Genomic DNA, 57671 nt, shown 5'->3' with positions numbered 1-57671 from the left:
TTATGCCGGTGAAGCAAAAGTTTATGTACCTGTTTCAAACTTACATTTAATTAGCCGTTATAGTAGTGGTGATCCAGATTTAGCACCACTTCATAAGTTAGGAACAGATAGCTGGAGTAAAGCTAAAAGAAAAGCGCTAGAACAAATACATGATGTGGCAGCAGAACTGCTACATGTTCAAGCCAGAAGACAGGCAAAGCCAAGTTTTGCATTTACGTTAGATGAAGCTTTATATCGACAATTTGCCAATGGATTTGCATATGAAGAAACCTTAGATCAGGCAAATGCAATTGAGGCAACACTGCATGATATGCAACAGGCAAAACCTATGGATCGTCTTGTCTGTGGTGATGTTGGTTTTGGTAAAACAGAAGTTGCTATGAGAGGGGCATTTGTTGCCGTTCAAAACAACAAGCAAGTAGCTGTTCTGGTACCTACAACATTGCTCGCGCAACAGCATTTCGAATCTTTTAAAGATAGATTTGCAGACTGGCCGATTCGCATAGAAGTACTTTCACGATTTGGTTCCAATAAAACACACCAAAAAGTAATTGAGGACTTGGCTGAAGGTAAGGTTGATATTGTTATCGGTACCCATAAGATTCTACAAGAAAGTGTGAAGTTTAAAGATCTTGGTTTAATGATTGTAGATGAAGAGCATCGATTTGGTGTGCGTGATAAGGAACGGATAAAAGCAATGCGTGCGGATGTAGATATGCTGACGCTAACCGCTACCCCCATCCCTCGTACACTCAATATGTCTTTTAGTGGTATGCGTGACTTATCTATTATTGCAACACCTCCTGCAAGGCGTTTGGCTGTAAAAACGTTTGTTCAAGAAGAAACGGATGCCACAATTAAGGAAGCAGTATTACGTGAACTACTACGCGGTGGGCAGGTTTATTTCTTACATAATGAAGTAGATACCATAGAAAGAACGGCTGAGAATTTGCGTAATCTTATTCCTGAAGCACGTGTTGCAGTTGCACATGGACAAATGAGAGAGCGTGAGTTAGAACATGTCATGCAGCAGTTTTATCATAAGTCGTATAATGTTTTGGTGTGTTCGACTATCGTTGAAACGGGTATTGATGTGCCTAACGCAAATACAATTATTATTGAACGTGCAGATAAGTTAGGTTTAGCACAATTGCATCAGCTACGAGGACGAGTAGGACGTTCACATCATCAAGCATATGCTTATTTACTTGTACCTTCAATTAAAGGGCTTAAAGGTGATGCAGAGAAACGTTTAGACGCAATACAACGTGCAACGAATTTAGGTGCAGGGTTTATGCTTGCGACTGAAGATTTAGAAATTCGTGGTGCAGGTGAACTGTTGGGTGAAAAACAGAGTGGCTCGATGCAAGCAATTGGCTATAGCTTGTATATGGAGATGCTTGAAAAGGCAACGAAAGCAATCCAAAAAGGTCGCACTCCAAACTTTGATGCACCTTTAAATTTAACTGCTGAAATTAATTTACATATGCCAGCGCTTATTCCGGACAGTTATTTGGGTGATGTACATCAACGTCTCTTATTTTATAAACGTATTAGTAATACAGACACGATGGAAAAACTCAACAATATCCGAATGGAATTAATTGATCGTTTTGGGTTGTTGCCTGAAACTGTAAAACAACTGTTTAGTGTTCATGAAATACGGTTACAAGCAGAGGAGTTGGGCGTTACAAAAATTGATATGAGTGCTTATGGTGGTTATCTTGAGTTTTCTCAAGATACCCCAGTTCAAGCAATAACAATCATTCAAATGATTCAAAAACAACCAACGGAATTTCGTATGGATGGTGGACAAAGAATTAAACTCATGGTGAATTTTGAGGAGTATGATAAGAGAATTCATTTTATTAAAGAAGTGTTTAAAAAACTGAGCATAAATCTTGCTCATTAAGAAGACCGATAGCATGCAAAATGGACTTTGCAACTCTTGAAATGTGTATACAAATGAAATTGGTTCATATTCATGAGAAATTCTATATGTTAAGATTAACCTACTTTTATTTTGATAATTTATAAAGATATGTTTAGTCTGCATCCACAGTTAGCCAAAGATACTTTCTTTGTAGGCGACTTTCCTTTGTCAACATGTCGTTTAATGAACGACATGCGATTTCCTTGGTTAATCTTGATACCGCGTGTACCAGGAATAACAGAGTTATATGAATTAAGCCAAGCAGATCAAGAACAATTTTTACGCGAATCAAGTTGGTTATCTAGTCAATTATCACGTGTTTTTCGTGCAGATAAAATGAATGTTGCAGCTTTAGGCAATGTTGTACCACAGCTTCATTTTCATCATGTTGTTCGCTATCAAAATGATACAGCGTGGCCAAAACCAGTATGGGGTACAGAAGCAGTACCTTACAATAATGAAGTATTGTCACATATGCGCCAAACACTGATGCTTGCTTTGCGTGGTCAGGGTGATATGCCATTTGACTGGCGTATGGATTAATGGTTTGAATATCAACGCTGTTTTGGGAGGGCAGCAATAACATGTCATTTGACCGTATTATAAATAACCGATTTGTTATTGAAAGCTTATACAGGTTGATGGCATATATATTGCTGTCTCTAGGCGTATTGCTTTACTATTTTGCTGTACCGTTACAATTTCAGCATCTTATTGTTTTTATTCTGTCATTAATTGTTTTTCCGCTGTCTTTAAAGTTATTTGTATATATTAAATCTGAATTTAGTGAGTTTTACGCACGGCAAGTTCTCTTTGCTCTAGATACTATTGTGGTTTCTGCTGCGCTGTCTGCAACACATTTTCCAATTGTCTTTACTGCTCTAATTTTAATCATGCTTTGGTGTGTGAAAAGTTTAACGAATATTGCTTTTTCGACGTATAGTTTTTCACTGATTCTAGCCCTCATTGTTGTTTATTTAAATGCTATTTTATTTTTCGGATTTGAAAATTATTTCGTTCTAGATAGTGTAAGGCTAACAGTTTATAGTCTACTTTGCTTTTTACTATATCTTGGATCTGGTGTTTATTTTAAGAAGAGACATGAAGACTATTTGGAAAAGACAAAAGATTACTATCAAGAGCAAATGAATAGATATGTACAGTTTTCTACTCAACTGAGTCGATACGCACCAAATCAGTTGTGGCAATCTATCATGAGTGGGCAGACTCAGGCAAAAATTAAGTATAAAAGAAAGAAAATGACGGTGTTCTTCTCAGATATTCAGGGCTTTACTGAATTATCTGAAACACTTATTCCAGACGATTTGGCCTTCGTTCTCAATGACTACTTGAGCCATATGACTGAAATTGCAAAAAAGTATGAGGCAACACTTGATAAGTTTATTGGTGATGGAATCTTAATCTTTTTCGGCGATCCGCATAGTAATGGGATAGAGCAGGATGCCAAGCGTTGTATTGAGATGGCAATTACAATGCGACAGCAAATGCATGTGCTACGTGAAAGATGGCTAAAAATGGGATTTCCAGAGTTACATGTACGTATGGGTGTAAGTACGGGATATTGCCACGTAGGGAACTACGGGTCAGATTATCGTATGTCTTATACTGTAATTGGTCACGATGTGAATTTGGCTGCAAGGTTACAAGCAGTTGCAGATATTGATGAAATTCTGATTGCTGGCGCTACCTATAAACTGATTAAGGATGAATTTATCTGTATTCCAAAACAGTCTATACAGCTAAAAGGGGTGCAAAATACAACTGAAACTTGGCAAGTTTTAGACAAATATACTGGAATGAAATCAGAAGCACAAAAGTGGTTTGATTATGAATACAAAGGCTTTCACTTATTATTAAACTTAGAAGAAGTGCAACATTATGAATATGATGATTTAGTGGCAATATTGGAAAAAGCAGTGATTCGTATTCAAGAGCAAAAGAGTATTACAACTGAAAATGGCGTTGCGCTACTTAGAGAAAAAGATGAATTAGATGATAACTAGCTTAAGAGCCCAAGTCTTAACTTGGGCTCTTATATTTCTAATGATTCTCAGAGGCATGGTTAATCGTATATTTAGGAATTTCAACTTCTAAGTCTTCATCCTCAATAACAACTTGGCATGAAAGTCTTGAGTCAGGTTCTAAACCCCAAGCACGATCTAATAAGTCTGCTTCTACATCGTTCATTTCGTCTAAATTGTCAAAACCACGACGAACAATGACGTGACAAGTGGTACAAGCACAGGACATATCACATGCATGCTCAATTTTTATTCCATTTTGCAGTAGACTCGCACATAAGTTACTACTTTTCTCAACTTCAAACTCTGCGCCTTCTGGGCAAAATTGGGCATGAGGAAGAACTTTAATACGTGGCATATGGTTACCTATTCAGAGCTTGAGTTTGACCAGTCATCGAGTTTTGTGCCTGATAAGGCTTTGTCGATATGACGATTCATTCGCATTGCAGCAAATTCATCACTATATGTTTTCAGACGTTTAATAGCACTTTCAATACTTTTAATGTCTGAACCTTTGAGGAGCTCGCTAAGTGTGTAGCGTGCTTCCTCTAAATGATCTTTTTGATTTTCATTCAGTAAATCTGCATCAACATGAAGCGCTTGTGTTAGAGCCTCAAGTTCACGTTGAGCTTCCACTTTTGTTTCTTGTAGATGTCTTAAGTTTTTATCCTCTTCTGCATGTTGAAAGCCTTCAACCAGTAGGCGTTCCATATCTGCATCAGATAGTCCATAAGAAGGTTTAATATCAATTTTAGCTTGTACACCAGAAGTTGTTTCTTGTGCTGAAACAGAAAGTAAGCCATCTGCATCGACCTGAAATGTAACTTCAATACGTGCTTGACCCGCAGTCATTGGCGGAATGCCATGTAAAACAAAGCGACCTAAAGATCTACAATGTTCTACGAGGTCACGTTCGCCTTGTACTACATGTATAAGCATCGCTGTTTGACCATCTTTGTATGTTGTAAACTCTTGTCTACGTGCAACAGGAATGGCTGTGTTGCGTGATACTAAGCGCTCTACTAAACCACCCATCGTTTCTAAGCCGAGAGATAGAGGAGTAACATCAAGTAATAATGAGCCGTCTTTACTATTGCCAACCAATTGATTTGCAGTAATGGCAGCGCCAATAGCGACAACTTCATCTGGATTAATAGTACATAACGGTTCTTGTTCAAATACGTTTGCAACAGCTTGTTGTACTGCATAGGAGCGAGTAGATCCACCTACCAAAACAACATTTTTGATATCATTTAAAGAGAGTTTTGCATCACGTAAAACTCGTTTACATACCTGAATTGTTCGATCTAATGCAATTTGAATGATATTCTCAAATGTTGGTCGATCTAGATAAATCTGTTGGTCTTCTAAAGAGATTTGAACGCTTTGCTCGTTAGAAAGTTGCTCTTTTGCCAATTTAGCAGCGAGAATAAAATGAGCATATTGTTCAACGCTAAGACTTTCAAGATTAAGTTGTTGTTTTAACCATTTTACGATAAGCCGATCTAGATCATCACCGCCTAATGCTGTATGTCCGCCAGTTGCGAGTACTTCAAAAACACCTTGGCTAAAACGCAATACAGAAACATCGAATGTTCCACCACCTAGATCATAAATGACATAGTTTTGATCAATAGCTAAATTTGATGCTTGATCTAATCCGTATGCAACCGCAGCAGCAGTCGGTTCGTTAAGTAGCCTAAGTACGTTCAAACCTGCTAATTCTGCAGCATCTCGAGTTGCTTGACGTTGAGCTTCATCAAAGTAGGCCGGGACTGTAATTACAGCACCTTGTATATTATTTTCTAAGGTTTTCTCAGCTCTTTGTTTCAGTTGCTTGAGTAGATCTGCCGAAATTTCTACAGGTGTTTTTGCACCAGCAGTTGTTTGAAAAGATGGCATTTCTTGATCTGAACCTAAAAGTTCGTAAGGGTGTTGAAACTTAATGTCAGCTTTTGATCGACCCATAAATCTTTTAACTGAAACAATTGTGTTTTTAGGATCAGTTAATAAGAAGGATTTGGCTTCATCACCATAGTGATGTACAGCATTTGTATAGTGGACAATTGAAGGTAATAGCACACGATTTTGTTCATCCTGCAATACTTTGGCTTCACCTGAGCGGACGGCAGCAACCAAAGAGTGCGTTGTTCCTAGATCAATACCGATAGCAACACGGTGTTGATGCGGTTCGGTTGACTGTCCTGGTTCTGCGATTTGCAAGAGTGCCATGTATATACAATCCTTAAATTAAAGTGTGTAATGGTGAATATTAGAAATCGTCTTGATCGAATTGATCATCAAATAACTTTTCTTCGGCTTTATCGACGTCATTAAGGACACGTTGAAAGAACTGCAATTTTCTAACGTAATCTTTTGCATTATCCCAGTCAGAATGTTCATAGCTATTTTGAAAATCGACTGTGAGACTTTCGATAGCTTGGATTACTTGATTTTTGACAGAAGTTAATTGTGACTCTGTAGTTGCATTTTCTAAGTCTTCACGTACTTCTAATGCGTCTTGTAGGAAAAATAAATCGTGAATAGATTGGTCAAGACCTTCATCTTGATTTTTAAGTGAGAGTAAATAAGCTGCTCGACTATCTACATGAGAAAGTATTTTATACGCATGGTTTATTTCACTCGACTGTATTAGTGCTTGTTCTTTATTTTCTGCACGATCAGGGTGATATTTTTGCTGTAGTTTTAATGTTGTAGACTTTAACTCATCCAAATCAATAGAGAGTGTGACTGGTAAGTTAAATAATTCAAAGTAGTTCATGGCAATTATTCTATGATGAAAAAATCAATAAAACAGTATAATTATACAGTTTTATTGATTTAAAAGTATGAGTAGAAAAAGTGATAGTTGACTGCGTTAAACAGTAAAAGATTCACCACAGCCACATTCACCTTTTTGGTTTGGATTTCTGAACTCAAAACCTTCATTGAGTCCATTTTTTGCATAATCCATTTCCAAACCATCTAGATATACTAAACTTTTAGGATCTACAAAAACTCTTACACCATGTTGCTCAAAAACTTGGTCATGTGTTTCAACATCATCTACGAATTCGAGCACGTAAGCCAAGCCTGAGCATCCCGAAGTTTTCACACCAATACGAATGCCTTCGCCCTTACCGCGATTCTGTAAGAAGTTGCGGATATGAGTTGCTGCACTTTCAGTTAAATGAATCATGAAAACTCCGTATGTGTTTTAGACGTTTGATTTTTTAGTACGATAATCTTCAATCGCAGCTTTAATTGCATCTTCTGCAAGTACAGAACAGTGTACTTTTACAGGAGGTAAAGCAAGTTCATTTGCAATATCAATATTTTTAATTGCTTGTGCTTGATCTAGTGTTTTTCCTTTAAGCCATTCTGTCACTAAAGAACTAGATGCAATTGCAGAACCGCAACCATATGTTTTAAAACGTGCTTCTTCAATAATTCCGTTATCATCTACTTGAATTTGTAGACGCATAACGTCACCACATGCAGGAGCACCAACCATACCTGTACCGACGTTATTTGCATTTTTGTCTAAAACGCCAACGTTACGAGGATTTTCGTAATGATCGATTACTTTTTCGCTATATGCCATGAGACTTCTCCAAACCTGGGACTCGCCTGAGTTCTATATTAAAATGTGGGGTTAATTAATGTTCAGCCCATTCAACTGTTGAAAGATCAACTCCATCTTTGTACATATCCCAAAGAGGAGAAAGTTCACGAAGCTTTTCTACAGCAGCTTTTGTTACTGTAATTACATAGTCTATATCTTCTTCAGTAGTATATTTACCAAAACTGAAGCGAATAGAGCTGTGTGCAAGCTCATCTGATAGACCTAGTGCTCTAAGTACATATGATGGCTCAAGTGTTGCAGAAGTACATGCAGAACCACTTGATACAGCAATATCTTTTAAAGACATCATAAGTGATTCACCTTCTACAAAGTTGAAACTTACATTTAAGTAGTTAGCAACGTTGTAGGTAGGATGACCATTTAGAAAAACTTGCTCTAAATCTTGTAAACCATTCCAAAGCTTATCGCGTAGTCCACGTAAGCGTTTTTGTTCAGCTTCTAGATTTTTACCAGCTAACTCAAATGCTTCGCCCATACCAACAATTTGATGCGTTGCTAGTGTACCTGAACGCATACCTCTTTCATGACCACCACCATGCATTTGTGCTTTTAAACGTACTCTCGGTTTACGGCGTACGTAAAGAGCCCCTATACCTTTTGGACCATAAATTTTATGTGCAGAAAAGCTCATAAGATCCACATGCATTTGGCTAAGATCAATTTCTACTTTACCTGCTGCTTGGGCAGCATCTACATGGAAAAAGATCTTGTTTTTGCGAGTGATCTCACCAATAGCTGCTACGTCTGTAACAGTTCCAATTTCATTATTTACCATCATTAATGAAACTAAAATTGTATCTGGACGTATAGCTTCTTCAACCATTTCAGGGGTAATTAAACCTGTTTGAGGTTGTGGTTCAATATATGTAATTTCAAAGCCTTCGGATTCAAGTTCACGACAAGTATCTAAAATTGCTTTATGTTCAATTTTACTGGTAACAATATGTTTACCTTTTGAGCTGTAAAATTGTGCGATCCCTTTTAGTGCCAGATTGTCTGCTTCTGTCGCACCAGATGTCCATACAATTTCGCGTGGATCGGCTTTAACAAGGTTTGCTACTTGCTCGCGTGCGTATTCTGCTTTTTCTTCTGATTGCCATCCGTAAGCATGTGAACGTGATGCAGGGTTGCCAAACGTACCATCAAAAGTTAGGCATTCCATCATGCGTTCAGCAACTTGTGGGTCTACTGGCGTTGTTGCTGCATAATCAAGATAAATTGGACGTTTCATGTTAAATACCTGTAACCGATAATAGGGCTGAATCGCGATTCACTGAGTTTTGGCGCAGCGCCACTGTTTGTACATTTTTTTGAGAAATGAGGTCAGCAAGTGTGATTTTTGCTAAATAATCGGCAATATGGTGTGAGAGACCTTGCCATAAATCATGGGTTAGACACATAGCACCGTTCTGACAATTTCCTTTATGGTCACAACGTGTTGCATCTACTGTTTCATTTACGGCTTCGATAATTTCTAAAACTGTAATATCGTCTGCATCTTTTGCTAAGTGATAACCACCATTTGCACCGCGTACACTTGACACTAAGCCGTTGCGTTTTAGTTTTGCAAAGAGTTGTTCTAAATAAGCAACTGATATTGTTTGGCGTGTTGCAATCTCGGCAAGAGTGATCGTTTCTTTAGGCGACTGCAATGCCAAATCGAGGAGTGCAGTCACTGCGTAGCGACCGCGAGTTGTTAAGCGCATGATTCGATACACATGTTTAGATAAGATACATAAATTTTATGAATCCTGACTAAAATAGTCAAGTTTTTTAACGGGGAAAGAAAGTAACATTTCAATGATTTATTTAAATTGTATGAATTGTTAAATCCAATTGTATATTAAAACCCCACATAAGCCTATAATAATCATTAAAAAGATGAGTATTAATCGTTTTTGTTTTGCTTTTAATAAACGAATTTGATGCTTATATTGTTTTACTTCGATTTGTAAATTATCTATTTTTACACGTTGATAGTCTATTTTATCGAGCAGGTCACTCGTTCGTGTTTGTGAAGATGTCACATCACTTTTTAATTTAGAGAAAGACAGCCAGTTTTTCCAGTCACTCGCAATGCGAGGAATAGAAAGTTGTAAAAGTAAATCTCTCATTTGGTCTTTATGAGCAGTTTCACCATATAATTTAATGGCACGTACGCTTTTAGAGTTACCAAGTACCAATGTTTGGAAATAACCAAAGATGGTACTGCTCATTTCCAAATTTACATTTTTTTTAGGAGGAGTTGTATCAAATAAAATCCCTTTTTTCGTAAAATATACATAGAAATCTACATAGGGGATATAGCTATTTACTTTTAAAACAAATTCTTCTTCAATAAATGTTTGAGACTGTCTTTTTATTAAATCATCATTCTTAAAAATAAAACTGTAAAACGTCTCAAGAGTAATTAGAGTTAAATTGAGCAACAAATGAGGTTGTTTTTGCCCTTGTTGCGATGTACTCATTGTGAAATCCCTCAGTAACAATCACTCTTAAATAAATTTAATTAGTTTGGTTAACATGGTTATGTTTGTGATGTTATAAGTATAGTAAAGCCATCACCTGATCCACATGCACCATATCATCACAAAATAAATGAAATTACGCGCTATAGCAAGAAAATCAACTATTACGATAGATTGATGATGACTATTTATTCATATCTGAGTTTATTATAAAGTTTTCTTTTTGATTAATAATTAATCTAAAATATCATTGTTGCTCAATATTTAAAGAGTTTTTCGTTTTTTTGAATTGAAAATGAAAGAAAAGCAATTAATCAGTATTGCGTTTCCCCCCAAAGCATTGCTATAAATGCACTACGGTAAGATCTATAAACCCTTAAATCTTAAACAAACGAAATTAGAGGATGTAATCTTCATGAATAAATCAGAATTAATTGATGCAATTGCAGCAAAAGGGGGATTATCTAAGACTGATGCAGGTAAAGCATTGGATGCCACTATTGCGTCAATCACAGAAGCTCTAAAAGACGGTGATACTGTTACACTTGTTGGTTTTGGCACATTTAATGTAAAAGAGCGCGCAGCTCGCACTGGTCGTAATCCAAAAACTGGTGAAGAACTTCAAATTAAAGCGAGTAAAGTACCAAGCTTTAAAGCAGGTAAAGGCTTAAAAGACGCTGTTGCTTAATTGCTATAGAAGTAAAAGCGCGCCGTTTGGCGCGTTTTTTATTATTGGTGCTAAAAATATAAGCGAATACATTCATTCATTTATAGATTTCAGTTAGAATTGCACGAAAATAAAATATTGGAATATTTATGGACTCGTTTCGTAAACTTATTAAGGGTTGGTTAGGGAAGGTTCTTTTAGTACTTTTTCTTGCACCTGTCGCATTGGTTGGTATTGAAGGCTATTTTGGTGGTTCGAATAAGGCTGATGTTGCTAAAAAGGTCAATGGTCAAGAGATTACAAACAAGGATCTTGATGAGTTAATGAAGGCATATCGCCAGCAGTATTTACAATATGTTCAAGGAGATGAATCATTATTAAATACGCATGCGATTCATGAGGCTGCATTAAATACGCTCATTGCAAAAACACTGCTATTACAGCAGGCGAAAAAGCTAGATATTAATATGAGTGATGCACAATTTGTGCAAATGCTTTCTCAACTTCCAGATTTTCAAGTAAATGGAAAATTTAGTAATGAGTTGTTTGGTAATTACCTAAAAAACAGAGGTATTACTAAAGACATGCTAATTGCAAATTTAAGACAAGATCATGCGTTGAAAATGCTTTCTGGGACAATTTCTAACTATGCTTTAGTAAGTAATACGGATATTAATTATTTTGCAAATCTTCAAGCTGAGCAAAGAGATTTATATCTAGCAAGTATTAAACTAGACGATTATAAAAAGAATATAGTAGCAACAGATGCGGAAATCCAAAAGTACTATGAACAGCATTTAAATAGCTTTAGACGTAGTGCATCTGTAGATGTAGATTACGTGGTTGTAAAACCAACTATGTTTACGGCAGAAAACCAGCAGATTACTGACGCTGAATTACAGCATGCTTATACTCAATATGTTGATGCACAAAAAACGAATGCACCGAAGCATGTAAGTCATATTTTAGTGACGGAAGATAATCGTTCAGACGCAGATGCAAAAAAATTAATCAATGAAATTAGTGCTAAAATTAAATCTGGTTTATCTTTTGCTGCTGCAGCGAAAGAGTATTCTGAAGATCCAACTTCAAAATCTAGCGGTGGCCTATTAGCAGGTTATCAAGTGGGAACGTTAGGTTCTACAGAGTTTGATGATGCCGTCAAGTCAGCAAAAAATGGTGACATTTCACAGCCAATCAAAACTCAATTTGGTTATCATCTGATTGAAGTAAATACAGATGCACCACAAATTGCATCTTTTGAGAGTGAGAAAGAGCAATTAAAAGCCAACTTGCTAAAGTCAAAAGTTGACAATATTTATACTGATACAGTCAATAACTTAAATGATAGTGTTGTCGGTGCCGATGCACTAGATGTGATTACTCAGCAGGTAAAAGTTGCACATATAGAGACAGCAAAACATGTAAGCCTATGGACAAAAGATGTTTACCTAAGTAATCCTGCTGTTAAAGCAAAATTATTTAGTGATGATGTTAGAAACGGTGATAGAAATGTTTCTACAAGTATTGCTTTAAATAATGGTGAAACAATTTGGATTAAAGTTCGTAATTATTATCCAGAAGGTGTTCAACCATTAGCACAGGTTAAAGAAGAAGTTAAAGCAAAGCTGATTAACCAAAAAGCGTCAGATATTGCAAAACAAAAAATATCTGCTTCATTGCAACGTTTCTCAAACGAGACATCTAAAGACGCTTTAGCCAAATCGACTGATATTAAGTTTGAGAAGGCAGGCACCTTTACACGTCAAAATTTGAAAAAAGAAATTGCAGATGTTGCATTTACTTTACCTGTACCTAAACAAGACATGTGGTCTGTTGGCACGACAACATTACCAAATGAATTACTTGTTGTTGCGGTAGCACATGTTGAGAAAGATGCTGTAAAAAAATTAACACCTGAAAAGTTACAACAGGTTAAGCAAATTTATCAGCAAGCACGTGGTGAACAGGAAATGGCAGCGTATGTAGATTATTTAAAATCTAACGCTAAAATTAAATAATTAAAAAATGCCTCTTATGAGGCATTTTTTAATGTGAAAGGATTGATATGTCATTTAAAATGCGCTATTTTAATTTTAAGCAGTTTTAATTTAGACAGAATAGATATGTTATTTCAGCAACCTACTTTTACATACGTGTATTTTTGGTACTTTAGATAGTTGCCCTATACACATATGGGCAAAATAAGTAGGTTGCCCATCGAAAATTTAGAACCTGATTGGCAACCACCAATCAGGTTTTTTTATATCTGTTCATATTTCAGGATGTTACGATGATGAATTACTTTAATACATATTTTTTTGGTCAATATTGCTTTGTATTTAACTTTAAACGTTTACATCAGATACGATTGTTAAAAAGATAAATTTGAGCAGAATGCTCTAAAGGAAAGATCTATGAATACCTTAGTTTTACCTACTTCAACTGAACAAGAAACAACGCTCTTAAGTCCAGCCCAGTTAAAAGAAGATTTAACATTATCATCCGCATTACAACAACAAGTGATTAAACACAGAGAAATTGTAAGAAAAATACTTGCTGGTGAAGATCATCGATTATTACTGATTATTGGTCCTTGTTCGATTCATGATCCTAAAGCAGTGCTTGAGTATGCGCAAAGGTTAGTACAATTACAAAAACAAGTAGAACAAGATATCTTTATTGTGATGCGTGCATATATTGAAAAACCGAGAACAACAGTAGGTTGGAAAGGTTTTCTATATGATCCATCTTTAGACGGCCAATGCGATCTTGCGCAGGGAATACAACAATCTAGAGCATTATATATTCGTGTAATTGAAGCTGGTATTCCTTTAGCAAGCGAAATTCTTAATCCGATGGTTACAGGTTACTTCGATGATTTAATTACTTGGGGTGCTATTGGTGCAAGAACTTCTGAATCCCAGATTCACCGTGAAATAGCAAGTAGTTTACCTTTTGCTGTTGGTTTTAAGAATGGAACAGATGGTTCCGTACAAATTGCACTAGATGCAATACAGTCTGCATCTGCATCTCATGACTTCTTTGCACTAGGACAAATGGGTCAGCCTGTAATTAAACGTAGCCATGGCAATCTCTTTCCTCATATTATTTTAAGAGGTGCCAATACAGGCTCGAACTATGATGCAGAATCTATTGAACAAATTAAGAGTAAAATTGTGGGTGACTTACCAGTATTTGTTGTAGATTGTAGTCATGGTAATAGTGGTAAAAATCCATTAAAACAACCGGCAATACTTAAGCAAATTATTTCAGAACGTCATACGACTGGGGTAAAAGGTGTTATGGTGGAAAGTCATTTGGTTGATGGTGCGCAAAAAATAACACAAGATATAGTCTACGGTCAGTCAGTAACAGATGGCTGTTTAGGATGGGAGAAAACTGAGAGTATTGTGCTTGAAGTTGCACAGATGTTGGATAATTCTTAATAAGAGTAATATACAGGGCGTAAAAATCGCCCTGTAAAATGCTTTATGTTCTACAGACCAGCTTCATAAGCTTCACTATTAAGAAGTGAATCTATATCATTGATATTGTCTGGTTTAATTTTATAAATCCAACCTTTACCGTATGGATCATCATTAATAAAATCTGGGTCTTCATCTAATGCTTCGTTTACTTCTATAATTGTCCCAGAAATAGGCATATGAATATCCGATGCTGTTTTAACAGACTCTACTACACCTGCTTGAACGCCTGCATCTAAATGAGAACCAACTTCAGGCATTTCGATATAGACGAGATCACCTAGCGCATCTTGTGCATGATCGGTAATACCTGTAATAATGAAATCGGCGTCACGTTTTACCCATTCATGTGTTGTTACATATTTTAAGTCATTTGGATGGTTCATTGTTATTCCTAACTAATTCTATATTTTGTTTATATTATATAAAAAGACTTACAATTTCATTAGTTTTTAAATGATTAGCTTTATCTATAATATAAATTAAATGAAAAATCTTATTTTGAGAATATGTAACTAAAATTACAAATGTTTAATTATTTTTTAAGGTTGTATTCTTAATTTATAAGTATGACTTAGCGTTATTAATAATAAATAGCTTTAGGAGAAAGTCATTATGAATATGGAATATACACACAAAACTGATTATTTTTTCTTTGCTCACAAGTTTGTACAGTTTTTACAATCTCATTTGGAAAAATATCCCAATGAGATAACAACAAATATTCATCTAAGTACATTAGATGATATCTTTGGTCATGATCGAGCATCTTTTACAATTAACTTAGATAGTATTTTAAATATTGTTGATGCCTATCATTTAGATACATTGATTGGTGATCAAACTTTAGTGCATCACCACGACATCAACACCAGAAAACATCTATTAACAATCTTCTTCAATGAGGAAGCATTAAGAAGCTTAAGAGCAGGGCAACTGATTCAATATCCAAAAGTTGCTTAACTTTACTTTAATAATAGGTGTTTCATTTATATGATAGCATCTCACAATAAAAGTAAGGCTTGATGATTTTGAAAGAAACACATGTTATTAAAGAATGGTCACAAACCATTCAATGGTTAATGAAATACGATGAGTGCTTTGATGAGTTAAAGTATGATGCAATACGCAAAGAGTGGACTGTTAGGCACGCTGCAGGTGAGGATATCTTGCGTATAGGGATGTTTCTTACAGCGAAATATGGAATCTTAGTCACATCATAAGTAACATCAGCTACTTATGATGCTTTAAAATTATGCAGATATAGACATTGCATCTACTGATAATTCTGCAACTGAAGGTTTTGGTTTTTCAGGTGTGAGTCCGAGTTTTTGGAATAATTGTTTGTCTTTGCCTTCACCTGCATTTGGTGTAGTAAGAAGTTTTTCCCCAGAGAAGAGAGAGTTTGCACCTGCCATAAAGGCCAGTGCCTGATCTGAATCGCTTAGTGCTTCTCGACCTGCTGATAATCTAATATAACTATGTGGCATTATAATTCGCGCAACAGCAATCGTTCTAATCCATTCAGTTACATCTAGTTTTTCAACATTTGCTAATGGTGTTCCTTCAATAGGAACAAGCATGTTGATTGGTACTGATTCAGGGTGAATTGGTAAAGTTGCAAGCTCATATAATAACCCAATACGATCATTGCGTTCTTCACCCAAACCTACAATTCCGCCACTACATACTTTTAAGCCAGCATTACGGACATGATCAAGCGTATTTAGACGGTCATCAAATGTACGTGTACTAATGATATTACTGTAGTATTCACGTGATGTATCTAGGTTGTGATTATAATAATCTAAGCCAGCTTGATGCAAACGCTGAGCTTGAGATTCATTTAGCATACCAAGCGTCATACATGTTTCCATGCCAAGCGCTTTAACTTCTTTTACCATCTCTAATACATAAGGCATATCTTTTTCATGAGGATTACGCCATGCTGCACCCATACAGAAACGTGAAGAACCTGAGGCTTTTGCTTCTTTTGCTTCAGAGATAACTTTTTCTACAGCAATTCTTTTTTCAGCTTCTAGTTTAGAGTCGTAGCGTACAGACTGAGAGCAGTATTTACAGTCTTCAGGGCATTTTCCTGTTTTAATTGACAACAGTGTACTTACCTGAATGGTGTTCGCTTGAAAGTTTTGGCGATGTACGCGCTGAGCTTCAAAGACCAAATCTAAAAATGGTTGATCATAGAGTGCTTGGATTTCCGCGCGCGTCCAATCATTTCGTACAGTCATTGTCATTTCCGTGTAAAATTGAATATTTCTATAAGCATAATCATACAGAAAACTGATCATACCTATAAGGCAAAATACTCCAAAAGTTTTAAATTTTTTAAGAGTATGTACTTAAATTAGCGTTTGCGACTATATCTACTACGGCCTCGAGCCATTCCGCCGAGCGCATTAAGTACAGCCATTTTACTCATGCTTCCTGATGCATGTGCATGACATATCGCTGCTGCTAAAGCATCAGCCGCATCTGCTTGTGGTCTAATAGTAAGCTTTAGAATATTCATGACCATCATTTGTACTTGTTCTTTATCTGCTGCACCATATCCAACCACTGACTGTTTAATTTGTCTGGCAGTATACTCTGCAACTTGAAGATCTAAATTGACCAATGCTGCAATTGCAGCACCCCGTGCTTGCCCCAGCTTTAAAGCAGAATCAGGGTTCTGTGCCATAAATACTTGTTCTACAGCCGCTTCAGTGGGGCCATGAAATTTAACAATACGTTCAACACCTGCAAAAATACGTTTCAACCGCTCAGGAATTTCTTGTGTTTCTGTGCGTATTGTACCAGCATCAATAAACTTTAATGTATTGCCATTTTTTTCAATAATTCCATAGCCTGTAAGCCTAGATCCTGGGTCAATACCAATAATTAAAGACATAATAAAAAATTTAAAAAGATGTACAACAGCGATTATATGCATTTAAAGTTTTAAAGTCCTAAATCCTTAAAACTATTTGTTCAAATTCTATGTATAAAATGATGTAACCTACCTTTAAAAATATACAATTGCCCATATTGAATAGATTAACGGTTCATTTTTATGTCACTTAAAAGCATAAAGTCATATATTTGTTGAAAGGATAAGCTAAATTTCATGAAAGTCGTTCTTCTTGTTGTCATCGGAGCAATTTTAGAAATTGCAGTATGGATTGGTGTTGCTCAATTCATAAGTGGATGGTATGTCTTTTTCTGGTTTATTCTTGCAGCAATTATTGGTCTTAAATTACTCAGATCAAGTACTTCAAGTATTATGCCTCAATTACAACAGATGCAAATGACAGGGCAACTGTCGGGTGATGCTGCGGTTTCACGTAAAATTGCGACTGCAATTGCTGGAGTATTGTTAATTATTCCTGGATTAATCACGGATGTAATTGCGGCTTTAATTTTACTTCCTCCTGTACAAAAAATGGTTGTACAAGCGCTTACATCAGCAATGGCTAAAAGACAGCAAGCCATGATGGAAAAAATGATGGGGGGAGCAAATGGAGCTGGTAATCCATTCGCGGATCTAATGAAGCAAATGCAAGGGCAACAAGGTACATCAGGAATGGGAAGAGATTCAAAAATTATTGATGGTGAGGCGAGGGAAGTAAAACCTGAGTCTAAGAAAATAGAAATGAAAGATGTAAAATAAAAGTAGTCATTTAGCTTTTAAAGCACCCGAACATTGTTTTATGCAGGTTCGGGTGTTTTTTTAACGGGTTCTGTCTGATTTTTAGGATAGATATTATTTTTCTCTAGCTGTGCTAGGTGGTTTTCAGATTGTTGATATTTACGTGTGCGGTTAGCACGCTCACGAAATTTACCTTGGTTGATTAACTGCGACATAGAAGATCATAGAAGTTGCCTTTTATTTATTTTAACAAAAATCTTTCATTCATTCTCACTATTTTTCATTAAACAATATATGATAAAAGTGGATGTTCTGTAATCAAAATTAAAAATGAGAAAAATATAATATAACCAAGAAAAGGAGGCGTTGTAATGTATCTATCTCACTATACCTGTGCATGCTGTAATAAGAAGAGAAAGTTATATCAGAAATCGTGTCCTCATTGTGGCTCTCATGCTTTAAAGAGTCCCTTTGGTTTTTGGTCTTTTTGTTTTTTTACATGCTTGGGCGTGGCATTTGTAGTCACTGCCAGTAATTTTTATTTTCATACAAGTGAAGAAAAATTACCTAAGTTATCAAATAATATCGTAGGGTTTATACAATAAAGCCCGTGATGTACGGGCTTTATCGACTTGGTTTATAGACCACTACTTTGACGTAGTGCTTCAACTTTATCAGTTTTTTCCCAAGTAAATGCATGATCTGAGCCATTACGCCCAAAATGTCCATAAGTGGCTGTTTGTTTATACATTGGCTGTACAAGGTCAAGCATACGTGTAATACCGTATGGACGTAGATCAAAGTGTTCACGCACTAAAGCAATAATAAGTGACTCTTCAACTTTTGCTGTACCAAATGTATTAATTGAAATAGAAGTAGGTTCTGCAACACCAATTGCATAGCTTACTTGAATTTCACATTTATCGGCTAAGCCTGCAGCAACAATATTTTTTGCAACATAACGGCCAGCGTAAGCAGCAGAGCGGTCAACTTTAGAAGGATCTTTTCCTGAGAAAGCACCACCACCATGTCTTGCCATACCACCGTAAGTATCTACAATAATTTTACGACCAGTTAAACCACAATCGCCCACTGGGCCACCAATTACAAACTTACCTGTCGGGTTAATGTGGAATTTTGTACTTGCATGAAACATGTCTTGTGGAATAACAGGTTTGATAATTTCTTCGATCACAGCTTCTTTTAACTGTGCTTGAGAAATTTCAGGATCGTGTTGTGTTGATAACACCACAGCATCTAGGCGTACTGGTTTGCCATTCTCGTATGCAAAAGTAACTTGACTCTTTGCATCGGGTCTTAACCATGCGAGGGTACCATCTCGACGTAAGTCTGCTTGACGTTCCATAAGTCGATGTGCGTACGAAATTGGAGCAGGCATAAGTACGTCAGTTTCGCGGCTTGCATAACCAAACATAAGGCCTTGGTCACCAGCGCCTTGGTCTTCTGGTTTTTGACGGTCAACACCCTGAGCAATTTCAGGAGATTGTTTACCAATCATATTAATGACAGCACATGTTGATCCATCAAAACCTAAATCTGAGTGATGATATCCGATGCCGTTTACTGTTTGACGAACAATTGATTCAACATCCACATTTGCAGTTGTTGTGATTTCACCGGCAAGTACCACTGCACCTGTTTTTACTAATGTTTCACAAGCAACCCTTGCATATGGGTCTTCTTTCAAAATAGCATCCAAAATAGCGTCACTAATTTGATCGGCCATTTTATCAGGATGACCTTCGCTTACAGATTCCGAAGTAAAAACAGCGTACTCGCGCATGAAAGCCCTATTACAGTAATTTTAAAAGACCCGATATGTTACATCGACTTGTCGTGAAGAACCAGTAGAAGAGTGATAAATTGAATAAATTTCTTGCAAACAGTATTTTTTTTTAATTATATTCATGATTGAAGTCATAAATTACACATAGGATGCTTTCCCAAATCTGATTGAAAAAGCATCCATGTTGACAAAAACAAAAGCTTTATTGTGCTGTAGAGGGCTGTGTCCACGTATTTACTTTGTTTTTGGTATCATTTTTAAAATCTTCAGCTTTATTCTTTGCTACTGATTTATCATGTTTGAAATCCTGAGACATATGGTGCATTTTGTCTTTTGATGCAACCTTTGCTTTATCCCATTTTTCTTCTGTATAGTTTTTACCTTGTTCAGTTCTGTGTTTTATCGCATTTTTACTTCTGTCATAGCCATTTTTTGTGGATTCTTTTGCTTCAGTAAATCTTCCTTTTGCACCGTCATTAAAGCTTTCTGTTTTCTGGTGCATGTTGTGACCAAAGTCTTTGGTTTTCGTTTCAGCATTTTTAAACTTTTCACTTGCATCTTGTTTAAAATCACGCCCTTTTTCAGAAGCTGCATTCTTTACGTTTTGATAATCTTTTTCAGCATTTTCTTTATGTTCAGTAATTGACGTACGTAGAGTATCTGTCATGCTGCCAAGATTGTTGTCTGCAAATGCATACACACTAGTAAGAGATAAAAGTGCAGTTGCAAAAATGGTATTGGCTTTATTCATGATCTTACCTTACATATTATTTATTGAAATTAGAGCTATCTTATTGGTTATCTATCTGAATGAATGTAAAAATATATGATGAGATTCGTTTATATATATAATGATATTGTTAGATAATAGTAAAAAAGGGGTTTTTTCTATTAAAAAATAACAGCGGATGAAGAACTTATGCAAAGTAGTGCATAAATAATGTGCGGTTAGGCTTTACCCCGTATGCTTTTTTTAAGACAATACACCTGTTTTGAATGTTTATTCATTTTCGTTAATCATTTCTACTTTGGACTCTGACCTATGACGACCCCTTTAAATGAACGTCGTATTGCAAATGCAATTCGTGTACTCGCTATGGATGCTGTTCAACAAGCAAATTCTGGGCATCCTGGTGCGCCAATGGGGATGGCAGACATCGCTGATGTTGTATGGCGTGAATTTTTAAACCATAATCCAACGAACCCTCAATGGGCAAACCGCGACCGTTTTGTGTTGTCGAATGGACATGGTTCTATGTTGCAATATGCTTTGCTTCATTTAACAGGGTATGACTTATCTTTAGAGGATCTTAAACAGTTCCGTCAATTACACTCAAAAACGCCAGGTCACCCTGAGTTAGGTTATGCACCAGGTGTAGAAACAACAACGGGTCCTTTAGGTCAGGGTATTGCTAATGCGGTAGGTTTTGCACTTGCTGAAAAAACGCTAGCTGCTCAGTTCAATAAAGATGAACTAAAAGTGGTTGACCATTATACATATACTTTCTTGGGCGATGGTTGTCTGATGGAAGGAATTTCTCATGAGGCATGTTCTTTAGCGGGAACATTAGGTCTTGGGAAATTGATTGCGTATTATGATGACAATGGAATTTCAATTGATGGCGAAGTTGAAGGTTGGTTCAGTGATGATACTGAAAAGCGTTTCCAAGCTTACGGCTGGCAAGTTTTACATGTAGATGGTCATAATCAGGAAGAGATTCGTCAAGCTACAGTAACTGCAAAAGAAGAAACTCAAAAACCAACATTAATTGTATGTAAAACTGTAATTGGCTTAGGTTCACCAAATAAACAAGGTAAAGAGTCAAGTCATGGTGCGCCACTTGGTGCAGATGAAATTACACTGACTCGTGAAGCATTAGGCTGGTTAGAGAGTGAAGCTTTTACAATTCCTCAAGACATCTATGATCAATGGGATGCCAAAGAAAAAGGGCAAAATGCTGAATCAGTTTGGAATACGGTTTTTGCGCAGTATAAAGCACAATATCCAACTGAGGCTGAAGAGCTTTTACGCCGTTTAAATGGCGATTTACCACAAAACTTCATTGAAAAAGCAGATGCATTTATTGCTGAAACAATTGAAAAAGCGGAATCTATCGCATCACGTAAAGCAAGCCAAAATACACTACAAGCATTTGGGCCGCAATTACCTGAACTGTTAGGTGGTTCAGCAGATTTAGCAGGTTCAAACTTAACACTTTGGAAAGGTTGTGAAGGTGTTCAAGATAACCCTGCAGGTAACTATGTGTACTATGGTGTACGTGAGTTTGGAATGACAGCTATTGCAAATGGTGTTGCTTTGCATGGTGGTTTTGTTCCTTACGTAGCAACTTTCCTTATGTTTATGGAATATGCGCGTAATGCAGTCCGTATGTCTGCATTGATGAAGCAACGTGTGATTCATGTATATACACATGATTCAATTGGTTTAGGTGAAGATGGTCCAACACATCAACCTATTGAGCAAATTGCGTCTTTACGTAATACACCAAACTTAAATACATGGCGTCCTGCCGATACTGTAGAGACTGCAGTTGCATGGAAGGCATCTTTACTTCGTCAGAATGGCCCATCTGCATTGATTTTGTCTCGTCAAAATTTACCATTCCAAACACGTACTTCTACGCAAGTTGAAAATGTGGCTAAAGGTGGTTATGTACTTGCAGAAGAGAAAGGTGCATTAAAAGCAATTATTATTGCAACAGGCTCTGAAGTCGACATCGCAATGCAAGCATATGCTCAATTAGACGGTGTGCGTGTTGTATCTATGCCATGTGCTGAAGTTTTCATGCAACAAGATGCTGCATATCGTGAAGCAGTATTGCCTGTACACATACGTGCTCGCGTGGCAGTTGAAGCAGCACATGCTGATTACTGGTGGAAGTTTGTTGGTTTAGATGGCAAAGTGATTGGTATGACCACTTATGGCGAGTCTGCACCTGCAAAAGCACTATTTGAGCATTTTGGTATTACTGTAAATGCTGTTATTGATGCAATCAAGGATATGACTGCATAATCACACGCTCCGATTGAAAAAGCCCTTAGATATCTAAGGGCTTTTTTTGTGTAAATAATTGATGATTATTGATCATACATATTGTGTTACATGTTAAGATTATTTCGATATAAATCTCTTTTATGGTCAGATGTGATAATAACGAATGAAAATTTTTCCATCTTCTGAATATGATCAAATTATTAAGTATGTTTGTTATTGGTTATGTGCCTCTATTGCGATCGGTCTAGTTGCAGGGTTTACGTCTACACTTATTTTCAGTTGTTTTGATTTAGCAAATAGTATTCGATTTACATATCCATGGTTAATTTTCTTTTTGCCATTTACGGGACTATTCATTGGATACTTATTTTATAAATATGGTACACCAATTGAAAAAGGTACACATCTATTCATTGATGAGATTCAACAGCCTAAGTCGTTTATCCCTAAGAGAATGAGCCCACTCATTTTCTTCACAGCAATTTTAACACAATTGTTTGGAGGATCTGCAGGTAGGGAAGCACCTGCTGTTCAATTGTCTGGGGCACTAACAGACCATGTTACTCAACTACTTGGGGTATCTAGAGATAACCGAAAAATATTTCTTATGGCAAGTATAGGAGCAGGTTTTTCAGGTATTTTTGGTTTGCCACTGGCAGGTGCAATTTATGGTTTGGAAATTACTGCATTAGGGAGTCTACGCTATTCAGCAGTATTTCCGTGCTTTATTTCAGCATTAATTGCAGCACAAGTTCCTGAAGCATTTCAGGTTGTGCATCCACATACATTCTATATTATTTCTAGTTTTCCTGACCTCGATATCAAAGTCCTTTTAGGGTTGGTGGTTGCTGGACTTATATTTGGGGTAGCTGCACGTCTTTTTATAATGACCATTCACTTTATTGGCCAACTCTTTAAAAAAGCTGTTCCATCTATGATTCTTAGACCTTTCATTGGGGGCGTAGTTTTGATGCTACTTACGTTATTGGTAGGCTCTCAGCAATTTAATGGTTTAGGCACAGATAAAGTTATTGCGGCATTCTATGTACCATTGCCTATAGTAGATTCTATTTATAAAACTGTTTTTACAGCAATCACGTTAGGTTCGGGATTTAAAGGTGGTGAGATTACACCATTATTTTTTGTAGGAACAACACTTGGGAATGCACTAGGTGCTTTTTTACCAGTACCTATTTCATTACTGGCTGGGCTAGGTTTAATTAGTCTTTTTTCAGGTGCAAGTAAAGCACCATTGACTTCGATTATTTTAGGCTTAGAGTTATTTGGTACACAAATTATGACTTATGCCATTATTACTTGCTTGCTAGCTTATTTATTTTCGGGTAACTGTGGTCTTTATAGAGTGCAAAAACCTAATCAAGATCATTAGATTTTTATAATAATTCTTCTATTAGTGTTTCCATTAGTGATTGAGCATTTAAACGCCGTATATTTGATACATTGCTACCTGCCCAATATATTGAAAATGCTGGGTCTAATGTACTTAACTTTTTAGCAATATCATAAGTATATGGATATCCAGAATGCTGTACTTCATGACATGATGCTAAGATCTGATGCCATTGACTGATAAGTCCTCTAGCAGGACGACCCGAAATAATATCTGTAATTTGCGTATTTTTTTGTTGAAAAAGGGCATTTTTATAGGATTGATTTGCTGCAGACTCCTCACATTGTATAAATGCAGTGCCAAGCTGAGCGGCCGATGCTCCTAAATCTAACATCTTGCGAATAGCATCTCCTGCCATTATACCGCCTGCAGCCACAACGGGTAGTTGTATCTGAGGGTGTTCGATAAGTATGCTTACTAAATCAGAGGTAAAAATTCCTGATTCTCTAGATGGATTAAACATACCACGATGACCACCTGCTTCAATACCTTGAGCGATAAGAATATCAATGCCTAAAGCTTGTGCTTCTAATGCTTCGGACAGCTGAGTAACAGAAACCATAGTCATGATTCCTGAACTTTTAAGTGCAGAAATTTGGCTATATGATGGAAGTCCAAAATGAAAACTAACAGCTTTCGGCTTGGTGTCTAGAAGCAGATTTGTATAGTCATCATTATTTTTAAAGCTCGAATATAGCTGTTGCAGTTGGGTTGGTGCTTCTTTACCTAAGCGAAAAAATTCTTTTGATAGAAAGTGAATCCAGTCTTTTTCTTGCTCTTTATCTAATTTGTATTCTTCATGACAAAAGAAGTTGACTTGAAATGCGTTTGGAGTCAGTAATTTTGTTTGTTTTATTTGATGAATAGCGTCATCAATAGTACTACTGCCAAGGCCTAAAGCACCGAGTCCACCTGCATTAGAGACAGCGGCTGCTAAAGCGGGTGTAGAAACACCTGACATTGGTGCAAGAAAAATAGGATATTTAATATTAAGTTGATTAAGCATTTTAGTTGTGCCTATAAGAATTACTAATTAATGATTTATTTTGTTTATGGGTAGTGAAAATGATCGTATAGTCTTTTATTTCCTTAAATAGATCGTTAGCTTTTTGGTTGGCATATCTATAGTATAATTATTAATGCTTTATTGACTATTTTGATAGCAGAATATGTATAAGATAACAAATTACAAAGAAAGTATTTTAAAATTTTTATGTATTTTGACAATAAAGCTAAATTAGAGCAATTTATAATTAGATTGACTGGGTTTAAGTTCGAATCTGATTGATAGATAAGCATTAGATTTAATCTAAAGTTATATTGAGCAGTATTAATGAGCGCTATGTTATAATGAATAAAATTCAATTTTAAAAATCATTATGCTAGAAATTAGACACTTAAGAACATTACTTGCGCTGAGAGAACATGGTTCTTTGGTTGCTGCCGCAAGTGACTTATGTTTAACACCTTCAGCCATTTCACATCAACTCAAAGAATTAGATCATTGGTATGGGGTAGAGGTGGTTAATCGTCGTAGTCGGCCTGTGCAGTTTTCTAATGTCGGACAACGATTATTAAAACTTGCCGATGATATTTTGCCTCAAATTCATATCACTCAAAGTGACATTACCAGAATTATTCATGGTCAAACAGGGCGTATTATCTTTTCATCGGAATGCCATAGTTGTTTTGACTGGTTGATGCCACTGCTCAATCAATATCGTCAGCAATATCCAGATGTGGATTTAGACTTTGCACCAGCATTTGAGTCTAATCCTCACGAGTTATTACAAAATGGTGAGTTTGACTTATTAATTACTGCAGATCCAATTGCTTTAAAAGGTGTTGAGTATTTTCCTATTTTCGAGTATGAATCTCGGTTAGTGTTATCAAATACGCATCCTTTAGTGCGCGCAGATAAAATTACTGTACATGCCTTGGCTGATGAAACGCTAATTACTTATCCAGTAGATAAACATCGTCTAGATATTATGTCGCACCTATTTATTCCAGCAAATATTCAACCCAAAAACATAAGAACAACCGATTTAACGCAAATGCTTATTCAGCTTGTTGCGAGTGGTCGAGGTATTGGTGCATTACCTGACTGGGTAGTAAAAGAATATGAACAAAAGGGTTGGGTCACAAGTCGACGTTTAGACTGTATTGCACCACAAGGACTACGCCGTACCTTATATGCCGGTTATCGTAGTGAAGAGAAAGAGAAAAATTATTTTGAAGGTTTTTTAAAACAACTTGATAAATTCTCTCAACAAAGAAGTCAATATTATTCTTCTTAAGTCATAAGTTTAGATTGTTATCCTTTGTGAATAAATAATGAAAGTATGCCTGCTGCAATGAGTGGGCCTACAGGGACACCACGTAGCAAGGCAACGCCAGCAACAGTACCAATAAGTAAACCTGCAACAACGTCAGGTTGGGTAGTCATAAGTTTAACGCCACGGCTACCTAACCAAGCGACAAATACACCAATAATAATTGCGAGAATAGATTTATAGCTTGCAAAAGATTTAAGCAAAGTATCTCCTGCAATTGTTCCACTAGCAATTGGTGCAAGCATGCCGATGGTTAGAATTGTAATTCCTATATTTAATGCATGGTTTTGTATAAATGGAAAATACATCGAAAGTGGTGTAATTTTTACAATAATGAGTGCCACACTTGCAAGTGTAACGGAGGAGTTATGGCTGAAGATACCACATGCAAGTAAGACAAAAAGTGCAATTAAATTTAAATCTAAGGAAGAAGGCATAGCAATCATTGTCATGTATATAAAAATGATATTCATTGTAACGGTTTTAGGCATTTTTCTTCTATAGATCTAAGAAAAAATAATAAGTTCAACTAAAAATTAGGTAACATATTCAAAATATTGGAATATGGGTAAATATATGCGTTTAGACAAGATACTACAATCGCAAGGCTTTGGGTCAAGAAAAGAATGTCAGCATCTTATTTCGCGAGGTCTGGTTGAGGTTGATGAAAAAATCTGTCTTGATGCCAAACAAGTATTTCAAACTAAAGGATTAGAGTTCAAGGTTTCTAGTCATTCTTATATATATGTAGAAAAAGTATATATTGTGCTAAATAAGCCTCAAGGGTATGAATGTTCACATCAAGCTGTACATCACTTTAGTGTTTATGAGTTGCTACCTCAATTATTTAATGTAAGAGGGGTGCAATCGATTGGAAGGTTAGATCAGGACACTACGGGTTTGCTTTTATTTAGTGATGATGGTCAGTTTATTCAAGCATTAACACATCCTAAAAAACATGTAGGAAAACAATACTTAGTAAATACAATAGATCCACTGACAGATGATCAGCTTCAGCAATTACAAGAAGGTGTAGTTTTAAGAGGGGAGAAAGGTAGTTTTATTGCTAAAGATGTAAAAAGACTTGCTGAGAACTCATGTTTAATGACCGTTCATCAAGGAGTATATCATCAGGTAAAACGCATGATTGCAGCCGTTGGTAATAAAGTATCTCAGTTACATAGAAATAAAACTGGTTCATTTGAATTGCCACATGACTTGAAAGAAGGCGAGTGGCGATATTTATCTATAGATGAAATAGAGCAAATTAAACATTAATTATGTTTTTGGAATTTCATCTGTATTGCTCTCATTGAGTAATGCATTGAGTTCATCGAAGAAATCTTCATGGTTATCACTGTGGTGCTGTGAAGATTTAGTTTTCTTGAGTTTTAATAATTGTTCCATATTTATATTTTGGTTTTCAATAGAAAATGGAATTGATTTTGTTAATACTACCTGTTTAAAAAAAAGACGGACTGCTTGTGCTGGTGTTATACCTAATTGTTTAAATACAGCAAATGCTTGCTTTTTTTCTTGTGAGTCAAGTCTGACTTGGTAGACTTCTGTTTTTCTCATTTGTTCAAGCCAAAGTAAAAAGAGTATAGGTTCTAGATAATATAAAATTAATTTAAATTAAAAGTCAATCAAAATGTCATTCCCTTGTCATTACATTAAGATGGCATTTGTAGCTCTTGTCGAGAAAAAAATGCGAAATCTTCTTCGGTAATAGGATCATGAAAAGAAAGCTGTTTTGCCAGTAGTTGTAATGGCTGGCTAAAATCGTCTGGTGCTTTGTGTTTGAGTCGCGGATAGTAAGGGTCATTCATAATAGGAATGCCTAAAGCATTTAAATGTACGCGTAACTGATGTTGTTTTCCTGTAGTGGGTCTAAGTAAATATTTTGCCCAGATTTTATTATGTTCTAAACATTCAATATATGTTTCGCTATTTGGGGGTTCGTGAGCAATAATTTGCATAGTATAAAAAGGATCACCTTTTTGCATGTGATATTGCGTAGTTTTCGGTAGGACTAAATCGGTATTATATTTTGCGATCGCGTGATATTGCTTAAATACTTTTTTTTCTGAAAATAGTTGTTGATATATGGCTCGAGTCTCTGGACGTTTAGAAAATATGACCACACCTGCTGTTTCACGGTCTAAACGGTGAATAGGTGTAAGTAAAGCATTTTGAGTTTCATGTTTTAATCTTACAAGTAATGTTTCTTGTAGATATTGACCGGTAGGACTCATAGTGAGGAAGTGTGGCTTATCTACGACGAGAAGATCGTCATTTTCAAACAGATGATGATGTGTATAGGGCACATGAAATTCATGCGCTAAAAAACGATAATAAAATATAAACGTATTTTGTTTGTAAGTAGTATTAATTGTTATGGGTTGCAAGTTTTGATCGATAACCAATTGATCTTGAATTCTTTCTTGCCACTCTTGTTTGTGAATATGGGGGAAGTAATCGCATAAAAAAGCAAAAATTGTAGTATGAGTTTGATGAGCAGGAAGATAAACACGACTTGGACTAACACCATTTCGCATAGGAGGCGTGTGTTCTAGCATAGATAAATATAGCCACACAAAGGCTAAGAGTAGGTTTTCATTAAACGCAATGCTATCATAGTCAGATGTTCTATTCTATCGTCTGCTAAAATGTCAAATACTCTCAAAATTAATATTTCTTCTGAAAGTGATACTCAGACATTTGCAACATCGCTCATGCAGTGTTTTCAAGAAGGTGTCCTGTATCTGATAGGTGATCTTGGCGCAGGAAAAACAACATTTACACGATATTTTTTGAATGCTTTTGGACATCAGGGTACGGTAAAAAGTCCAACATATACATTAGTAGAGCCTTACCAAATTCAAGGAAAGTCGGTATTTCATTTTGACTTATATCGTTTAAATGATCCGTATGAATTAGAGTTGATGGGTATACGTGATTATTTAGAGACACCTAACGCATTATTTATTTTTGAATGGCCTTCTAAAGGTGAAGATGAAATTCCTGAAGCAGATTTAATACTTGAAATTTTAAAAACGGATGATGAAACTGCACGAGAAATTCTTATTCACTCGAGCAATGAAGGAGTGATCCAGCATTTGCAGGAACATATGAATGTCAAGAGATAATCAAGGTCGCATAAATACACTTTCACCTGCATTAGCAAACCAAATTGCGGCAGGTGAGGTTATTGAACGGCCCTCTTCGGTGGTAAAAGAGTTGCTCGAAAATGCGATTGATGCGGGAGCAAATTCTCTCATTATTCGTATTGAACAAGGGGGAAGCACCCTCATTGAAGTCATTGATAATGGTGTAGGGATTCACCCTGATGATTTATCTCTTGCAGTCATGCGACATGCGACAAGTAAGATACAGACCTCGGAAGATTTACACTCTATCGTCAGTCTAGGATTTCGTGGAGAGGCATTGGCTTCTATTGCTGCAGTTTCTCGTTTAACTTTAACCAGTAGTCAAGATGATTCAGGAGTGGGTTATCAGGTTGAAGTAAATGGGACAGCATTTGATCATCAGCAAGTTCAGCCTACAGCCAGTTATCGGGGCACACATATTCGAGTACAAGACTTATTTTTTAATGTGCCGGCTCGCCGTAAGTTTCTAAAGCGGCCATCGACGGAATATAGCCATATTGAAGAAGTTGTACGCCGTTTGGCGCTTACATATTTTGATGTTCGCTTTATGCTCGAACATAATGATCAAATTAAACTCAATTTGCCACGTGCAGACAGTGGCGCACTGCGCTATCAGCGTGTACAGCAACTTTTAGGTAAATCTTTTGTTGAGAATGCCTACACATTTGATAAAGAAGCATCTGGACTCAAAATGACAGGTTGGCTCGGGCATCCTTCAGATGCACGCCCTCAAGCGGATTTGCAATATGTCTACGTAAATGGACGTATTGTCAAAGATAAAACCATTTCTCATGCATTACGTATGGGGTACGATGGTATTTTGCATGGTCATCAATATGCAGGATATTTGATATTTTTAGAGGTAGAGCCTGATCAGATCGATGTGAATGTGCATCCGACAAAACATGAAATTCGATTTTTAAACCAAAGAGAAGTACATGAGTTTGTACGTCATACAGCCAAGGATATTTTAAGCCAATTTCAGACAGCATCTGCCGAACTTACTCAGGCGTTAAAACCTAGCTATTTGAAGCCGGAACCTAAGGTACAGGAACAATTCCAGCTACATCAAAATAAACAAGTAGATTACCGTCATGAACCTACAACAAGTGAATTGAAGACGCAATTTGATGAGGCATATGTTGCACCATCTAGCTCTCAGAATTACCAGTATTCGCAAAGAGAACAGGCTTCTCATACGTCTGACCAATTCCAGAGTGCGCTTAAATCATATTTGACTCCATTGCGTGATGAGGTCGAGCAAGAAGTACCATCAAAAGATGAGTATCCCCTTGGTATTGCCATTGCGCAGCTGCACGGAATTTATATACTCGCACAAAATACCGAAGGTCTAGTTATTGTAGATATGCATGCAGCACATGAGCGTATATTGCTTGAACAAATGAAAAAAAGCTGGGATCAACCCGATTTTTGGATATCTCAACAACTTCTTATTCCTAAAGTAATTAGTATTACTCATACGCAAGCCGATCGCTTAGAAGATTTGAAAGCACAATTTTTGCGTTTTGGTCTAGATATAGATTTATATGGTGATACACAAGTGATTGTGAGAGGCGTACCTGCTGTGTTGCATAAAGCAGATTTAGGAAGACTAATTCCTGAATTGCTTAATGATTTAGATCCTAGCGATGAAGCTACAGGTTTACAGCAAAAGCGAGACCAAATTTTGGCAGGTATAGCATGTCATGGGGCTGTACGTGCACACAGACAGTTAGGTCTATCTGAAATGAATGCATTGTTAAGACAAATGGAGCAAACCGCTTTTGCTAGTCAATGTAATCACGGACGTCCAACATGGCGTTCTTTCCCTTTATCTCAATTAGATAAGTTATTTGCTCGAGGAGAATAGTGGTATATGACGAGTTCATTACCTGTCATCAATTTAATGGGACCAACAGCAAGTGGGAAAACTGCACTGGCATGTGAGTTATATGAGCAAGGAAACTTTGAGCTTATATCTGTCGATTCCGCGTTAGTTTATAAAGATATGGATATCGGTACCGCAAAACCTTCTAAAGAGGAACAGGCTCAATATCCACATCATCTTATTGATATTATTACTCCATTAGAAGTTTACTCGGCTGCGGAGTTTGTAAGTGATGCAACACGTTTAATTGATGAAATTCATTTAAGAGGTAAGACCCCAATTTTGGTCGGTGGAACAATGCTTTATTTCAAAGCATTACTTGAGGGATTATCTGATAATTTGCCTAGTGCAGATCAGGAAATTCGTCAACAAATTGTTGACCAAGCAACTGCAGAAGGATGGCAGAGTGTATATGATGAGCTGACACATGTGGATCCATTGGCCAGCCAAAAATTTTCTGTTACAGACAGACAAAGAATTGTTCGAGCTTTGGAAGTTCACCGTCTAACAGGTAGGCCGATTACACAATTACAAGCAGAACAGTCGAAAAACTTACCATATCGTTACACTTTTCATAATTACGCTTTAATGCCTGATCGGTTAGAGTTACATCAGAGAATTGAGCAAAGACTCAATAAAATGTGGGAAATTGGTTTTTTTAATGAAGTTAAATTTCTTATTGAAAAATACGATTTAAATGCTGATATACCCTCTATGCGAGCAGTAGGATACCGACAAGTACTAGAATATTTAATGAATTGTGAGGAAATTCACGAGAATAAGAAAAATATGGAGGATAAAGCATTATTTGCAACGAGACAGTTGGCGAAAAGGCAATTTACTTGGTTACGTTCTTTAAGAGAAAAACATCAATTTATCACCTTTTTATCACTAAAACAGGCTCAAGAGCACTTGCGAAACTGCTACAGATAAAGCAAAATTTGCAGGCTGTCTTTTTTATAAATTTTTAAAAAACTAAAGACAGTTTTTGCGCTGATTACATTTTAATTTTTTTTGGAGTAATAACATGTCTAAAGGCCAAACTTTACAAGATCCTTTCTTGAATTCTTTACGTAAAGAACGCATCCCAGTATCTATCTTCTTAGTAAACGGAATTAAACTACAAGGTCATATCGAATCTTTTGACCAATACGTTGTTTTGTTAAAAAATACTGTCAGCCAAATGGTTTATAAGCACGCTATTTCAACAGTTGTTCCAGCAAGAAACCCTCGTCCTGCTGGCGCACCAGCAAGTAGCAATAGTCAAGCTTCTGGTTTTAATAATAACGGTGGTCAAGGTGGCTTCGGCGGTCAAGGTGGCTTCGGCGGTCAAAATGGCTTCGGTGGTCAAGGTGGCTTCGGTGGTCAAAATGGCTTTAGCGGTCAAGGTGGCTTCGGCGGTCAAGGTGGCTTCGGTGGTCAAAATGGCTTTAGCGGTCAAGGTGGCTTCGGCGGTCAAGGTGGCTTCGGCGGTCAACAGCAACAGTCATCAGGTTTTGAAGGCGGAAACGAGTCAAAATTTGAAGAAGGTCATCAAGACGACGAAACAAATAATAATCGTTAATGATTAGATCTTGTTTATAAAAAAGACCAGCATATTGCTGGTCTTTTTTATGGAAGCTATTATTGTGTTTGAGTGATTGAAGCAGATTTTTTACGATCTAAAGATGGGTCTTTAATTTGAACGTAAGTATTTGCACGAAGCTCACGTAACCATCCGTCAAGCTCCGTATCAAATTGTTGTTCGCCTAAATATTGTCTCGCTAAGCGACGCTGATACTCTTGAGTCATATCTTGCTGACGGGTATCAATGACTTGTAAGATATGCCATCCAAACTGACTTTGAAATGGTTTGCTGATTTGTCCCTTTGGTGTACTTTTCATTTCATCTTCAAACTGAGGAACCATCGTCCCTGGCATTACCCAGCCCAAATCGCCACCATCGGCTGCAGAACCTGGATCGTTGGAGAAGGTAGATGCAAGTGTTGCAAAATCTTCACCTGATTTTAAGCGCTTATAAATAATATCTATTTTTTGCTTAGCTTGTTCTGCTGTAAGTACTTCCGATGGTTGAATGAGAATATGACGTACATGATATTGTTCGACCATCACTTTCTTATCGCTTGCTTTTCGATCAAGCAATTTAAGTACGTGTATGCCATCTCTTGCTGGTATTAATTCAGATGTTTGACCAGGTTGAATTGCTGCGGCACGTGCAGCAAGTTCTGCTGGGATATCAGCTAAACTACGATCGCCCATATCTGCACCTTCTACTTTAATACCATCTTTAGAAAAGCGTCGGCTAATTTCTGGAATGTTATCCGATAATGTCAATGCTGCTTTAACTTGGTTTGCAACACTTAAGAGTGCTTCAGCACTTGTTGCATCTGTGCCACTTACGCGTAAATGAAGAAGGTGAGCTTGGCTACCAATTGCAGCTTGGCCTTGTGGTGTATTCAAAAAGTTTGTGACATCTTGGTCACTAATATGAATACGAGACATAATTTGTTGTTGGCGTAGAATATTAATTGCAAGCTGTTGAGCAATACGTTGACGTACTGTCTGGTATGCGCCAGGGTACTGTGCATCTAATCTGCTTTGAAAAGCTGTGAGTGTTTGCATCCCTTGTTTGTTTGCATAATCAAGAACTGCAGCATCAATTTCACTTTCGCTTGGTTGGATATTGTAGCGTTTAACCAATTCAAGTTGTGCTTGATTTAAAATAATTTTACTCAACGCTTGCTGTTGTAGTTCTTGCTGAGATGGAATTGGAAGTTTTTGTGCTTGTAGCTGTCGTGATAAATCAGTGGTGAGTTGATCTAAATCACTTCTTAATATTGCACTGTCACCCACAACAGCAACAACCTCATCGTTTGTTGTCGCAAAAACAGACACTGAACTCGATATAAGTAGAGCCAATGTAGTTGCTTTAAAAAATCGTTTAAGTTGTTGGTTCATCATTAAGGTCGTGTCCAAGTTTGGTTAGATTTGCTAAAGCCAGTGATGCGTTGTTCAAGCAATGATGATAATCGGTTGTTGAATGCACCCAGTCCTTTTAGTGTAAATTCGGCCATAATTGCATTAGTGCGTTTTACATTAGGTTTTGTTACATCATCTAGGTCATTGAAGTATGAACGACCATAAACAGAAACAGCCCAACAGCATGACTCATAATTTACACCGAGTAAATATTCGCGTGCTAAATGATTTGAGAGGTCATACTGAACGTGTCCAATAACGCGCCAGTTATCATCAACAGGTTGAATTAAAGATGCAACCACTTGATCATAGCTTTTTTGTTGTGAATTATTTATTGTTTCACGTTTATAATAGCCTAAGTTATAAATACGTCCATTATAGCCAGTGTAATAAGTTTGGAAGTTTGCTTGTGAAACATTTTTCCCATCAAATGCCAAATTTGTACTTACTGTAAATCGATTGCTTAATTGACTAGACAGGGAAAGAATTGGATCTGATGTTTTGTTGGTTTGAATGGTGTCTGTTGGTGAAAGCAGTACACGACGATCTGAAAAATAAAAACTTTGCCCAATTGCTGCTTTTAAGCGTTCAAGTCCTTTTTGATCAAATAAACTATAACTGATACCGAGTGATAGGAAATTATTGTCATCTAGTCTGTCATTACCATAGAAGCGGTAGGGACTAAAAAGTTGGTCATAACTAATTGATGATGTTGTTGTATCGAAGTTAGGATTATTGGTCTGATCTTTATAAGGAGAGTACGCATAAAACAATCTTGGTGTAATGGTCTGAAGATACTTACCATCTTTTTGGAAGTTGAGTCCTGTATCTAAAGTAAACTGTGGCACAACAGTATTTTGGTTTTTACTATTTGTTTGACTTTCACTGAATATATAGTTTAGTGAACGTACAGATACCTCTGGGATAGCGAATGCCCAAGGTGTTCTAAAGTTATATCGTGTTGCGATCGAATTATAAATACGTGTACCGGAGCTATATGTATTTGCGCTACCTAAATTATATAATGTTTTTCTAAAATAGGCGCTGTCATTATGGTATTCGAATTGAAACCCTTGTGGGTTAGTTGTTTTATAATTTAATAAAAATTGCGGTAAGCGCGCATAAGGTCGATCTTCTGCTGCTAATGTTCTATCTAGTGTTTGATATTGTTCAATCTTTAATGCTGCATCTAAACCGGGAATAGCATTAGCAAAGTTGACTTGAAATAAACGTTTTTGGTTTAAATCTGTTGAGACATTTGGGTCATTTGCTAAGTCATATAAATAATCAATATCTGATAGATAGTTGTACTCTAAGTTTGTAGAGAAATAGCGATCAATCTGCCAATTGTGAGTGATCTTTAATGATTTACGATCCTCATCATTATAATGTCTATCATTCGGAAGATACCCACCAGAAACTGTGCCTTGACCAAAATTTTCTGTCTTAAACCTGAATTTCCCTTCGAGCATGGCGCCATGTTCCTCTAAATAACGAGGTGTTACGGTGGCATCGTAGTTCGGTGCTAGGTTTAAATAGACAGGTGCATCTAAACGAAAGCCGCCATTGCTTGACCATCCGAAACTTGGAGTAAGGAGTCCAGTCGTTCTACGGTCATCAATTGGAAAGTTATAATAAGGCAAGTACATGATAGGAACATTTTTAACATAAAATGTCGTATCTCGTGTTACACCACGTCCAGTTTCTTGATTAATACGAATTTTACGTGCATTTAGCTTCCAATCTGGATTTTTCCCTGGAGCACAAGTTGTATAACTGGCATGATCGAGCACCATTTCAGTAGGAGATGTACGATTAATACTACCTGCATAACCATGTGCATGATTGGTTTCAGAAATAAAGTAACTATCGCTGAGTTGACCTGTTTGTTTTTGTAGGTCGTAATTTATATGCTGGCTTTGTGAAATTAATCCATTTTGTGCCATTTGCACGTTGCCTTGAGCAAGTGCATGTGTCTGAGTTTTATCTAAAGTTAAATTTTCTGCACGAACTTCACGACCGGGTTGCTCTACAATCACATTCCCTCGTAAAACAGAATCACCTTGTGGATTATAGTGCGCATAATCTGCCGTAACATGTGTTGGGGAATTTGCTGGGGGTGTCGTTGTGGTATTTGGTGCAGTAGGTGTTACCCATGTGCCTTCGCAGTAATCAGAAAATTGAGATTTTTGTGATCTCTTTGTAACTTCTGGACTATTTTTTTCTATGTAATATTGATCAAAAAATGCTTGACCAGGATAGCTCTCATTAATTTGCTGTTTGAGCTCTTGATTATTGACATTTGACACGACTTCAGCTGAATCAGCATAGCTTGATTGTATTGAACTACCACATAAAAGTGTCAAAATCGCAGTTGCTAAAGGACTAAATTTAAACTGTTGCTTCATTTGTTTCATTAACCAAGTATGCTTTTTTGCAATTAATTATTGTTGCATCATAGAGAAAAACTCCATAAGTGGCTACACTTATGGCCTTAAATCTCTGCCTGTATTTAGATATTTTGCAAATGAATAAAAAACGTGAACGATTAATTAAAGACTGGTTAACTAGTGTTCTGCGCTCAGATCAATTTGAAATCAATTACTTAGCAGGCGATGCAAGCTTCCGTCGTTATGCACGAGTTATCTATGATAATAAAACATTTATGTTAATGGATGCACCACCCGATAAAGAAGATTGTGTGCCTTTTGTGAGTGTTGCTGAATTTTTAAGCAAAAATAAGGTGAAAGTACCTACGATCGAAGCAAAAGATCTTGAAAATGGTTTCCTTTTGCTTGAGGATTTTGGAGATATTGTTCTCTCACAAGAGCTTAGCTTGCTTAATGTAAATGAGTATTACTCACAATGTTTCCTTCAGTTAATTGAAATGCAGGCAAGTGATGCCGAAAAGGTTATTCCTGCTTATAGTCGTGAAAAGTTATCTGCTGAAATGCATTTATTTTTAGACTGGTTTTTACCTTCACTAGAAATTGAACTTACAGATATAGAAAGACACAACATAGAAAATACTTTTTATTTATTGGCTAGTCAGGCACTTGAACAGCCCCAGGTTTTCGTTCATAGAGATTTTCATAGTCGAAACCTCATGAAATTAACATCTGGTGAAGCCCTTGGAATTATTGATTTTCAAGATGCTGTCATTGGGGCGGATACATATGATTTGATGTCATTGGTAAGAGATGCGTATGTACAATGGCCAAAACATCAGGTTGAAGGTTGGATACGCCAGTTTTACGATGCATTGCCAGAAGACAGTAAGATGAATCGTACATTCGAACAGTTTCATAAAGATGCAGATTTGATGTCATTACAACGCCATATCAAAATTTTAGGAATTTTTGTTCGCCTTTTCAAAAGAGATGGTAAAGAAAACTATCTCAAAGATCTGCCTCGTGTCATGTGGTATGTTCTTCATGAAAGTGAAAAATATCCAGAATTACAATCATTCCATCAATTTCTAAAGAATCGCGTTATAGCAAAATTTAATGAAGTATACGGTAGTTATTCGGAGGTTTAGTTAAGATGAAGGCAATGATTTTAGCCGCTGGACTAGGTAACCGAATGCGTCCATTGACATTGCATACGCCTAAACCTTTACTTTCAGTGGGTGGTAAACCGCTAATAGTATGGCATATTGAAAATTTGGCGCGTGCTGGTATTACCGAAATTATTATAAATACAGCATGGCTCGCGGAAAAACTGCACGAAGCGTTGGGTGATGGCTCACAGTTTGGTGTAAAGATCTCTTGGTCGGACGAATATGATGGTTTAGAAACAGCTGGGGGAATTATTCGTGCACTTCCACTACTTGGAGAAGAACCATTCTTGCTTGTCAATGGAGATGTTTGGACGAATTTTGACTTTCGTAATATGTTAAGCATTAATTTAGATGTTCATTTAGCCCATTTGGTATTGGTAGATAATCCAACTCAGCACCCTTTGGGAGATTTTATATTTAAGGATGGCTTTGCATATACGTTTGAACAAGGTCAAGAAGGACAAGCGTTGACATATAGCGGTATTGCAATTTTATCTCCAAACCTGTTTAAGGATTTACCAGATGGAAAACGACCTTTAGCACCGCTATTAAAACAGGCTATGTTAGAGAACAAGGTGGGTGCACAGAAGTTAAATGCAGCTTGGGTAGATGTTGGAACTCCTGAAAGATTATCTACATTAGATCAAGAACTTCTGCGACAAGAAATCGCTTAAATGTGTATTCACTAATCACTGAGCACTATGATTGATCAGATAAATCGGTATACTTCACCTAAATTAAATAAGAGAGTTCGTTATGCATCTTTTTTTTCAAGAGTTAAAACGGGGCAGTGAAAAGCTAGGTTTACAGCTCACTGATGATGCCTTGAATTTATTATTGAAATACCAAGATGCATTGGTGTTATGGAATAAAGCTTATAATTTAACGGCTATTCGAGACCCTAAAGAAATGTTAGTTAAACATTTGCTAGATAGCCTAAGTATAGTCAAAGATCTTCCTCATGGACGCTTATTAGATATAGGAACGGGCGGTGGTATGCCTGGAATGATTATTGCGCTATGCCAACCAGATCGCGAATGTGTATTACTAGACTCGAATGGAAAAAAAATCCGCTTTCTAAAACAGTTTATTGCAGACTTGAAACTTAAAAATGTAATTGCTGTTCAAACGCGTGTAGAAGATGTTGATGCTATCAATGAACTTGGCCATTTTGATGTAATTACAAGCCGTGCTTTTGCCTCTCTAACTGACTTTGTGGAAGCATCAATGCCTTATATGCATCAAAAGAGCCAAATCTGCGCGATGAAAGGTCTTATTCCTTGTGAAGAAATCGAAAGTTTGAAAACTCGTTTTGAGAGTCAGGTTATTGAGTTAAAAGTTCCTCGCTTAGATGAACAACGTCATTTGATTATTTTAAAGAATTTGTTGGATCAGTAACATGGCTCAGATTATTGCAATTGCAAATCAAAAAGGGGGAGTTGGTAAAACAACAACAGCAGTAAATCTAGCTGCCTCTCTTGCTGTTTTGAAAAAAAGAGTCCTTCTTATAGATATGGACCCACAAGGTAATGCAACCATGGGGTCTGGTATTCAGAAAAATGATTTACTTTACTCGGTAACCGACGTGTTACTCGGGGAAGTGGCTATTGAAACTGCGATTATAAAAGCAGAGGTTGGCTACAAAGTTCTTGCTGCAAATCGAGAGCTTGCTGGGGTTGAGCTTGCGATAGCAGAACAAGAAGGCCGTGAGTTTATTTTAAAAAATGCATTAAAAAGTATAGAAAATACATTCGATATTATTATTGTAGATTGTGCACCAAGTTTAAGTCTAATTACCGTCAATGCAATGGCAGCCGTACAAGGTGTAATTATTCCAATGCAATGCGAATATTATGCTTTGGAAGGTTTGGCAGATCTGACACAAACGATTGATCGTATACAACAAGTTTTAAACCCTGATCTTGAAATTGTCGGGGTACTAAGAACCATGTATGATGCGAGAAATGCGCTCACACGAGATGTTTCGGCAGAGTTAGAACAATATTTTGGTTCTAAATTATATCAAACAGTCATTCCACGTAATGTGAGGCTTGCAGAAGCACCCGCACATGGACTTCCTGTCATTTATTTTGAAAAAAGCTCTAAAGGCGCTGTTGCATATTTAAATTTGGCAGCCGAATTCGTAAAAAAAAGTAAAGTTAAAAAAGGGTAAACACGCATGGCGGTAAATAAGCGAGGATTAGCAAAGGGGCGTGGTTTAGATGCATTGCTTGGCTCAATACAAAAAGAAAAGTTAAAAATTGAAGAGCAAGCACACGACCAAGGTCAGCTTAAAGTGATTGATGTCAATTTACTTCAACGAGGTATATATCAACCACGCCGCACTATTCGTGAGGAAGAGTTAGTCGATCTTTCGGCTTCGATTAAAAAGCATGGGGTAATGCAACCGATTGTGATTCGTCCTATAGACGATGAGCAACACCCCTATGAAATTATTGCAGGAGAACGCCGTTGGCGTGCAGCGAAAGCAGCTGGACTGACTGAAATTCCTGCAATTGTTAGAAATCTAAATGATCAAGTCGCAATTGCCTTAGCATTAATTGAAAATATTCAACGTCAAGATCTAAATCCAATTGATCAGGCATTGGCATTACAACGATTCCATGATGAGTTTGGGCTTAGTCATCAAGAAATTGCAGATACTGTTGGTAAAGCTAGAACCACAATTAGTAATCTATTACGATTGCTCACTTTGCAAGACTTTGTAAAAGATTTAATGCAAGAAGGTGTGCTTGACATGGGGCATGCAAGAGCAATTTTAACTTTGAAAGCAAAAGATCAAGAGAAAATTGCACAAATTGTGATTGATAAGAGTCTTTCAGTTCGACAAACTGAGCAATTGGTGCGCGAATTCAATAATCCGAAGGAAGCTCAACACAATAAGTCAATTTCTGCCGATATTGAACAGCTTACACAGAAATTATCAGATCGTTTTAATGCAGATGTAAAAATAGATCATAATAAACATGGTAAAGGTAAATTAGTGATTCACTATCACTCTTTAGATGAACTTGATGGTATTTTAAATATTTGCTTAGCAGATGACTAAGCTTTAACTGGGGTTTATGTATGTGGGAATTGATTCGGGCAGGCGGGTGGCTCATGCTACCGCTATTTATCTGCTCTATAATTACGGTAACAATTATTATTGAGCGATTTATTCGATTACGTTCGAATCTTATTCTTCCAAGTAAACTTAAACTGACTGTACAGACAAACCCGCAAATGGTTGCAAGTGTATTGCAACAAAACTATCAATATGCCAATAGTACTTTAGGTCGTATACTTCTTGCAGGGCTTAAAAATCAGTCTGAATCTGAAAAATTTGCACGTGTTCAAATGGAGTGTACAGCTTCAGATGAAATTCAAACATTGGAAAAAAGAATTAATGTACTTGGCACGATGAGTGCTGTTGCTCCATTGTTGGGGCTTTTAGGAACTGTCGTGGGTATTATTGAAGCTTTTTTAGTGGTAGATCTTGGTAATAATATTAGCCCAACACTCATGATTCCAGGTATATCTAAAGCACTAATTGCCACGGCATTAGGTATGGTTGTAGCAATTCCTGCATTGATTGCGTACCGTTACTTTCAGCGTCTTGTTAATGATTATGTTATTGATCTTGAGAAACAAGCTTCCTTATTTCATGCGCAATTGTTTTATAGAAACATGGACGAAAATATTGAAATATTGGAAAAGTAAATGAAGTTTCGGAGAAAAGTTGTCCATGATGTTGAGATTAATCTCACGCCTTTGATTGATTGTTTACTATTTATTTTGGTATTTCTACTACTGACTACGACATTTTATGAGCAAAGTCGTATTAATTTAACGCTTCCTGATGCACAGGGTGTACCTGAGAGACAATATGATCGTAAAATAGAGGTCATTATTGATGCGAAAGGCCATTATACTGTCAATGGTCAATCAGTGCCTACGCAGGATATCTCTGATATCTCTTCTGCAATTAAAAAGGCTGCTGAAGGCAAGCATGATGCTATGTTTGTCATCACGGCTGATGCACAATCAACGCATCAAGATGTAATTCGTGTTATGGATGTTGCTGGCCAACTTGGTTTTGTAAATATCAATATTAGTACTAAAATGCCTACTTGAGGTTATTCGTGAAACAAGATGTTCAGATATATTTTCGCTTACTTGCTTACCTAAAACCTTATTGGGGATACGCAATACTTGTTCTCATTGGTTTTGCATTAAGTGCACTTACTGAAGTCTCCATTGCAAAACTTTTAGAATTTATTATTAATGCAATTCAACATAAGAATAGTGATGAAACAGCGTTATTCCCATTTTTAATTATTTTACTTATTTTTGTTCGTGGAGTTGGTTCGTTCTTAGGTAACTATTTTTCTGCCGTTATCTCAAGAAATTTGATTTTCACAATTCGTGAACAAGTATTTGCAAAATTACTCCGTTTACCAACGAATTACTATCTAGAAAACTCAAGTGGTCATATTACATCTAAAATTCTCTTTAATATCGAGCAACTGACGGCAGCATCGTCTGAATCGGTTCAAACACTTGTAAAAGAAGGGTTTATTACAATTGGTTTATTATCATACTTGTTTTATCAAAACTGGCGACTGACTTTAATTATTATTATCTTTTCTCCTTTAATTGGATATACAGTCAGACAGGCAGGAAAGCGTATGCGTAAGCTGTCTTTGCAAGTACAAGATAAAATGGGCGACGTAAACCATGTCGTGCAAGAATCTATACTTGGTCAGTCTGTAGTTAAAAGTTACTGTGGTCAACAGCTTGAAGAAAAGAAGCTTCACTATCATTCTTTGGAAAGTTTAAAGCGTGGTTTAAAGCTATTGGTTGTCAACGTACTAAATACACCGATTGTACAATTGATTATGGCTTTTTCGATGGCAATTATTATGTGGTTGGCATTGAGACCAGAAATTTTAGGTAATACATCTGCTGCTCAATTTGTATCATTTATTACTGCTGCTGGTATGTTAAGTAAACCAATTCAAAACCTAACAACAGTCAATGAAAAATTACAAAGAGGACTTGCTGCAGCACATTCAGTTTTTGAAGTGTTAGATTTACCAGAAGAAGAAAATAAGGGTACATTAACGCCTGTCCTTAAAGGTAATATTCGTTTTGAGAATGTTGGGCTAGTATATCCTGATGGTTCTCAAGCAATTCATAATTTCAACTTAAATATTAAAGCGGGTCAAACAGTTGCATTGGTCGGTCGTTCAGGGGCTGGAAAATCTTCTTTAGTTAACCTCTTGCCTAGATTTCAAGGTATCGCAACTGGCAATATTTATTTCGATGATCAAAAGATCGAAACAATTGAACTTAACAGCCTACGTAGTCAAATTGCGATGGTTAATCAGCAGGTCTTTCTATTTGATCGGACAGTAAAAGAAAACATTGCTTATGGTCAGTTAGAGGGTGCATCTGATGAGGATGTTATACAAGCTGCAAAAACTGCCTATGCCCACGATTTCATTATGGAGTTACCAAATGGTTATGAAACGAAACTCGGTGCACAAGGTTTAAACTTATCTGGTGGACAACGTCAACGTATTGCGATTGCACGTGCCATTTTAAAAAATGCGCCTGTTCTTATTTTAGATGAAGCAACAAGTGCTTTGGATAATGAGTCAGAACACTTTATCCAAAGAGCCTTTGAACGAGCAATGGAAGAAAGAACAACAATTGTAATTGCCCATCGATTGTCTACTATTGAAAATGCAGATGTGATTGTTGTTATGGATCATGGCCGTATTATAGAGCAAGGTACACATCAAGAACTACTTGATCAACGTGGAGCATACCACCAATTGCATCAGCGTAATTTTGAGGAATAATGATGTCTTTGGCGCAAAAGATACAAGAAGCTTGGAATAAACAATCAAACTGGCTCGTGCTTTTGCGTCCTTTTGCTTATCTATATAAAAAAGCATTTGATTATAATAAGCAAGCTTATCTTTCTGGTCGTAAAAAGGTATATCATGCCCCTATACCAGTAATGGTTATTGGTAATATTACTGTGGGTGGAAGTGGTAAAACGCCCCTATTAATTGCATTGGTTAAATATTTACAAAAGAAAAATATAAAGGTAGGTGTAATTAGTAGAGGTTATGGTGGAAATGGTCCATTTCCAATGTTAGTAAGCCCAACAACATCTGTAGCCTCAGTAGGTGATGAGCCTGCTCTTATTGTCAGTTTAACCCATGTTCCTATGTCTGTGGGTGCAAATAGACAGAAAAGTATCGAGTTACTTTTAGAAAACCACCCAGATTTAGATTTTATTATTAGCGACGATGGTTTACAGCATTGGGCGCTGGGTCGTGATTTGGAATGGATTGTTGTAGATTATAAAAGAGGATTAGGCAATGAAAAGTTATTGCCTGAAGGGTTTTTAAGAGAACCTAAAGAAAGACTGCAAAAAAGTACTGTTATTGAACATTTTTCTACAGAAATGCCTGATAAAACATTAAGTATGTATTTACAGATTGGTAAGCCATACTGTTTAAACGAGACAAAAACTACTTTCCATCATGAACAAAGGTTTCATGCTGTCGTAGGTATAGGATATCCTGAACGGTTTTATCAAAGTTTAAACCAAATTGGGGTGAAAGATATTCAAAAACATGCATTTGAAGATCATTATGAGTATACACTTTCAGACCTAATTTTTGATGATAATTATCCTATTATCACAACTGAAAAAGATGCAGTAAAAATTAAAGCCATTTTGCAGAATGACCGTACTTCAAAAGTTAACAGAGAAGTCTGGGTACTACCTGTTGAAGCAATACTCTCTGATTCTTGCTATTTACTATTGCAACAGCAGTTGCACAAACTCAATATTCAAATTTAAAGGTCATCATGAAGCATATTGTTATTCCTGCGCGTTTTGCAAGCACACGTTTGCCAGGTAAGCCTTTATTGAAGGTTCATGGAAGAGAAATGATTTTACGTGTTGCAGACCAAGCAGCACGTGTAAACGGATTTGACGATTTTTGTATTGCTACAGATCATCATGATATTTTGAATTTATGTCAGGCAGAAGGTATTGATGTTGTTCTTACTCAATCTACGCATCCTTCAGGAACAGACCGTTTGAGCGAAGTCGCGCATATTAAAGGATGGCATGAAGACGATATTGTGGTGAATATACAGGGTGATGAACCACTTATACCAGCGAACTTAGTACAGCAAGTTGCTCAATTGCTTGAATCTAAAATGAATTGTTCAATGGCAACTTTATGTGAGCCGATTACCTCTTTAGATGAGTTTGAGCGAGATAGCATTGTTAAAGTAGTAAAATCTTTACATGATGAAGCACTCTATTTTAGTCGATCAACGATTCCTTATGCGAGAGATCGTAAAAGTACATTGCACGATCACGCATTTAGACATTTAGGGTTATATGCGTATCGCGTGAAGCTTTTGCAGGAATATGTGACTTGGCAACAAGGTAGTTTAGAGCAGTTAGAATCATTAGAGCAATTGCGTATACTTGAAAATGGTCATCGAATTGCTATTACCGTAGCACATGAAAAATTACCACCTGGTGTAGATACACAAGAAGATTTAGATCGTATTAATGCAATGGATATATCTATATTTTTGAAATAGATGAATGAAACACAAATATGTCTGAAAAGTTTTTTGCACAGCCTGAAGTCTATCCTTGGCAAAAAAATATTTGGGAATTACTCACAGCAGGATTTCCAAATATAGGTCATGGGTTGCTTTTCTATGGTAAAGAAGGATGTGGTAAGAACGATTTTGTTTATCATTTCGTGGCTTGGGTACTTTGTTTGGATAAACAAAAAAATGTACCTTGCGGTAAATGTTCAAGCTGTCAATGGTTGAAGTCGGATACTCATCCAAATTACGTTTATATTTCAAATGACGAAGAGAGTAAGAAAACGAATAATCCAATTAAAATTGAGAAAATTCGTGATTTATTACCATTTGTTCAGCAAACTGTAGATGGTTGGCGTGTCGTTGTTATTCAACCAGCAGATGCTCTTAATACTGCCTCTGCAAATGCTTTACTTAAAACATTAGAAGAGCCAGGGGAGCGGGTGTTAATTATTTTAATTACCCAACATTTTTTGAAATTACCTGCAACAATTAGAAGCCGAGTGCAACGCTATGCGCTTGATCGTATAACAACAAAAAATGCTCAGGATTACCTTCAGCAAAATTTAGGAGTGAACGAAGATGCTCAAATTGAGCTACTCCTAAATTTAGCAAATGATATGCCGCTAAAAGCTTTAGACATACAAAAGCAAACTTGGTTAGGTAAAAGAAAAGAGTTTTTAGATGATTGGTTATTATTGGTCGATCAAAAGAAAATGCTAATGAAGTTATCTATGAAGTGGGCAAAGGATCTTCCATTTCATGAGTTTCAACCTATGTTTGATTACCTACTATCCGATCTTATTGCGTTTAAGCTGAACCAAAGCATAAGGAATGTCGATTTAAATTTCTCTAATTTATCGAGTTATTATTCATTCGATGCGCTTTTTAATATTTATAGTACGTTACAACATGCTAAGGGCTATACTCAACAAAATGTACAAACACATTTAATTATTGATGATCTATTTGTATTACTCTTAAATGTCAAATAAACTGTATCTTTATTCATAATTTTTATTTGGGGAATAATTATGCAAGCGAAGATGGGTGGGATCTTACAGCTCAATATTACAGATCGAACAATGCTACAAGCCAGTTATATGCCATTTATCATAGATGGTGGTTTATTTATTGCATCAAGACAAGCCGTAAAACTGGGACAAGAATGTTTTATATTGGCAACACTTCCTGAACAAAAGCAAAAAATCCCTTTAACTGGAAAAGTGGTGTGGATTAATCAAAGACAAACTGGTCTTAAACCACAGGGTTTTGCAATACAGCTATCTGGCGATAAAGGTGCTTATTATAAAGCAGAAGCTGAAAAATTACTGGCTGGTCGTACGGCACAAGTAAGTTATACCATTTAATTGATTACGGAGTAGATATGTTTACGGATACCCATTGCCATTTAAATATGCTGGATTTAACACCATATGATGGCAGTATTGATGAGGCATTAGCACAAGCGAGACAAGCTGGTGTCACAAAATTTATGGGTATTTCGGTAAATATTGATGATCATATTGTATTAAGTCAAATTGCAGACAATCATGAGGATGTTGGATATAGTGTAGGTGTACATCCTTGTGAAGATCCTGAAGTGATGCGTAAAGCCTCTGTAGACTATTTGGTTGGACTTGGTCAAGGCAAAAAGGTATGGGCTTTAGGTGAAACAGGTCTAGATTACTATCACAGTCAAGACTTTATTTCAGAACAAAAAGCTTGCTTTATAAGGCATATAGAGGCGTCAAAAATTTTAAAAAAGCCCGTAGTGGTACATACACGTGCTGCACGTAAAGATACTCTAGACATTATTCGCCATGAAAAATCAGAGCACGGTATCTTGCACTGTTTTACTGAAGATTTAGACACTGCAAAAGCGGTGTTAGATTGTGGCTATTATGTTTCATTTTCAGGAATTGTCTCATTTAAAAATGCTCAAGATCTTAGAGATGTTGCCAAACAAATTCCTTTAGATAGGTTACTTATCGAAACTGACAGTCCCTATTTAGCACCCGTACCATATAGAGGAAAAAGCAACGAACCTAAATATGTACCTTACGTCGCAAAAGCATTGGCTGAAGTCTATGGATGCACGCGTGAAGAAATCGGAGAGATTACAAGCCGAAATTTTGAAAATTTATTAAAAGGTATTTGATTTAACAAAATATAGGCACCCATATGGATCGGCAAGCTCAATTTAAAGCACGACAAGAAATGATTTTTGAAACAGCCGAAAGATTGCTGTTAGAAAATGGAGAGCTTGGAATGACTTTAGATTTACTTGCCAGTGAGCTTGATCTTGCAAAAGGGACATTGTATAAGCACTTTCAAAGCAAAGATGAGTTATATATGTTGCTTATACTTCGCCATGAAAAGATACTATTGGAAATGTTTTATTTAAGGCAGTCTCATACTTTTATAAAAAAACTTGAATATTTTATTTTATATCATCTGAATCATCCAGAAAGAACCATACTTTACCATCTTCTAGAAGAAAAACTGGCCAATGTGGCAGGTGTACAATCACTATTTCGCCAACTTTATCAAGTCAGAAAACAACGATTAAAAGAAACCTTGTCAGCAATTCATGAGTATCTACTTGTAGAAAAAAGTAAAATTCCTGCAAGAGACTATATCGCACTGATATGGTCGCTTGTTTATGGTGCTGCGATGCTACTCAACTCTAGTTTCTATCAAAGATATTTAGGATCTAGGGAAACTCTAAAACGTGCTTATGTAAAACAGGCTTTAGATATTCCAAAATCTTATCTTTAATATTGTCTTTTGGAGTAGATGAAAAGTGATGACTTTAAGGAAAAAATCCTTAAATTGCTTTATAATGACTCTTTTGTTTTACACGATTTAGGTTGTTGAGCCATGTTAATTCGAAAACTATTTAAATTTGAAAATGCTCATATTGTCCGAAACTGTACATCAGATCGTTGTAAACGCTCAATTCATGGACACAGTTATAAGCTTGAATTGTTATTAAAAGCCAATAGGTTAGATCATGGTCAAATGGTTTATGATTTTGGATTATTAAAGGGTGTAATTAAAGACTTATTCGACAGCTTTGATCATGCAATTTGTTTTTGGGATAAAGACGATGCTGCATATATCCAGGCATGTCAGCAATTTAGTGCTAGATGGGTGAGTTTACCCGTATCGCCATCTGCTGAACAATTCTCTCGTATTTTTTTCTATTTAGCGCAACAGGTTCTTCAGGCTACTCAAACACAAAATGGTGAAGGTGACGTTGAAGTTTATTCGGTCATTGTTCATGAAACAGATACAGGATATGCACAAAGCTTTATAGAAGATATTGAAAATGAGCAGATGGGAAAGCTATCTCTTGGTGATATTCAGTTTTCAGCACAGATTCAATCTGAGTGGGCTGATATTCAAATGTATGAGAAGTTGAAGGCAGGAGATGCTTTTATTAATCCTCCGGTAGAGCTACAAGTTAAAACATCTTTATAAGTACGGTTTATTCATGGAATTAACGCAACAACAGCAAGTCAAGCTAGAAAAAGTGAAGTTAGATCCAAGCTGGAAAGTGGCATTGAGTGACTTTTTGGTCAGTTCTAAAATGGACAACTTACGCCAATTTCTGTTGGAAGAAAAACAAGCAGATAAAGTAGTTTACCCACCAAGTTCAATGATCTTTAGCGCACTGAATTTAACGCCGTTAGATCAAGTGAAAGTCGTTATTTTAGGTCAAGACCCGTATCATGGTCCGAATCAGGCACATGGATTGAGTTTTTCAGTACAAAAAGGTATTCCTTTGCCTCCCTCTTTACGTAATATCTTTCATGAGTTAAATACTGACTTAGGTGTGAAACCATCTATTCATGGCGATTTAACCAATTGGGCGACTCAGGGTGTATTGTTACTAAATAGTGTGCTTACAGTTGTTGCTGGGCAACCAACATCGCATCAAAAGCAAGGTTGGGAAGACTTTACTGATCATATTATTGATGTACTAAATGAACAAAAAGAAAACATTGTATTTATTCTGTGGGGCGCTTATGCTCAACGAAAAGGACAACGTATTTTACGAGATAAGCATCTGGTATTGACTGCTGCCCACCCATCGCCTTTAGCTGCAAATCGTGGTGGTTTCTTTGGTTGTAAAGTATTTTCAAAAACCAATAATTATCTTGAAAAGCATCATATTAAACCTATTAATTGGCAATTGGATTCATGATAGAACAACGTGCAATACAAAAATATCATTCGGATATCTTAGTTGAAAAACAAATCAATGGCTGGGTTGTCATTCGATTAAATAGACCGAAAACACTGCATGCTTTGGATATTTCTTTAGTGAATGCTTTAATTCAAATTTTTGAAGATATTCAAAATGACGATAGCATTGAAGCGGTTTGGTTAGACTCTACGACACCTAAAGCGTTCTGTGCAGGTGGGGATGTCCGTAAGCTTAGACAACTTGTTTTGGAAAATGATCATAAGATTGCTGAGGACTTCTTTACACAGGAGTATGCTTTAGACTTATTGTTACATAACTATATAAAGCCTGTTGTAATTTGGGGAGAAGGCTACGTTATGGGAGGCGGTTTGGGGCTATTTATGGCAGCTCCATTTAGGCTTGTTACACCAGAATCCCGATTGGCAATGCCAGAGATTAATATTGGACTCTACCCAGATGTTGGAGCAACTCGTTTTCTTGCAGACCGCGGTGCAATTGGTCTGTTTACAGGGTTAACAGGCTCAATTATGACTTCGGCGGGTGCATATGCAATTGGATGGGCAACACATATTTGTGAGGCACAACGTGATAAAGTACTTGATAAACTATTTAATATCCGTTGGGAAGACTATCCTGCTGGAAAATTCCGTGCCTTAGATGATGTTTTAAATAGTATGCATCGCCCTGTTGCTGTGGGTCCTTTGCAGAGTTCACTAGATGCTATTCATACAGTATGTCGTGGTAAATCATTTACACAAGACTGTGATGCTATTTTAGGTTTAAGCGAAGCAAGAAGTGACTGGCTTAGACAGGCAGGTGAAAACTTGCAAAAAGGATCGCCAGTAACCGTCGCTATTACGTGGCTATTATGGAAGTGGGGTAAAGAGGGTCATTCGTGGACAGAAGTTTTTGCTTTAGAAAAGCAGATTTCTGCATGGAAAATTAAACATCCAGATTTTATAGAGGGTGTAAGAGCTCGTCTTATTGATAAAGATTTAAATCCACAGTGGCAAAGTATACAGGCCTATACACTCAAAGGTATTTTGTCTGATTACCCACCAGTAACGACCATTGAGAGCTGGAATAATTTATTGAAGCAATACGATATTATTTAATGTGTAATGAATTTAGTACAGATGATTTTTACTGGATGAAACAAGCCTTTCAACAGGCAGACATCGCTGCAACAGAGGGTGAAGTGCCTGTTGGAGCAGTTCTTGTAAGTAATGGTCATCTTCTTGGGGTTGGAAGAAATCAACTTATAGGCTCTCATGATCCAACGGCACATGCTGAAGTCTTAGCCATTCAAAATGCCTGTCGGCAGTTAAAGAATTATAGATTACCTAAAGATGCAACACTCTATGTGACTTTGGAACCATGCACAATGTGTGTTGGTGCACTTATTCATGCACGAATTCATCGAGTTGTTTTTGCGACTCCAGAGCCGAAAGCTGGTGCTTTAATGAGTGCTCGGAAGCTATTAGAAGATGGTTACTATAATCATAAATTTGAGTTCCAGTGTGGTTGTATGAGAGAAGAATGCTCATTACAGCTGAGTAATTTCTTTAAAATGCGCCGTGAGCAAAAAAAGCTAGAAAAAGAATCCTAGTTTTTACCTAAAATAGCCTAAGTATTTCATGAGATTAAATTATGACAGTTCATATTATTACCATTGATGGCCCAAGTGGTTCAGGCAAAGGAACACTCGCAGCTAAAATTGCTCAGCACTATCAGTATCACTTACTGGATTCTGGCGCCTTATATCGATTATTAGGTTTAGCATTAGCAAGAAGAAATAAACTACAAACACTCTATGATGAAGAGTGTGTGGAAATTGCTAAAAAATTGGATATTCAATTTGAACCAAATAAGTTTGGTGTATTGGTTAAATTAGATGGTCATGATGTTACAAATATTATTCGCTCTGAACAAGTAGGTGAGTATGCCTCTAAAGTTGCAGTGATCGAGCAATTAAGAGCTGCTCTTTTAGATCGGCAATATGCTTTTGCTCAAGCGCCAGGTTTAGTGGCTGATGGACGAGATATGGGAACTGTTGTTTTTCCAAATGCAGGCGCAAAGATCTATTTAACAGCATCTGCTGAGTCGCGAGCTACACGTCGATATAAGCAGTTGCAGGGAATGGGTAGTGATGCTAAAATGTCGGCCATTTTAGCGAACATACAAGCCAGAGATAAGCGAGATATGGAACGTGAGGTTGCGCCTTTAAAGCCTGCTTCAGATGCATATATCATAGACAGCTCTGATTTGACGATTGATGAAGTCTTTCAGATGATGAAAGTACATATCGATCGATTGTTTGCTTAACAGAATTTGTTTGTGTGCTGCTCGATCAGTTTTAGTAGATAGCTCATAGACGTAACTAAACCGGCCTTGACTGATCCAAGACCGCTGAATTTATCAGGTATATCATGACCGAATCTTTTGCAGCCCTCTTTGAAGAAAGCGAATTAAATTTAAACGTTGAAAAGGGTGCAGTCATCCAAGGTGTTGTTGTAAACATCGATTCTGACTGGGTAACTGTTGACACTGGCCTTAAATCAGAAGGTATTGTTGACCGTGCAGAATTCTTAAATGACCAACGTGAGCTAGAAGTTCAAGTTGGCGATAATGTAGATGTTGTTGTTGAAGCTTTAGACAACGGCATGGGTCAAACAGTTTTATCGCGTGAAAAAGCAAAACGTGCTGAAACTTGGACTAAGCTTGAAAAAATCTTTGAAGATGGCGAAATCGTTACTGGTGTTATCTCTGGTAAAGTTAAAGGCGGTTTCACTGTTGACATCGGTCCTGTTCGTGCGTTCTTACCAGGTTCATTGGTAGACACTCGTCCAATCCGTGATACAACTCACCTTGAAGGTAAAGAGTTAGAGTTTAAAGTAATCAAACTTGATGCTAAGCGTAATAACGTTGTTGTATCTCGTCGTGCAGTAATGGAAGCTGAGTCTTCAGCTGACCGTGAAGCATTACTTGCTCAACTTGAAGAAGGTCAAACAGTTACAGGTACAATTAAAAACCTTACTGACTACGGTGCTTTCGTTGATCTTGGCGGTATCGATGGTCTTCTTCACATTACAGATATGGCTTGGAAACGTATCAAGCATCCTTCTGAAGTTGTTGAAGTTGGTCAAGAAGTTACAGTTAAAGTACTTAAGTTTGACCGCGAGCGTAACCGTGTATCACTAGGTCTTAAACAACTTGGTGAAGATCCATGGTTAGCAATCATGAGCCGTTACCCTAAAGGTTCAATTGTTAAAGCACGTGTAACTAACTTAACTGATTACGGTTGCTTTGCTGAGATTGCTGAAGGTGTAGAAGGTCTTGTACACGTTTCAGAAATGGATCACACAAACAAAAACATTCACCCATCAAAAGTTGTTCAAATTGGTGATGAAGTTGATGTTATGGTTCTTGAAGTTGACGAAGAACGTCGTCGTATTTCTCTTGGTATTAAACAAACTCGTGCTAACCCATGGGAAGAGTTTGCTAAGAACCATGACAAAGGTGAAAAAGTTTCTGGTACGATCAAGTCTATCACTGACTTCGGTATCTTCATCGGTCTACCAGGTGGCATCGATGGTCTAGTTCACTTGTCTGATATTTCTTGGAACGAGCAAGGCGAAGAAGCTATCCGTCGTTACAAGAAAGGTGATACTGTTGAAGCAGTTATTCTTTCTGTAGATGCTGAAGGAAACCGTATCAGCCTAGGTATCAAACAGTTAAATAGCGATCCATTTAACGATTTCTTAGCTACAAACGAACGTGGTGCTTTGGTTAAAGGTACAATCACTGCAGTTGATGCACGTGGTGCTACTGTTAAACTAGCAGACGAAGTTGAAGCTCAATTAAAAGCTTCTGAAATCAACCATGACCGCGTTGAAGATGCAACTAAACTTTTAGAAGTTGGTCAAGAAGTTGAAGCTAAAATTGTAAACGTTGATCGCAAGTCACGTACAATCAATCTTTCTGTTAAAGCGAAAGACGAAGCTGAACAACGTGAAGCGGTTGCTAACTTACGTCAAACTAATGCGTCTCAAGACAAAGGTCCTAAGACAATTGGTGACTTAATTAAAGCACAAATGAAGTAATTCTAAAAAGTTGATATTAGTGTAACTAATTGATACTTTATTGGTTAATTACTGTAAACGGTAGTGTAGTATAAGCTTACTATGCTACCGTTTTGTATTTAAACAGGTTATTATAAACTTACAAATAAAAGTCGCTAGAAATCAATGAGGTCGTAGATGACTACAGAAGCACTAAATAAATCTGATCTAATACAACGAATTGCTTTAAAGAATCCACATCTTGCAGAACCGTTGGTGGAAGAAGCGGTTAAAATTATGATTGATCAAATGATTGATACTTTATCAGCTGACAACCGTATAGAAATTCGTGGATTTGGTAGTTTTGCCTTGCATCACCGTGACCCACGTGTAGGACGCAATCCAAAAACAGGAAAATCAGTAGAAGTTGCTGCTAAAGCTGTTCCACATTTTAAGCCAGGTAAAGCATTAAGAGATGCCGTAAACGAATCTCTACAAAACTAAAATTTAAAAAATTGTGGTGGATATTATGATGCGATTTATACTAATTATTTTACTGATCGTCATATTTTCGTACTCTTTGGGGCTCGTTCTCATTAATGGTACGCCTGTTACTGTAGATTTATGGTTTACTCATGTGCCAGAGATGCGTATAGGGCTACTTGTTTTAATTACTTTGGCACTTGGCGTAGTCGTAGGCTTACTTCTTGGTGTTCAAGTATTTCGTGTTTTTCAGAATCACTGGGAAATTAAGCGTTTGCACAAAGAGATTGAACGTCTTAGAAAAGAGCAAATTGAAATTGCAAAAACTGCGGCTGCAGATGCAGTTGCTCAAACTCGACACGAAAAAACTGTTTTAGATATTAACTCAAACAATCAAAGCCCATTATAATGGGCTTTATTATTTATTGTTAAGGTTAAGCCGTTGAGTATAATTGTTGCCTTAGATGCAAAAAGTGAGAAAGATGCTCTTATTCTTGCAGATCAGTTAGATCCACAATTATGTAGAGTTAAAGTGGGTAAAGAGTTGTTTACTCATGAAGGGTCTAAAGTTGTCAAGTCACTTCATCAGCATGGCTTCGACGTTTTCTTAGATCTTAAATTTCACGATATTCCGAATACCACTGCACAAGCTGTTTGTGCTGCGGCAGATCTAGGCGTATGGATGGTAAACGTTCATGCATCTGGTGGGCGTAAAATGATGGAAACGTGTGTAGAAAGATTAAAAAAAGGGAATTACGAAACCCAGTTAATTGCTGTCACTGTGCTTACATCGATGGAGCAAGAAGATTTAAGAGAAATTGGGCTTGATGTAAATCCTATGGATCATGTTCGTCGTCTTGCAAGATTAACTAAAGATTCTGGACTAGATGGTGTGGTTTGTTCAGCACAAGAAGCTGCATTCTTACGCGAAGAATTAGGTGAGCATTTTACATTGGTTACTCCTGGTATTAGGCCTACTGGTGCAGATACTGATGACCAAAAAAGAATTGTGACCCCAAAGCAAGCAATTGAAAATGGTTCAACACATTTGGTAATTGGTCGGCCAATTACTCAATCAGAAAATCCAAAGCAAACGCTAGCTGATATATTTGCTTCAATTGCTTAATATGAAAATAGAAGTCCATCTAAGTATGGGCTTCTAAAATAACAACAATGGATTGTTTATTCGAAATGAAACTATTATCTCCTATGGCCTGTTATCAAGCTGAGATTGCATCGGGAAAGTTTATTGCCGATGATGCACAGAATAGTGCAGTAGAAGCTTTAGATAGGGTATGGCATCAGTTACTAGAACAAGATGAAGCATCGAAAAGTTTTTTTTCTTTTTTAAAAAAGAAAACCTCTCCGAAAGGTGTTTATATGTGGGGTGGAGTAGGTCGTGGAAAAACGTGGTTAATGGACCAGTTTTTTAATGCTTTGCCTTTAAAGCGTAAAATGAGACTGCATTTTCATCATTTTATGCAATATGTTCATAAAGAGTTACATAGTCATACAGGGCAACAAAATCCACTAGATGCAGTAGCAGATCAAATTTATGCAGATGCTACAGTCATTTGTTTTGATGAGTTTTTTGTGTCTAACGTTCCTGATGCAATGATTTTAAGTGATTTATTCCAAAAATTATTTCAACGTGGTATTACATTAATAGCAACATCAAACATTGCACCAGATGGTTTATATAAAGATGGATTACATCGTGATCGGTTTTTACCCACCATTGAAATGGTAAAGTTGAATTGTCAGATTCTAAATGTTGATGCTGGTGTTGATTATAGATTAAGAATATTAAAGCAAGCTCAGTTATTTAAAACACCGTTGAATGAAGAAAGTGATCATTGGATTTCTGAAAGATTTAACGCATTGACTCAAGCACAACATACAACAACAGATAGTATAGAAATTAATCATAGACAGGTTAAAACATTAGGCATTAGTGAAGATGTCATTTGGTGTGGTTTTTCTGAATTATGTTTACAACCTAGAAGTCCTGCAGACTTTATTGAAATTGCAAATAGATATCAAACGGTATTAGTGAGTAATGTACCTCATTTAACTGATCAATTAAGTGACGCAACGAGACGCTTTATCTATCTTGTAGATGAGTTTTATGACCGTGGTGTAAAGTTATTAATCACTTCAGAAGATTCAATTATAGACTTATATAAGGGTGAGAAACTAGCCTTTGAAATAGAGCGTACTCGATCTCGATTATTAGAAATGCAGTCTGATGATTATTTAAATGCAATGCATAAATCCTCATAATTTCCAATCGATTATTATGATATAATCGTTTTGTTAGATTCATAGGGGTTCATCATGTGTGCAAATTTTAAACCAATTACAGCAGATCAAGTTGAAAGATGTTCCCTACCAAAAATTGAATTTTCATATAGTGATGAAGTTTATCCAATGGGTAAGTTACCGTTGCTATTTCGCTCTGAATTGGAAATAGAGTGGCGGGAAGTTATCTTCGGCATGGTTCCTAAATGGGCTGCAGATGAGCAAATAGCTAAAAAAACATATAATGCACGTCAGGAAACCTTATTACAGAAGCCAACTTTTCAGCAAGCTTTACAAAAATATAAATTTGGTGTTATTCCCGTCACTGAGTTTTATGAAAGTAAATATATTGATGGTAAACCCCAGCGTTGGGGCGTGAGAAGAAAGGATGGTGAAGCATTTTTCATTGCTGCACTTTATGAAATTTCTAAAATTGATGAAAAAATTATTCGCTCTACAACAATGCTAACAATGGATGCGATTGATCATCCCATGATGAAAGATTTTCACGAACCAGGTAATGTGAAAAGATCTGTTATTATAATTCCTCATCATCAAGTAAATGACTGGTTATCTCTTAAAACAACAAATATTGCTCCATTTGTACAAGGTTTTCCTGTAGATGAGTTTGAGTGTCTATATGTACCTAAGGAAATAAGTGTAAAAGATACACCGCAGTTGAGTATGTTTAATGATTAACCAGACAAATCTGTATCTTTATATATAAAAAAAGAATTAATATAGCTAGGTTTTGTAATTATAAGTTGTTTTAATACAGTTACTTGATTGTATTAATGAGGCTAATAACATCAATATCTCATAGTTTTTACTTATATAATAAAAGTATTTTTATAAATCGCTCTTTTTATACACAATGGCCTTAGTCAATAGATAT

The 57671-nt window shown here is 36.7% G+C and carries 62 protein-coding genes (1 of these 62 running past the window's edge); 42 read left to right on the top strand and 20 right to left on the bottom strand.

Features of this window, described 5'->3' with window-relative positions; all coding sequences use genetic code 11:
- The 3 genes from mfd to I2F23_RS01175 all read left to right on the top strand — a co-directional run.
- Positions 1–1912: the 3' portion of a transcription-repair coupling factor gene (mfd, locus tag I2F23_RS01185; RefSeq protein ID WP_195770872.1), read on the top strand. The gene continues 1553 nt to the left of window position 1, outside the view; only the last 1912 of its 3465 coding nucleotides appear in the window; its start codon lies off the left edge, out of view; the stop codon is at positions 1910–1912.
- Between the two features lie 129 nt (positions 1913–2041).
- Positions 2042–2476 (top strand): HIT domain-containing protein, encoded by a 435-nt coding sequence (locus I2F23_RS01180; RefSeq protein ID WP_195770765.1) that lies wholly within the window; start codon positions 2042–2044, stop codon positions 2474–2476.
- A gap of 41 nt (positions 2477–2517) precedes the next feature.
- Positions 2518–3957 carry an adenylate/guanylate cyclase domain-containing protein gene (locus I2F23_RS01175; protein WP_195770764.1) on the top strand — a complete coding sequence of 480 codons (1440 nt, stop codon included), beginning with the start codon at positions 2518–2520 and terminating at the stop codon, positions 3955–3957.
- Between the two features lie 37 nt (positions 3958–3994).
- Here I2F23_RS01175 and fdx read toward each other — a convergent pair whose 3' ends face one another.
- From fdx to I2F23_RS01135, 8 genes are all read right to left on the bottom strand, one after another.
- The gene (gene fdx / locus I2F23_RS01170) at positions 3995–4333 is read right to left on the bottom strand and encodes an ISC system 2Fe-2S type ferredoxin (protein WP_195770763.1); all 339 of its coding nucleotides are present in this window, start codon (positions 4331–4333) and stop codon (positions 3995–3997) included.
- 8 nt (positions 4334–4341) lie between these two features.
- Entirely contained in the window at positions 4342–6207 is a 1866-nt protein-coding gene (gene hscA, locus I2F23_RS01165) for a Fe-S protein assembly chaperone HscA (protein WP_195770762.1), read from the bottom strand.
- Between the two features lie 40 nt (positions 6208–6247).
- Complete coding sequence (gene hscB / locus I2F23_RS01160; protein WP_195770761.1) at positions 6248–6757, bottom strand: Fe-S protein assembly co-chaperone HscB; 510 nt, start codon at positions 6755–6757, stop codon at positions 6248–6250.
- A 96-nt stretch (positions 6758–6853) separates the two neighbouring features.
- Positions 6854–7174, bottom strand: a complete 321-nt coding sequence (iscA, locus tag I2F23_RS01155) for an iron-sulfur cluster assembly protein IscA (protein ID WP_195770760.1) — start codon at positions 7172–7174, stop codon at positions 6854–6856.
- An 18-nt stretch (positions 7175–7192) separates the two neighbouring features.
- Positions 7193–7579, bottom strand: coding sequence for a Fe-S cluster assembly scaffold IscU (iscU, locus tag I2F23_RS01150; protein ID WP_195770759.1), 387 nt, complete (start codon positions 7577–7579; stop codon positions 7193–7195).
- Positions 7580–7634: 55 nt separating this feature from the next.
- Positions 7635–8852 carry an IscS subfamily cysteine desulfurase gene (locus I2F23_RS01145; protein WP_195770758.1) on the bottom strand — a complete coding sequence of 406 codons (1218 nt, stop codon included), beginning with the start codon at positions 8850–8852 and terminating at the stop codon, positions 7635–7637.
- Between the two features lies 1 nt (position 8853).
- Positions 8854–9327 (bottom strand): Rrf2 family transcriptional regulator, encoded by a 474-nt coding sequence (locus tag I2F23_RS01140; protein ID WP_195770757.1) that lies wholly within the window; start codon positions 9325–9327, stop codon positions 8854–8856.
- 120 nt (positions 9328–9447) lie between these two features.
- Positions 9448–10089, bottom strand: coding sequence for a hypothetical protein (locus I2F23_RS01135; RefSeq protein WP_195770756.1), 642 nt, complete (start codon positions 10087–10089; stop codon positions 9448–9450).
- Between the two features lie 415 nt (positions 10090–10504).
- Here I2F23_RS01135 and I2F23_RS01130 point away from each other — a divergent pair, with 415 nt between their 5' ends.
- From I2F23_RS01130 to I2F23_RS01120, 3 genes are all read left to right on the top strand, one after another.
- Complete coding sequence (locus I2F23_RS01130) at positions 10505–10777, top strand: HU family DNA-binding protein (RefSeq protein ID WP_195770755.1); 273 nt, start codon at positions 10505–10507, stop codon at positions 10775–10777.
- 128 nt (positions 10778–10905) lie between these two features.
- The gene (locus I2F23_RS01125; protein WP_195770754.1) at positions 10906–12777 is read left to right on the top strand and encodes a SurA N-terminal domain-containing protein; all 1872 of its coding nucleotides are present in this window, start codon (positions 10906–10908) and stop codon (positions 12775–12777) included.
- Between the two features lie 396 nt (positions 12778–13173).
- Positions 13174–14205, top strand: a complete 1032-nt coding sequence (locus I2F23_RS01120) for a 3-deoxy-7-phosphoheptulonate synthase (RefSeq protein WP_195770753.1) — start codon at positions 13174–13176, stop codon at positions 14203–14205.
- Between the two features lie 50 nt (positions 14206–14255).
- On the opposite strand, the gene gcvH is transcribed toward I2F23_RS01120, so the two are convergent.
- A complete protein-coding gene (gcvH, locus tag I2F23_RS01115; protein ID WP_195770752.1) occupies positions 14256–14630 on the bottom strand; it encodes a glycine cleavage system protein GcvH in 375 nt (124 codons plus the stop codon).
- 229 nt (positions 14631–14859) lie between these two features.
- Here gcvH and I2F23_RS01110 point away from each other — a divergent pair, with 229 nt between their 5' ends.
- Both I2F23_RS01110 and I2F23_RS01105 read left to right on the top strand, forming a co-directional pair.
- Positions 14860–15207 carry a hypothetical protein gene (locus tag I2F23_RS01110; protein ID WP_195770751.1) on the top strand — a complete coding sequence of 116 codons (348 nt, stop codon included), beginning with the start codon at positions 14860–14862 and terminating at the stop codon, positions 15205–15207.
- A 62-nt stretch (positions 15208–15269) separates the two neighbouring features.
- On the top strand, positions 15270–15467 hold the full coding sequence (locus tag I2F23_RS01105) for a hypothetical protein (RefSeq protein WP_195770750.1): 198 nt from the start codon (positions 15270–15272) through the stop codon (positions 15465–15467).
- 30 nt (positions 15468–15497) lie between these two features.
- On the opposite strand, the gene bioB is transcribed toward I2F23_RS01105, so the two are convergent.
- Both bioB and ruvC read right to left on the bottom strand, forming a co-directional pair.
- A complete protein-coding gene (bioB, locus tag I2F23_RS01100; RefSeq protein ID WP_195770749.1) occupies positions 15498–16493 on the bottom strand; it encodes a biotin synthase BioB in 996 nt (331 codons plus the stop codon).
- A gap of 116 nt (positions 16494–16609) precedes the next feature.
- Complete coding sequence (ruvC, locus tag I2F23_RS01095) at positions 16610–17152, bottom strand: crossover junction endodeoxyribonuclease RuvC (protein ID WP_195770871.1); 543 nt, start codon at positions 17150–17152, stop codon at positions 16610–16612.
- 216 nt (positions 17153–17368) lie between these two features.
- Between ruvC and I2F23_RS01090 the strand changes: the two genes are divergently transcribed.
- Positions 17369–17911, top strand: a complete 543-nt coding sequence (locus tag I2F23_RS01090) for an FxsA family protein (protein WP_195770748.1) — start codon at positions 17369–17371, stop codon at positions 17909–17911.
- Positions 17912–17949: 38 nt separating this feature from the next.
- On the opposite strand, the gene I2F23_RS01085 is transcribed toward I2F23_RS01090, so the two are convergent.
- The 3 genes from I2F23_RS01085 to I2F23_RS01075 all read right to left on the bottom strand — a co-directional run bounded on the left by I2F23_RS01085 (position 17950) and on the right by I2F23_RS01075 (position 20448).
- Positions 17950–18105 (bottom strand): hypothetical protein, encoded by a 156-nt coding sequence (locus I2F23_RS01085; protein ID WP_195770747.1) that lies wholly within the window; start codon positions 18103–18105, stop codon positions 17950–17952.
- Between the two features lie 422 nt (positions 18106–18527).
- Positions 18528–19694 (bottom strand): methionine adenosyltransferase, encoded by a 1167-nt coding sequence (gene metK, locus I2F23_RS01080; protein ID WP_195770746.1) that lies wholly within the window; start codon positions 19692–19694, stop codon positions 18528–18530.
- A 205-nt stretch (positions 19695–19899) separates the two neighbouring features.
- Positions 19900–20448, bottom strand: a complete 549-nt coding sequence (locus tag I2F23_RS01075; RefSeq protein ID WP_195770745.1) for a hypothetical protein — start codon at positions 20446–20448, stop codon at positions 19900–19902.
- 291 nt (positions 20449–20739) lie between these two features.
- Here I2F23_RS01075 and tkt point away from each other — a divergent pair, with 291 nt between their 5' ends.
- Complete coding sequence (tkt, locus tag I2F23_RS01070) at positions 20740–22731, top strand: transketolase (RefSeq protein WP_195770744.1); 1992 nt, start codon at positions 20740–20742, stop codon at positions 22729–22731.
- A gap of 145 nt (positions 22732–22876) precedes the next feature.
- Complete coding sequence (locus I2F23_RS01065; RefSeq protein WP_195770743.1) at positions 22877–24103, top strand: chloride channel protein; 1227 nt, start codon at positions 22877–22879, stop codon at positions 24101–24103.
- Positions 24104–24107: 4 nt separating this feature from the next.
- Here I2F23_RS01065 and I2F23_RS01060 read toward each other — a convergent pair whose 3' ends face one another.
- Complete coding sequence (locus tag I2F23_RS01060; RefSeq protein ID WP_195770742.1) at positions 24108–25130, bottom strand: NAD(P)H-dependent flavin oxidoreductase; 1023 nt, start codon at positions 25128–25130, stop codon at positions 24108–24110.
- Positions 25131–25503: 373 nt separating this feature from the next.
- Here I2F23_RS01060 and I2F23_RS01055 point away from each other — a divergent pair, with 373 nt between their 5' ends.
- Positions 25504–26424, top strand: a complete 921-nt coding sequence (locus tag I2F23_RS01055) for a LysR family transcriptional regulator (protein ID WP_195770741.1) — start codon at positions 25504–25506, stop codon at positions 26422–26424.
- 17 nt (positions 26425–26441) lie between these two features.
- Here the strand turns inward: I2F23_RS01055 and I2F23_RS01050 are convergent, their stop codons facing one another.
- Complete coding sequence (locus tag I2F23_RS01050; RefSeq protein WP_195770870.1) at positions 26442–26897, bottom strand: DUF441 domain-containing protein; 456 nt, start codon at positions 26895–26897, stop codon at positions 26442–26444.
- A 139-nt stretch (positions 26898–27036) separates the two neighbouring features.
- Here I2F23_RS01050 and I2F23_RS01045 point away from each other — a divergent pair, with 139 nt between their 5' ends.
- Positions 27037–27738, top strand: a complete 702-nt coding sequence (locus I2F23_RS01045; RefSeq protein WP_195770740.1) for a pseudouridine synthase — start codon at positions 27037–27039, stop codon at positions 27736–27738.
- Here the strand turns inward: I2F23_RS01045 and I2F23_RS01040 are convergent, their stop codons facing one another.
- Positions 27739–28038, bottom strand: a complete 300-nt coding sequence (locus I2F23_RS01040) for a type II toxin-antitoxin system RelB/DinJ family antitoxin (protein ID WP_195770739.1) — start codon at positions 28036–28038, stop codon at positions 27739–27741.
- Positions 28039–28133: 95 nt separating this feature from the next.
- On the bottom strand, positions 28134–29039 hold the full coding sequence (locus I2F23_RS01035; RefSeq protein ID WP_211140197.1) for a pseudouridine synthase: 906 nt from the start codon (positions 29037–29039) through the stop codon (positions 28134–28136).
- Between the two features lie 90 nt (positions 29040–29129).
- Here I2F23_RS01035 and tsaE point away from each other — a divergent pair, with 90 nt between their 5' ends.
- The 4 genes from tsaE to hfq all read left to right on the top strand — a co-directional run bounded on the left by tsaE (position 29130) and on the right by hfq (position 33082).
- Entirely contained in the window at positions 29130–29609 is a 480-nt protein-coding gene (gene tsaE / locus I2F23_RS01030) for a tRNA (adenosine(37)-N6)-threonylcarbamoyltransferase complex ATPase subunit type 1 TsaE (RefSeq protein WP_195770738.1), read from the top strand.
- Positions 29596–31500 (top strand): DNA mismatch repair endonuclease MutL, encoded by a 1905-nt coding sequence (mutL, locus tag I2F23_RS01025; protein ID WP_195770737.1) that lies wholly within the window; start codon positions 29596–29598, stop codon positions 31498–31500. The genes tsaE and mutL overlap by 14 nt, the downstream gene beginning before the upstream one ends.
- Positions 31501–31506: 6 nt before the next feature.
- Positions 31507–32451, top strand: coding sequence for a tRNA (adenosine(37)-N6)-dimethylallyltransferase MiaA (miaA, locus tag I2F23_RS01020; RefSeq protein ID WP_195770736.1), 945 nt, complete (start codon positions 31507–31509; stop codon positions 32449–32451).
- A 94-nt stretch (positions 32452–32545) separates the two neighbouring features.
- Entirely contained in the window at positions 32546–33082 is a 537-nt protein-coding gene (gene hfq, locus I2F23_RS01015; RefSeq protein WP_195770735.1) for an RNA chaperone Hfq, read from the top strand.
- Positions 33083–33141: 59 nt separating this feature from the next.
- On the opposite strand, the gene I2F23_RS01010 is transcribed toward hfq, so the two are convergent.
- Entirely contained in the window at positions 33142–34479 is a 1338-nt protein-coding gene (locus I2F23_RS01010; protein WP_195770734.1) for a peptidylprolyl isomerase, read from the bottom strand.
- On the bottom strand, positions 34479–36905 hold the full coding sequence (locus tag I2F23_RS01005) for an LPS-assembly protein LptD (protein WP_407647985.1): 2427 nt from the start codon (positions 36903–36905) through the stop codon (positions 34479–34481). Before I2F23_RS01005 ends, I2F23_RS01010 begins: the two co-directional genes overlap by 1 nt.
- A 119-nt stretch (positions 36906–37024) precedes the next feature.
- On the opposite strand from I2F23_RS01005, the gene I2F23_RS01000 reads away from it, so the two are divergent.
- The 25 genes from I2F23_RS01000 (at position 37025) to I2F23_RS00880 (ending at position 57475) form a co-directional block, all read left to right on the top strand.
- Entirely contained in the window at positions 37025–38035 is a 1011-nt protein-coding gene (locus I2F23_RS01000) for an aminoglycoside phosphotransferase family protein (protein ID WP_195770868.1), read from the top strand.
- A 5-nt stretch (positions 38036–38040) separates the two neighbouring features.
- Entirely contained in the window at positions 38041–38730 is a 690-nt protein-coding gene (gene murU, locus I2F23_RS00995; protein ID WP_195770732.1) for an N-acetylmuramate alpha-1-phosphate uridylyltransferase MurU, read from the top strand.
- A gap of 82 nt (positions 38731–38812) precedes the next feature.
- Positions 38813–39454, top strand: a complete 642-nt coding sequence (gene rsmG / locus I2F23_RS00990; RefSeq protein ID WP_195770731.1) for a 16S rRNA (guanine(527)-N(7))-methyltransferase RsmG — start codon at positions 38813–38815, stop codon at positions 39452–39454.
- A 1-nt stretch (position 39455) separates the two neighbouring features.
- Positions 39456–40229 (top strand): ParA family protein, encoded by a 774-nt coding sequence (locus I2F23_RS00985; RefSeq protein WP_195770730.1) that lies wholly within the window; start codon positions 39456–39458, stop codon positions 40227–40229.
- 6 nt (positions 40230–40235) lie between these two features.
- Positions 40236–41126: a ParB/RepB/Spo0J family partition protein gene (locus I2F23_RS00980; protein ID WP_195770729.1), complete on the top strand. Its 891-nt coding sequence runs from the start codon at positions 40236–40238 to the stop codon at positions 41124–41126.
- Between the two features lie 20 nt (positions 41127–41146).
- Complete coding sequence (locus I2F23_RS00975; RefSeq protein WP_195770728.1) at positions 41147–41779, top strand: MotA/TolQ/ExbB proton channel family protein; 633 nt, start codon at positions 41147–41149, stop codon at positions 41777–41779.
- A complete protein-coding gene (locus I2F23_RS00970; protein ID WP_195770727.1) occupies positions 41780–42193 on the top strand; it encodes an ExbD/TolR family protein in 414 nt (137 codons plus the stop codon).
- An 8-nt stretch (positions 42194–42201) separates the two neighbouring features.
- Complete coding sequence (gene msbA, locus I2F23_RS00965) at positions 42202–43926, top strand: lipid A export permease/ATP-binding protein MsbA (RefSeq protein ID WP_195770726.1); 1725 nt, start codon at positions 42202–42204, stop codon at positions 43924–43926.
- A gap of 2 nt (positions 43927–43928) precedes the next feature.
- The gene (gene lpxK / locus I2F23_RS00960) at positions 43929–44942 is read left to right on the top strand and encodes a tetraacyldisaccharide 4'-kinase (protein ID WP_195770725.1); all 1014 of its coding nucleotides are present in this window, start codon (positions 43929–43931) and stop codon (positions 44940–44942) included.
- An 8-nt stretch (positions 44943–44950) separates the two neighbouring features.
- A complete protein-coding gene (gene kdsB / locus I2F23_RS00955; RefSeq protein ID WP_195770724.1) occupies positions 44951–45703 on the top strand; it encodes a 3-deoxy-manno-octulosonate cytidylyltransferase in 753 nt (250 codons plus the stop codon).
- 17 nt (positions 45704–45720) lie between these two features.
- Complete coding sequence (locus I2F23_RS00950; RefSeq protein WP_195770723.1) at positions 45721–46710, top strand: DNA polymerase III subunit delta'; 990 nt, start codon at positions 45721–45723, stop codon at positions 46708–46710.
- 39 nt (positions 46711–46749) lie between these two features.
- Positions 46750–47085, top strand: a complete 336-nt coding sequence (locus tag I2F23_RS00945) for a PilZ domain-containing protein (RefSeq protein ID WP_195770722.1) — start codon at positions 46750–46752, stop codon at positions 47083–47085.
- A gap of 17 nt (positions 47086–47102) precedes the next feature.
- Positions 47103–47876, top strand: a complete 774-nt coding sequence (locus tag I2F23_RS00940) for a TatD family hydrolase (protein WP_195770721.1) — start codon at positions 47103–47105, stop codon at positions 47874–47876.
- A 23-nt stretch (positions 47877–47899) separates the two neighbouring features.
- Complete coding sequence (locus I2F23_RS00935) at positions 47900–48496, top strand: TetR/AcrR family transcriptional regulator (protein ID WP_195770720.1); 597 nt, start codon at positions 47900–47902, stop codon at positions 48494–48496.
- A 102-nt stretch (positions 48497–48598) separates the two neighbouring features.
- The gene (locus tag I2F23_RS00930) at positions 48599–49201 is read left to right on the top strand and encodes a 6-pyruvoyl trahydropterin synthase family protein (RefSeq protein ID WP_195770719.1); all 603 of its coding nucleotides are present in this window, start codon (positions 48599–48601) and stop codon (positions 49199–49201) included.
- Between the two features lie 13 nt (positions 49202–49214).
- Positions 49215–49928: a uracil-DNA glycosylase gene (gene ung / locus I2F23_RS00925; RefSeq protein WP_195770718.1), complete on the top strand. Its 714-nt coding sequence runs from the start codon at positions 49215–49217 to the stop codon at positions 49926–49928.
- Positions 49925–51046, top strand: a complete 1122-nt coding sequence (locus I2F23_RS00920; protein WP_195770717.1) for an enoyl-CoA hydratase/isomerase family protein — start codon at positions 49925–49927, stop codon at positions 51044–51046. The genes ung and I2F23_RS00920 overlap by 4 nt, the downstream gene beginning before the upstream one ends.
- A complete protein-coding gene (gene tadA / locus I2F23_RS00915) occupies positions 51046–51540 on the top strand; it encodes a tRNA adenosine(34) deaminase TadA (RefSeq protein ID WP_195770716.1) in 495 nt (164 codons plus the stop codon). Before I2F23_RS00920 ends, tadA begins: the two co-directional genes overlap by 1 nt.
- Before the next feature lie 41 nt (positions 51541–51581).
- Positions 51582–52256: a (d)CMP kinase gene (cmk, locus tag I2F23_RS00910; protein ID WP_195770715.1), complete on the top strand. Its 675-nt coding sequence runs from the start codon at positions 51582–51584 to the stop codon at positions 52254–52256.
- Between the two features lie 104 nt (positions 52257–52360).
- Positions 52361–54034 carry a 30S ribosomal protein S1 gene (rpsA, locus tag I2F23_RS00905; RefSeq protein WP_023272084.1) on the top strand — a complete coding sequence of 558 codons (1674 nt, stop codon included), beginning with the start codon at positions 52361–52363 and terminating at the stop codon, positions 54032–54034.
- A gap of 156 nt (positions 54035–54190) precedes the next feature.
- A complete protein-coding gene (locus I2F23_RS00900; protein ID WP_195770714.1) occupies positions 54191–54496 on the top strand; it encodes an integration host factor subunit beta in 306 nt (101 codons plus the stop codon).
- Between the two features lie 28 nt (positions 54497–54524).
- Positions 54525–54884, top strand: coding sequence for a LapA family protein (locus tag I2F23_RS00895; protein ID WP_195770867.1), 360 nt, complete (start codon positions 54525–54527; stop codon positions 54882–54884).
- A gap of 33 nt (positions 54885–54917) precedes the next feature.
- Entirely contained in the window at positions 54918–55601 is a 684-nt protein-coding gene (gene pyrF / locus I2F23_RS00890) for an orotidine-5'-phosphate decarboxylase (RefSeq protein WP_195770713.1), read from the top strand.
- Positions 55602–55666: 65 nt separating this feature from the next.
- Positions 55667–56758 (top strand): cell division protein ZapE, encoded by a 1092-nt coding sequence (zapE, locus tag I2F23_RS00885; RefSeq protein WP_228284767.1) that lies wholly within the window; start codon positions 55667–55669, stop codon positions 56756–56758.
- Between the two features lie 54 nt (positions 56759–56812).
- Entirely contained in the window at positions 56813–57475 is a 663-nt protein-coding gene (locus tag I2F23_RS00880; protein WP_195770711.1) for an SOS response-associated peptidase, read from the top strand.
- Positions 57476–57671 lie beyond the last annotated feature (196 nt).

The organism is Acinetobacter pollinis, assembly GCF_015627175.1.
Lineage (GTDB): Bacteria > Pseudomonadota > Gammaproteobacteria > Pseudomonadales > Moraxellaceae > Acinetobacter > Acinetobacter pollinis.
The sequence above is the reverse complement of the archived record's forward strand: the minus strand, read 5'-3'. Positions and strand labels throughout refer to the sequence as shown.

What these genes read in the sequence shown, in the direction of transcription:
- I2F23_RS01180 (WP_195770765.1), top strand. Translation starts at nt 2,042, where the DNA reads ATGTTTAGTCTGCATCCACAGTTAGCCAAAGATACTTTCTTTGTAGGC.
- I2F23_RS01175 (WP_195770764.1), top strand. Translation starts at nt 2,518, where the DNA reads ATGTCATTTGACCGTATTATAAATAACCGATTTGTTATTGAAAGCTTA.
- fdx (WP_195770763.1), bottom strand. Translation starts at nt 4,333, where the DNA reads ATGCCACGTATTAAAGTTCTTCCTCATGCCCAATTTTGCCCAGAAGGC.
- hscA (WP_195770762.1), bottom strand. Translation starts at nt 6,207, where the DNA reads ATGGCACTCTTGCAAATCGCAGAACCAGGACAGTCAACCGAACCGCAT.
- hscB (WP_195770761.1), bottom strand. Translation starts at nt 6,757, where the DNA reads ATGAACTACTTTGAATTATTTAACTTACCAGTCACACTCTCTATTGAT.
- iscA (WP_195770760.1), bottom strand. Translation starts at nt 7,174, where the DNA reads ATGATTCATTTAACTGAAAGTGCAGCAACTCATATCCGCAACTTCTTA.
- iscU (WP_195770759.1), bottom strand. Translation starts at nt 7,579, where the DNA reads ATGGCATATAGCGAAAAAGTAATCGATCATTACGAAAATCCTCGTAAC.
- I2F23_RS01145 (WP_195770758.1), bottom strand. Translation starts at nt 8,852, where the DNA reads ATGAAACGTCCAATTTATCTTGATTATGCAGCAACAACGCCAGTAGAC.
- I2F23_RS01140 (WP_195770757.1), bottom strand. Translation starts at nt 9,327, where the DNA reads ATGCGCTTAACAACTCGCGGTCGCTACGCAGTGACTGCACTCCTCGAT.
- I2F23_RS01135 (WP_195770756.1), bottom strand. Translation starts at nt 10,089, where the DNA reads ATGAGTACATCGCAACAAGGGCAAAAACAACCTCATTTGTTGCTCAAT.
- I2F23_RS01130 (WP_195770755.1), top strand. Translation starts at nt 10,505, where the DNA reads ATGAATAAATCAGAATTAATTGATGCAATTGCAGCAAAAGGGGGATTA.
- I2F23_RS01125 (WP_195770754.1), top strand. Translation starts at nt 10,906, where the DNA reads ATGGACTCGTTTCGTAAACTTATTAAGGGTTGGTTAGGGAAGGTTCTT.
- I2F23_RS01120 (WP_195770753.1), top strand. Translation starts at nt 13,174, where the DNA reads ATGAATACCTTAGTTTTACCTACTTCAACTGAACAAGAAACAACGCTC.
- gcvH (WP_195770752.1), bottom strand. Translation starts at nt 14,630, where the DNA reads ATGAACCATCCAAATGACTTAAAATATGTAACAACACATGAATGGGTA.
- I2F23_RS01110 (WP_195770751.1), top strand. Translation starts at nt 14,860, where the DNA reads ATGAATATGGAATATACACACAAAACTGATTATTTTTTCTTTGCTCAC.
- I2F23_RS01105 (WP_195770750.1), top strand. Translation starts at nt 15,270, where the DNA reads ATGATTTTGAAAGAAACACATGTTATTAAAGAATGGTCACAAACCATT.
- bioB (WP_195770749.1), bottom strand. Translation starts at nt 16,493, where the DNA reads ATGACTGTACGAAATGATTGGACGCGCGCGGAAATCCAAGCACTCTAT.
- ruvC (WP_195770871.1), bottom strand. Translation starts at nt 17,152, where the DNA reads ATGTCTTTAATTATTGGTATTGACCCAGGATCTAGGCTTACAGGCTAT.
- I2F23_RS01090 (WP_195770748.1), top strand. Translation starts at nt 17,369, where the DNA reads ATGAAAGTCGTTCTTCTTGTTGTCATCGGAGCAATTTTAGAAATTGCA.
- I2F23_RS01085 (WP_195770747.1), bottom strand. Translation starts at nt 18,105, where the DNA reads ATGTCGCAGTTAATCAACCAAGGTAAATTTCGTGAGCGTGCTAACCGC.
- metK (WP_195770746.1), bottom strand. Translation starts at nt 19,694, where the DNA reads ATGCGCGAGTACGCTGTTTTTACTTCGGAATCTGTAAGCGAAGGTCAT.
- I2F23_RS01075 (WP_195770745.1), bottom strand. Translation starts at nt 20,448, where the DNA reads ATGAATAAAGCCAATACCATTTTTGCAACTGCACTTTTATCTCTTACT.
- tkt (WP_195770744.1), top strand. Translation starts at nt 20,740, where the DNA reads ATGACGACCCCTTTAAATGAACGTCGTATTGCAAATGCAATTCGTGTA.
- I2F23_RS01065 (WP_195770743.1), top strand. Translation starts at nt 22,877, where the DNA reads ATGAAAATTTTTCCATCTTCTGAATATGATCAAATTATTAAGTATGTT.
- I2F23_RS01060 (WP_195770742.1), bottom strand. Translation starts at nt 25,130, where the DNA reads ATGCTTAATCAACTTAATATTAAATATCCTATTTTTCTTGCACCAATG.
- I2F23_RS01055 (WP_195770741.1), top strand. Translation starts at nt 25,504, where the DNA reads ATGCTAGAAATTAGACACTTAAGAACATTACTTGCGCTGAGAGAACAT.
- I2F23_RS01050 (WP_195770870.1), bottom strand. Translation starts at nt 26,897, where the DNA reads ATGCCTTCTTCCTTAGATTTAAATTTAATTGCACTTTTTGTCTTACTT.
- I2F23_RS01045 (WP_195770740.1), top strand. Translation starts at nt 27,037, where the DNA reads ATGCGTTTAGACAAGATACTACAATCGCAAGGCTTTGGGTCAAGAAAA.
- I2F23_RS01040 (WP_195770739.1), bottom strand. Translation starts at nt 28,038, where the DNA reads ATGAGAAAAACAGAAGTCTACCAAGTCAGACTTGACTCACAAGAAAAA.
- I2F23_RS01035 (WP_211140197.1), bottom strand. Translation starts at nt 29,039, where the DNA reads ATGCTAGAACACACGCCTCCTATGCGAAATGGTGTTAGTCCAAGTCGT.
- tsaE (WP_195770738.1), top strand. Translation starts at nt 29,130, where the DNA reads ATGTCAAATACTCTCAAAATTAATATTTCTTCTGAAAGTGATACTCAG.
- mutL (WP_195770737.1), top strand. Translation starts at nt 29,596, where the DNA reads ATGTCAAGAGATAATCAAGGTCGCATAAATACACTTTCACCTGCATTA.
- miaA (WP_195770736.1), top strand. Translation starts at nt 31,507, where the DNA reads ATGACGAGTTCATTACCTGTCATCAATTTAATGGGACCAACAGCAAGT.
- hfq (WP_195770735.1), top strand. Translation starts at nt 32,546, where the DNA reads ATGTCTAAAGGCCAAACTTTACAAGATCCTTTCTTGAATTCTTTACGT.
- I2F23_RS01010 (WP_195770734.1), bottom strand. Translation starts at nt 34,479, where the DNA reads ATGATGAACCAACAACTTAAACGATTTTTTAAAGCAACTACATTGGCT.
- I2F23_RS01005 (WP_407647985.1), bottom strand. Translation starts at nt 36,905, where the DNA reads ATGAAGCAACAGTTTAAATTTAGTCCTTTAGCAACTGCGATTTTGACA.
- I2F23_RS01000 (WP_195770868.1), top strand. Translation starts at nt 37,025, where the DNA reads ATGAATAAAAAACGTGAACGATTAATTAAAGACTGGTTAACTAGTGTT.
- murU (WP_195770732.1), top strand. Translation starts at nt 38,041, where the DNA reads ATGAAGGCAATGATTTTAGCCGCTGGACTAGGTAACCGAATGCGTCCA.
- rsmG (WP_195770731.1), top strand. Translation starts at nt 38,813, where the DNA reads ATGCATCTTTTTTTTCAAGAGTTAAAACGGGGCAGTGAAAAGCTAGGT.
- I2F23_RS00985 (WP_195770730.1), top strand. Translation starts at nt 39,456, where the DNA reads ATGGCTCAGATTATTGCAATTGCAAATCAAAAAGGGGGAGTTGGTAAA.
- I2F23_RS00980 (WP_195770729.1), top strand. Translation starts at nt 40,236, where the DNA reads ATGGCGGTAAATAAGCGAGGATTAGCAAAGGGGCGTGGTTTAGATGCA.
- I2F23_RS00975 (WP_195770728.1), top strand. Translation starts at nt 41,147, where the DNA reads ATGTGGGAATTGATTCGGGCAGGCGGGTGGCTCATGCTACCGCTATTT.
- I2F23_RS00970 (WP_195770727.1), top strand. Translation starts at nt 41,780, where the DNA reads ATGAAGTTTCGGAGAAAAGTTGTCCATGATGTTGAGATTAATCTCACG.
- lpxK (WP_195770725.1), top strand. Translation starts at nt 43,929, where the DNA reads ATGTCTTTGGCGCAAAAGATACAAGAAGCTTGGAATAAACAATCAAAC.
- kdsB (WP_195770724.1), top strand. Translation starts at nt 44,951, where the DNA reads ATGAAGCATATTGTTATTCCTGCGCGTTTTGCAAGCACACGTTTGCCA.
- I2F23_RS00950 (WP_195770723.1), top strand. Translation starts at nt 45,721, where the DNA reads ATGTCTGAAAAGTTTTTTGCACAGCCTGAAGTCTATCCTTGGCAAAAA.
- I2F23_RS00945 (WP_195770722.1), top strand. Translation starts at nt 46,750, where the DNA reads ATGCAAGCGAAGATGGGTGGGATCTTACAGCTCAATATTACAGATCGA.
- I2F23_RS00940 (WP_195770721.1), top strand. Translation starts at nt 47,103, where the DNA reads ATGTTTACGGATACCCATTGCCATTTAAATATGCTGGATTTAACACCA.
- I2F23_RS00935 (WP_195770720.1), top strand. Translation starts at nt 47,900, where the DNA reads ATGGATCGGCAAGCTCAATTTAAAGCACGACAAGAAATGATTTTTGAA.
- I2F23_RS00930 (WP_195770719.1), top strand. Translation starts at nt 48,599, where the DNA reads ATGTTAATTCGAAAACTATTTAAATTTGAAAATGCTCATATTGTCCGA.
- ung (WP_195770718.1), top strand. Translation starts at nt 49,215, where the DNA reads ATGGAATTAACGCAACAACAGCAAGTCAAGCTAGAAAAAGTGAAGTTA.
- I2F23_RS00920 (WP_195770717.1), top strand. Translation starts at nt 49,925, where the DNA reads ATGATAGAACAACGTGCAATACAAAAATATCATTCGGATATCTTAGTT.
- tadA (WP_195770716.1), top strand. Translation starts at nt 51,046, where the DNA reads ATGTGTAATGAATTTAGTACAGATGATTTTTACTGGATGAAACAAGCC.
- cmk (WP_195770715.1), top strand. Translation starts at nt 51,582, where the DNA reads ATGACAGTTCATATTATTACCATTGATGGCCCAAGTGGTTCAGGCAAA.
- rpsA (WP_023272084.1), top strand. Translation starts at nt 52,361, where the DNA reads ATGACCGAATCTTTTGCAGCCCTCTTTGAAGAAAGCGAATTAAATTTA.
- I2F23_RS00900 (WP_195770714.1), top strand. Translation starts at nt 54,191, where the DNA reads ATGACTACAGAAGCACTAAATAAATCTGATCTAATACAACGAATTGCT.
- I2F23_RS00895 (WP_195770867.1), top strand. Translation starts at nt 54,525, where the DNA reads ATGCGATTTATACTAATTATTTTACTGATCGTCATATTTTCGTACTCT.
- zapE (WP_228284767.1), top strand. Translation starts at nt 55,667, where the DNA reads ATGAAACTATTATCTCCTATGGCCTGTTATCAAGCTGAGATTGCATCG.
- I2F23_RS00880 (WP_195770711.1), top strand. Translation starts at nt 56,813, where the DNA reads ATGTGTGCAAATTTTAAACCAATTACAGCAGATCAAGTTGAAAGATGT.